Source organism: Microcoleus sp. S36b_A4 (assembly GCF_036700645.1).
Taxonomy (GTDB): Bacteria; Cyanobacteriota; Cyanobacteriia; order Cyanobacteriales; family Microcoleaceae; genus Microcoleus.
Genome location: NZ_JAUBPI010000001.1, coordinates 77,563 through 135,233, shown reverse-complemented (window position 1 = coordinate 135,233; position 57,671 = coordinate 77,563). Strand labels below are relative to the sequence as shown.

50 protein-coding genes (1 of these 50 running past the window's edge) are annotated in these 57,671 nt (G+C 45.3%); 21 read left to right on the top strand and 29 right to left on the bottom strand.

The genetic code is table 11. The features are described from left to right. Together QUA03_RS00585 and QUA03_RS00580 are read right to left on the bottom strand one after the other, a co-directional pair. On the bottom strand, positions 1-143 hold the 5' portion of the coding sequence (locus tag QUA03_RS00585; protein WP_333208843.1) for a type II toxin-antitoxin system mRNA interferase toxin, RelE/StbE family. Its footprint begins 142 nt before the window's first position; 143 of the gene's 285 nt are visible here — the first part of the coding sequence; its start codon is at positions 141-143; its stop codon lies off the left edge, out of view. After that, on the bottom strand, positions 140-352 hold the full coding sequence (locus QUA03_RS00580) for a hypothetical protein (RefSeq protein WP_333031529.1): 213 nt from the start codon (positions 350-352) through the stop codon (positions 140-142). Before QUA03_RS00580 ends, QUA03_RS00585 begins: the two co-directional genes overlap by 4 nt. Before the next feature lie 196 nt (positions 353-548). On the opposite strand from QUA03_RS00580, the gene QUA03_RS00575 reads away from it, so the two are divergent. Continuing rightward, positions 549-878 (top strand): flavoredoxin, encoded by a 330-nt coding sequence (locus QUA03_RS00575; RefSeq protein WP_190741369.1) that lies wholly within the window; start codon positions 549-551, stop codon positions 876-878. A gap of 13 nt (positions 879-891) precedes the next feature. Then, positions 892-1,152, top strand: a complete 261-nt coding sequence (locus QUA03_RS00570; protein WP_242722229.1) for a hypothetical protein — start codon at positions 892-894, stop codon at positions 1,150-1,152. Positions 1,153-1,190: 38 nt separating this feature from the next. Here the strand turns inward: QUA03_RS00570 and QUA03_RS00565 are convergent, their stop codons facing one another. Beyond that, a complete protein-coding gene (locus QUA03_RS00565) occupies positions 1,191-1,421 on the bottom strand; it encodes a type II toxin-antitoxin system Phd/YefM family antitoxin (RefSeq protein WP_333208841.1) in 231 nt (76 codons plus the stop codon). A gap of 256 nt (positions 1,422-1,677) precedes the next feature. On the opposite strand from QUA03_RS00565, the gene QUA03_RS00560 reads away from it, so the two are divergent. Together QUA03_RS00560 and QUA03_RS00555 are read left to right on the top strand one after the other, a co-directional pair. After that, entirely contained in the window at positions 1,678-1,944 is a 267-nt protein-coding gene (locus QUA03_RS00560; RefSeq protein WP_333162363.1) for a hypothetical protein, read from the top strand. Then, the gene (locus QUA03_RS00555) at positions 1,941-2,261 is read left to right on the top strand and encodes a type II toxin-antitoxin system RelE/ParE family toxin (RefSeq protein WP_333208839.1); all 321 of its coding nucleotides are present in this window, start codon (positions 1,941-1,943) and stop codon (positions 2,259-2,261) included. Before QUA03_RS00560 ends, QUA03_RS00555 begins: the two co-directional genes overlap by 4 nt. A gap of 64 nt (positions 2,262-2,325) precedes the next feature. Here QUA03_RS00555 and QUA03_RS00550 read toward each other — a convergent pair whose 3' ends face one another. Further along, complete coding sequence (locus QUA03_RS00550; RefSeq protein ID WP_333208837.1) at positions 2,326-2,523, bottom strand: hypothetical protein; 198 nt, start codon at positions 2,521-2,523, stop codon at positions 2,326-2,328. 180 nt (positions 2,524-2,703) lie between these two features. After that, entirely contained in the window at positions 2,704-3,405 is a 702-nt protein-coding gene (locus QUA03_RS00545; RefSeq protein WP_333208835.1) for an alpha/beta fold hydrolase, read from the bottom strand. A 152-nt stretch (positions 3,406-3,557) separates the two neighbouring features. On the opposite strand from QUA03_RS00545, the gene QUA03_RS00540 reads away from it, so the two are divergent. Continuing rightward, complete coding sequence (locus tag QUA03_RS00540) at positions 3,558-4,037, top strand: NUDIX domain-containing protein (protein WP_006633478.1); 480 nt, start codon at positions 3,558-3,560, stop codon at positions 4,035-4,037. Positions 4,038-4,688: 651 nt separating this feature from the next. Then, a complete protein-coding gene (locus tag QUA03_RS00535; protein WP_333208834.1) occupies positions 4,689-6,386 on the top strand; it encodes a hypothetical protein in 1,698 nt (565 codons plus the stop codon). Between the two features lie 249 nt (positions 6,387-6,635). Here the strand turns inward: QUA03_RS00535 and QUA03_RS00530 are convergent, their stop codons facing one another. Further along, a complete protein-coding gene (locus QUA03_RS00530) occupies positions 6,636-7,373 on the bottom strand; it encodes a class I SAM-dependent methyltransferase (RefSeq protein ID WP_333208832.1) in 738 nt (245 codons plus the stop codon). A 7-nt stretch (positions 7,374-7,380) separates the two neighbouring features. Then, positions 7,381-7,578 (bottom strand): hypothetical protein, encoded by a 198-nt coding sequence (locus tag QUA03_RS00525; protein ID WP_333208830.1) that lies wholly within the window; start codon positions 7,576-7,578, stop codon positions 7,381-7,383. Positions 7,579-8,148: 570 nt separating this feature from the next. On the opposite strand from QUA03_RS00525, the gene QUA03_RS00520 reads away from it, so the two are divergent. Next, positions 8,149-10,692, top strand: a complete 2,544-nt coding sequence (locus tag QUA03_RS00520; RefSeq protein ID WP_333208828.1) for a mannose-1-phosphate guanyltransferase — start codon at positions 8,149-8,151, stop codon at positions 10,690-10,692. A gap of 41 nt (positions 10,693-10,733) precedes the next feature. Here QUA03_RS00520 and QUA03_RS00515 read toward each other — a convergent pair whose 3' ends face one another. Next, on the bottom strand, positions 10,734-10,895 hold the full coding sequence (locus QUA03_RS00515; RefSeq protein WP_333208826.1) for a hypothetical protein: 162 nt from the start codon (positions 10,893-10,895) through the stop codon (positions 10,734-10,736). On the opposite strand from QUA03_RS00515, the gene QUA03_RS00510 reads away from it, so the two are divergent. Next, a complete protein-coding gene (locus tag QUA03_RS00510) occupies positions 10,882-11,439 on the top strand; it encodes a single-stranded DNA-binding protein (protein WP_333208824.1) in 558 nt (185 codons plus the stop codon). The two genes, QUA03_RS00515 and QUA03_RS00510, sit on opposite strands and share 14 nt — an antisense overlap. 151 nt (positions 11,440-11,590) lie before the next feature. On the opposite strand, the gene QUA03_RS00505 is transcribed toward QUA03_RS00510, so the two are convergent. Both QUA03_RS00505 and lipB read right to left on the bottom strand, forming a co-directional pair. Further along, positions 11,591-11,935: a hypothetical protein gene (locus QUA03_RS00505; protein ID WP_333208822.1), complete on the bottom strand. Its 345-nt coding sequence runs from the start codon at positions 11,933-11,935 to the stop codon at positions 11,591-11,593. Between the two features lie 364 nt (positions 11,936-12,299). Further along, positions 12,300-12,980: a lipoyl(octanoyl) transferase LipB gene (gene lipB, locus QUA03_RS00500; RefSeq protein ID WP_333208820.1), complete on the bottom strand. Its 681-nt coding sequence runs from the start codon at positions 12,978-12,980 to the stop codon at positions 12,300-12,302. Between the two features lie 151 nt (positions 12,981-13,131). Between lipB and hpf the strand changes: the two genes are divergently transcribed. Both hpf and QUA03_RS00490 read left to right on the top strand, forming a co-directional pair. Continuing rightward, entirely contained in the window at positions 13,132-13,785 is a 654-nt protein-coding gene (gene hpf / locus QUA03_RS00495) for a ribosome hibernation-promoting factor, HPF/YfiA family (RefSeq protein WP_333208818.1), read from the top strand. Between the two features lie 175 nt (positions 13,786-13,960). Further along, positions 13,961-14,599, top strand: coding sequence for a Uma2 family endonuclease (locus QUA03_RS00490; RefSeq protein ID WP_333208816.1), 639 nt, complete (start codon positions 13,961-13,963; stop codon positions 14,597-14,599). Between the two features lie 130 nt (positions 14,600-14,729). On the opposite strand, the gene QUA03_RS00485 is transcribed toward QUA03_RS00490, so the two are convergent. The 3 genes from QUA03_RS00485 to QUA03_RS00475 all read right to left on the bottom strand — a co-directional run bounded on the left by QUA03_RS00485 (position 14,730) and on the right by QUA03_RS00475 (position 17,587). Beyond that, complete coding sequence (locus QUA03_RS00485) at positions 14,730-15,188, bottom strand: peroxiredoxin (RefSeq protein ID WP_333208814.1); 459 nt, start codon at positions 15,186-15,188, stop codon at positions 14,730-14,732. 421 nt (positions 15,189-15,609) lie between these two features. Further along, entirely contained in the window at positions 15,610-16,506 is an 897-nt protein-coding gene (locus QUA03_RS00480; RefSeq protein WP_333208812.1) for a metal ABC transporter permease, read from the bottom strand. 271 nt (positions 16,507-16,777) lie between these two features. Beyond that, positions 16,778-17,587, bottom strand: coding sequence for a metal ABC transporter ATP-binding protein (locus QUA03_RS00475; protein ID WP_333208810.1), 810 nt, complete (start codon positions 17,585-17,587; stop codon positions 16,778-16,780). Positions 17,588-17,689: 102 nt separating this feature from the next. Between QUA03_RS00475 and QUA03_RS00470 the strand changes: the two genes are divergently transcribed. After that, on the top strand, positions 17,690-18,925 hold the full coding sequence (locus tag QUA03_RS00470) for a metal ABC transporter substrate-binding protein (protein ID WP_445304828.1): 1,236 nt from the start codon (positions 17,690-17,692) through the stop codon (positions 18,923-18,925). 187 nt (positions 18,926-19,112) lie between these two features. Here QUA03_RS00470 and QUA03_RS00465 read toward each other — a convergent pair whose 3' ends face one another. From QUA03_RS00465 to pheT, 4 genes are all read right to left on the bottom strand, one after another. Then, a complete protein-coding gene (locus tag QUA03_RS00465; protein ID WP_333208808.1) occupies positions 19,113-22,778 on the bottom strand; it encodes an ATP-binding protein in 3,666 nt (1,221 codons plus the stop codon). After that, a complete protein-coding gene (locus QUA03_RS00460) occupies positions 22,768-25,806 on the bottom strand; it encodes a hypothetical protein (protein ID WP_333208806.1) in 3,039 nt (1,012 codons plus the stop codon). The genes QUA03_RS00465 and QUA03_RS00460 overlap by 11 nt, the downstream gene beginning before the upstream one ends. 13 nt (positions 25,807-25,819) lie before the next feature. Next, on the bottom strand, positions 25,820-26,089 hold the full coding sequence (locus QUA03_RS00455; RefSeq protein ID WP_190741349.1) for a YciI family protein: 270 nt from the start codon (positions 26,087-26,089) through the stop codon (positions 25,820-25,822). Positions 26,090-26,559: 470 nt separating this feature from the next. Then, positions 26,560-29,004, bottom strand: a complete 2,445-nt coding sequence (gene pheT / locus QUA03_RS00450; protein WP_333208804.1) for a phenylalanine--tRNA ligase subunit beta — start codon at positions 29,002-29,004, stop codon at positions 26,560-26,562. A gap of 533 nt (positions 29,005-29,537) precedes the next feature. On the opposite strand from pheT, the gene QUA03_RS00445 reads away from it, so the two are divergent. The 4 genes from QUA03_RS00445 (at position 29,538) to QUA03_RS00430 (ending at position 37,189) form a co-directional block, all read left to right on the top strand. After that, positions 29,538-31,169 carry a serine/threonine-protein kinase gene (locus QUA03_RS00445; RefSeq protein ID WP_333208802.1) on the top strand — a complete coding sequence of 544 codons (1,632 nt, stop codon included), beginning with the start codon at positions 29,538-29,540 and terminating at the stop codon, positions 31,167-31,169. Positions 31,170-31,371: 202 nt separating this feature from the next. Next, complete coding sequence (locus tag QUA03_RS00440) at positions 31,372-34,548, top strand: MASE1 domain-containing protein (protein ID WP_333208800.1); 3,177 nt, start codon at positions 31,372-31,374, stop codon at positions 34,546-34,548. 20 nt (positions 34,549-34,568) lie between these two features. Continuing rightward, positions 34,569-36,377 carry a PAS domain-containing sensor histidine kinase gene (locus QUA03_RS00435; RefSeq protein WP_333208799.1) on the top strand — a complete coding sequence of 603 codons (1,809 nt, stop codon included), beginning with the start codon at positions 34,569-34,571 and terminating at the stop codon, positions 36,375-36,377. Between the two features lie 314 nt (positions 36,378-36,691). Continuing rightward, complete coding sequence (locus QUA03_RS00430; protein WP_333208797.1) at positions 36,692-37,189, top strand: hypothetical protein; 498 nt, start codon at positions 36,692-36,694, stop codon at positions 37,187-37,189. A 208-nt stretch (positions 37,190-37,397) separates the two neighbouring features. On the opposite strand, the gene QUA03_RS00425 is transcribed toward QUA03_RS00430, so the two are convergent. Next, complete coding sequence (locus QUA03_RS00425) at positions 37,398-37,889, bottom strand: WbuC family cupin fold metalloprotein (RefSeq protein ID WP_333208795.1); 492 nt, start codon at positions 37,887-37,889, stop codon at positions 37,398-37,400. Between the two features lie 76 nt (positions 37,890-37,965). On the opposite strand from QUA03_RS00425, the gene QUA03_RS00420 reads away from it, so the two are divergent. Continuing rightward, positions 37,966-39,189, top strand: coding sequence for a tetratricopeptide repeat protein (locus tag QUA03_RS00420; protein WP_333208793.1), 1,224 nt, complete (start codon positions 37,966-37,968; stop codon positions 39,187-39,189). A gap of 128 nt (positions 39,190-39,317) precedes the next feature. Here the strand turns inward: QUA03_RS00420 and QUA03_RS00415 are convergent, their stop codons facing one another. From QUA03_RS00415 to QUA03_RS00405, 3 genes are all read right to left on the bottom strand, one after another. Then, positions 39,318-40,256 (bottom strand): radical SAM protein, encoded by a 939-nt coding sequence (locus QUA03_RS00415; RefSeq protein WP_333208790.1) that lies wholly within the window; start codon positions 40,254-40,256, stop codon positions 39,318-39,320. A gap of 6 nt (positions 40,257-40,262) precedes the next feature. Further along, positions 40,263-41,585 carry a three-Cys-motif partner protein TcmP gene (tcmP, locus tag QUA03_RS00410; RefSeq protein ID WP_333208788.1) on the bottom strand — a complete coding sequence of 441 codons (1,323 nt, stop codon included), beginning with the start codon at positions 41,583-41,585 and terminating at the stop codon, positions 40,263-40,265. A 169-nt stretch (positions 41,586-41,754) separates the two neighbouring features. Next, positions 41,755-42,627 (bottom strand): S-methyl-5'-thioadenosine phosphorylase, encoded by an 873-nt coding sequence (locus tag QUA03_RS00405; protein ID WP_333208786.1) that lies wholly within the window; start codon positions 42,625-42,627, stop codon positions 41,755-41,757. A gap of 209 nt (positions 42,628-42,836) precedes the next feature. On the opposite strand from QUA03_RS00405, the gene QUA03_RS00400 reads away from it, so the two are divergent. Continuing rightward, complete coding sequence (locus QUA03_RS00400; protein WP_015177188.1) at positions 42,837-43,043, top strand: hypothetical protein; 207 nt, start codon at positions 42,837-42,839, stop codon at positions 43,041-43,043. 144 nt (positions 43,044-43,187) lie between these two features. Here the strand turns inward: QUA03_RS00400 and QUA03_RS00395 are convergent, their stop codons facing one another. The 3 genes from QUA03_RS00395 to QUA03_RS00385 form a co-directional block, all read right to left on the bottom strand. Then, positions 43,188-44,027 carry a Tab2/Atab2 family RNA-binding protein gene (locus tag QUA03_RS00395; RefSeq protein WP_333208784.1) on the bottom strand — a complete coding sequence of 280 codons (840 nt, stop codon included), beginning with the start codon at positions 44,025-44,027 and terminating at the stop codon, positions 43,188-43,190. A gap of 305 nt (positions 44,028-44,332) precedes the next feature. Further along, complete coding sequence (locus tag QUA03_RS00390; protein WP_333208782.1) at positions 44,333-45,538, bottom strand: adenylate/guanylate cyclase domain-containing protein; 1,206 nt, start codon at positions 45,536-45,538, stop codon at positions 44,333-44,335. A 21-nt stretch (positions 45,539-45,559) separates the two neighbouring features. Beyond that, the gene (locus QUA03_RS00385; protein WP_333064782.1) at positions 45,560-46,102 is read right to left on the bottom strand and encodes a peroxidase-related enzyme; all 543 of its coding nucleotides are present in this window, start codon (positions 46,100-46,102) and stop codon (positions 45,560-45,562) included. Positions 46,103-46,681: 579 nt separating this feature from the next. On the opposite strand from QUA03_RS00385, the gene QUA03_RS00380 reads away from it, so the two are divergent. Both QUA03_RS00380 and QUA03_RS00375 read left to right on the top strand, forming a co-directional pair. Continuing rightward, positions 46,682-47,959: a valine--pyruvate transaminase gene (locus QUA03_RS00380; RefSeq protein ID WP_333208780.1), complete on the top strand. Its 1,278-nt coding sequence runs from the start codon at positions 46,682-46,684 to the stop codon at positions 47,957-47,959. Positions 47,960-48,240: 281 nt separating this feature from the next. Further along, entirely contained in the window at positions 48,241-48,801 is a 561-nt protein-coding gene (locus tag QUA03_RS00375) for a Uma2 family endonuclease (RefSeq protein WP_333208778.1), read from the top strand. 48 nt (positions 48,802-48,849) lie between these two features. Here the strand turns inward: QUA03_RS00375 and QUA03_RS00370 are convergent, their stop codons facing one another. The 5 genes from QUA03_RS00370 to QUA03_RS00350 form a co-directional block, all read right to left on the bottom strand. Beyond that, positions 48,850-51,021 carry a caspase family protein gene (locus QUA03_RS00370; protein WP_333208776.1) on the bottom strand — a complete coding sequence of 724 codons (2,172 nt, stop codon included), beginning with the start codon at positions 51,019-51,021 and terminating at the stop codon, positions 48,850-48,852. A gap of 207 nt (positions 51,022-51,228) precedes the next feature. Beyond that, a complete protein-coding gene (sat, locus tag QUA03_RS00365; protein ID WP_333208774.1) occupies positions 51,229-52,410 on the bottom strand; it encodes a sulfate adenylyltransferase in 1,182 nt (393 codons plus the stop codon). A gap of 162 nt (positions 52,411-52,572) precedes the next feature. Beyond that, positions 52,573-53,643, bottom strand: coding sequence for a DUF6745 domain-containing protein (locus QUA03_RS00360; protein WP_333208773.1), 1,071 nt, complete (start codon positions 53,641-53,643; stop codon positions 52,573-52,575). Positions 53,644-53,769: 126 nt separating this feature from the next. Next, a complete protein-coding gene (locus QUA03_RS00355) occupies positions 53,770-54,369 on the bottom strand; it encodes a hypothetical protein (RefSeq protein ID WP_333208772.1) in 600 nt (199 codons plus the stop codon). Positions 54,370-54,570: 201 nt separating this feature from the next. Then, positions 54,571-56,043 (bottom strand): site-2 protease family protein, encoded by a 1,473-nt coding sequence (locus QUA03_RS00350; protein WP_333208770.1) that lies wholly within the window; start codon positions 56,041-56,043, stop codon positions 54,571-54,573. Positions 56,044-56,076: 33 nt separating this feature from the next. On the opposite strand from QUA03_RS00350, the gene QUA03_RS00345 reads away from it, so the two are divergent. Then, entirely contained in the window at positions 56,077-56,751 is a 675-nt protein-coding gene (locus tag QUA03_RS00345) for an MBL fold metallo-hydrolase (protein ID WP_333208769.1), read from the top strand. A gap of 138 nt (positions 56,752-56,889) precedes the next feature. Continuing rightward, positions 56,890-57,450: a sugar O-acetyltransferase gene (locus tag QUA03_RS00340; protein ID WP_333208767.1), complete on the top strand. Its 561-nt coding sequence runs from the start codon at positions 56,890-56,892 to the stop codon at positions 57,448-57,450. Positions 57,451-57,671: the final 221 nt, after the last annotated feature.

Here is a 57,671-nt window from a genome sequence, read left to right as displayed (position 1 = left end):
TTGTGGGTTTTAAGTGAGGGATGAAATGGATCATTTGCCAATAGTTCTAGTCGCTCAGCTATTTTTTCCTCCATTTCAGGTTCTTGGCGGATTAATGATTTGAAAGCTCGTTTGAACGAAGAGGCTAGGACAAGACTTCTCATCTTTTTAATTCTGCCATGATATCATTTACTGTGCCTCGGAATACTTGTTCATGCAAATACTCTTCATCGGCACGAACAATATTAAGAGCGATCTCATCTCTCCGTTTTTCCCTAAGTCGTCGCCCGATCAAATCGATGAGAGTGATCTGTTCGTCATCAGACATTTCTTCGACTAACTCTATAATGGCATCAAAGCTATAGGTTTTCATTGTTCTAAGCTTCGTAAGTCTACAATTATCAGTATAACAAATCACTGCACCCAAGCGATCGCCCCTCGCACCAAATACCACATACGGCGATGATTGTACAGAGTGCGATGCTTGAGTTAAACAAAAGATCGATCGCCCTATGGACAAAGATTTCTGCTAAAGTATAGCGCGTACCTAAATCAAACAGCCTACACTTGTGGAAAGAATTCCAAACGAGGCCTTAGTAGTTCGTGGCGGTCGTAATCGCCCAGAAGATATTAAACGCAGTACGGCAACTCACCCCAGCGGTATCACGGGAATTTCTGTAGAATGTGCAGTAGGATTATCTGTAGCAGAGTTAGCAGTGACAATCCCTCATGGACAAGTTGGTGTGACTACAGTGGGTGAGGTTCGCTCGTCCGATGGAGATGTCATCCGTACTTCGGGCCGGAGCCCAAATCATGCAACATTAACTGGCTTAACACCAGAAAAAGCAAGTCTGCTGCTGACACCAACGATTCCTAATCCCTCACAACAATCATCCTGAGTTGAGCAAAAATATGAAATATCCCAGAATCTTTGCAGACTTTCATAATGCGGATGAGCAGGGTCGCCTTCGCCTCAATTGCGTTGGTACGATTGAAGATTTGAGTCGCCAAAATATTAAGTTGGAAGATGGCAAATTTTTAGCATTGTATGACGAAGAGTTAGAAGTCGATGGCGTAGTGCAATATTCAGAAGAGGAAAGTCTTTGGGTTGCAGTAATTGATTGGAAGCAAATTAGGCAAGTAGAGGATATGCTTGTTCAAGCAACAGTCTAGTGCGATCGCTAGCTAAATGCGGGTATCAAGTAAAAGTTTCATTCCAAAACTTCCCACAGTTCGGCGACAGGAGCAATGAAATCTCCTAATATTTCACCGCTTCCTTTCATTGCACCAAAGGTGGGGCGTGGATCTTGGGTGGTCGCAGGATAAATAATCACTAATGCTTTTCCTTCATGGATGACGGTTAAAGGGGTTTTGGTACGTTCGACCTCTATAAATAGAGCCTGGAGGGTTTGAGGTAATTCAGTAGTAATAATTTGTGCCATTTGTTGATAGTTTACAATCTTATTCTATTTCTACTATGATAATGCGAGGATTAGACGGAAAGCGATGCTTGAATGAAAAAAAAGCGATCGCCCCTCGCACCAAATACCAAACACTGCGATTATTCTACGGAGTGAGATCGCCACTTTCTTATACTCCGAAGGTTTAGGTTTTGCCGATAGTAAACCGGGTCGAGGTCAATAAGGGGCGATCGACACTCGTTATAATCAAAGTATCAATTCTCTACCAGATGCCGCGATGACCATCAAAGAACTCCTCATCCAAGAAATCGATAGCACCCCTGACGAACTGCTCGCAGATATTCTTAGCTTGGTACGATCGCTAAAATCCACTCCAAACCCCCAACTTAATACCTACGAACAACTGCTAGAGCGCATCGACTACCTCGAAGCCATCATCGGCATCCGCAAAGGACTCGAAAGCTTTGATCGAGGAGAAGGTATTCCAGCCGAGAGAGCCATGACAGCGCTACAGCAGCAGTTCAACATCCCTCCTCGTCTATGAGTTATCAAGTCATAATCCAACCACCCGCCTTTCAAGAAATTGAAAACGCCTACCGTTGGATGTGCGATTATCTGAGTGCTGATGCCGCAAATCAGTGGTACTACGACCTCCAAGATGCGATCGCATCCCTGCAACAGTTTCCTTACCGTTGCTCAGTTGCCCCCGAAGCTGCGATCATTGGTCGGGAAATTCGACAACTTTGGGTTGGTAAAAGAAGAACCTATCGGATTCTGTTTGTGGTGGAGGGCGATACCATTGCGATATTACATATTCGTCACCGCCGTCAAGCCCCTCTCGATACTGAACCGCCAGAGTAATCGCCTCAAATAGTCAATAAAGGGCGATCGCCCTTCGCACCAAATACCAAACACTGGGATGATTCTACGGAGTGCGATCGCACATAATCATCATCCCTAATTGGCTATCGACCTCCCGCATCAATTCTCCACAAACCATCCGGCTGAGGTTCCTTATCTGCATCCAAGCACACAGTAGCATTGTCGCCCAATTCCACCCCAGCCAACCTCTAATTTGATTGTGTTGTTCGCCGTGACTTCTGAATCTTACCGATAATGCCACATAAAATATTTTTTCAATCTATTCTATTCAGTTAGCGATAAAAATTTAAGTAAACATCGCATCGCAAGGGCGAGTTCCCTAGGAGTTTACTCCATTCCGATCTAGATTTAAAAAAAAAGCCGCTCCTTGTATTTTCTTCTCCTTCTTCCTTCGCGTCCTTCGCGTCTTCGCGGTTCGTTTCTAACACAAATACCCAATCCAAGTTGGCAAAACCTCCGGCGAACCGTACCAATTCCCCGGAGAACGAGGCGAATGCCAAACCCCCTCCAACACCAGATTTTCGGCTCCATCCAAAACAGCAGCTTCCACCGGCGTAATTCCATCTCCCCAAGTTTCGCCCTTCCCCACAGTCAACTCGTAACTTTTATAAGCCAGCCAAGTCCCTAAACCACGCTTGCCAAAAACAGCCTTCCCAGCAGCGCACACGTAGCGCACCTGCGGGTGAAAAGCCCCCGGATAGTGAATTTTGACAAAATCTAGATTTTTGCGCGTCCAGCGCTCTTGAGAGACGTGCGGCGTGCCTAAAGTGATTAAAGTATTTACATAAGGGTGAGCTTCCCACAAACCCGCGTCCTCAAGCACGTCGCCGTGAATCGTGTAAGGCTTTTCGCCCAAATAGATGCGAGAAATCCAGCCGCCGGCGGAATGACCGACGAGATTGATCTGGGGAACGCCGTATTGCTGTAACATTTGTTTGACAGTGCGATCGAGCTGTCGCAAAATAGGCACCATCGACCGCCCGCCAAAAGTCGGCAACCAATCTCCCTTGCCCAGAGGCACTGTTACTGTTGGGAAACCTCGATCGACCAGAGACTTTTCTAATTCGCGATAGTCGGAAGCAGCAGCAAAATATCCTGGTAAAATCACGGTTGGTAATGGCATTGTCAATTTTAGATTTTAGATTTTAAATTTTAGATTTTGCGGCCGGAGTGCTACGATCTGTTTTTCAAGTTCAAAGACACTTGCCGAAGCATCCTTTGGATTGCTAACATCTGCCGCTCGTTAAACCTTTTGCTTAGGGAATATCTACTTCTATGGCTCGCGAGCCGATTCAAACATGGTATTTTACCCTAGTTGTCGTTCACTTAGAAGACCGTTTTCTACTGGTACAAGAGCGCAAGTACGAGCAGCAGTGGTATCTCCCAGCAGGGCGAGTGGAAAAAGGGGAAACTTTGCTCGAAGCTGCTATGCGTAATACCCTCGAAGAAGCGGGCATTTCCATCATCGTTGAGGGAATTCTCCGGGTAGAGCACACAGTGATGCCTAGGGGCAATGTGCGCCTCCGAGTCATTTTTGTGGCTCGTCCACAAGATAAGACGCCACCCAAGAGTAAGCCGGATGAGCATACTTTGTGCGCGGGCTGGTATTCTCTCAAGGAATTAGACCAGTTGTCGTTGCGGGGAGAGGAAGTTCGGGAAATGTTTCAATACATGGCAAGCGGCGCTCCAATTTATCCCATCGACTTGCTCACCATTGAGGGAGCTCCTTTTAAAAATTACCGCTATCGCTGGTGAATCCATCGATTTTGGATTTTGGATTTTGGATTTTGGATTGAGTCATTACTGCCACGGATGAATCCGGTTGTGTAACCGAATTGGAAACAGGGGTCCATCCGTTTGCTCGATCGTGTTTAATAAATTAGGGGCGATCCAGATCCCGGAAAAAGACGGTATAGCAGCGGCGCAGTCTGTTTTTTGCTCGCCTCAGTCCGGCCCGCCTGACGCCCCGCTCACCATTCTCAACAATATCTGAGAAACCGCGTATAGGATTCGGCCAAAGGCAGTAGGCAAGAAAAACAATGGTTTCAGCAATTAACAACGTCCTCACCCTATTAGCGGCTGCTATACAAGCGTTGAACCAGCCCAAAAACCCGGTTTCTCGGCTTGAGTGCTGGATGTGAGGGTCGCGAAATCTCAATAAAAGTCGATCACGCAATTTCGATACCGACCGTGCTACAATTATACCTTTGAATTCCCCAACCTCTCCTCATTAAAACGAATTCACACTCAATCACAACCACAACAATATAAATTACCAATCCCCCAATCACTCAATCCCCCAATCCCCCAATCTAAAATCTAAAATCTAACCATATCCCAATCCCCCAATCTAAAATCTAACCATATCCCAATCCCCCAATCTAAAATCTAAAATCTAAAATTTAAATGACTGACTCTTCCTCCCTAGCAAACACCCTTTCCGAACCGCTGCGCCAGCCTTTTTGGTGGGCAGCCCTAGCTTCTGTGGGCCTGCACGGAGTCCTCGGAGCAACCGCCCCGACGCTCTCAAACATACTTTATGGTGGAAATTCCTCAAAAAATATCCCCGGTTCTGTCGGCTTAGTAGAACTAACTCCCGCAGAAGCCGGCCGCCTGCCACAAACCATACCACCGAAACCGTCTAATACGCGATTTACGCCATTTTCGATCGCACCAGTTCCTCTTCGACCAGGGCCAAAGTTAGCTCCGCCCTTGCCCCCCCCACCTGATACCATCAACTTGCCCGCCATGCCGCCGGGAATGCCACCTCCTGGATTCTTTTCCCCTCTGCCTCCTTCCCCTCTCCCGCCCTTCACGGCCCCAACAGCCCCGCCACCTCCCAAGACTCCATCCCCAACAGTCAGAGCCCCCTCTCAGCCAATACCCACTTTCGTCCCACCCGTACCTCCCAGCGGTTTCCTTTTCCCTCCCTTACCAGGTAATTTTGATCGCAATATCCCGCCACCACCATCGCTGCCAGAAGCGCCGCAGTTTCCCGGCGGCGGCTCGGAAGATGAAGCAGAGGCGCTCAAAAAGATCATAGCCAGTAGAGGCGGACTTCCACTATTTCCAGACGGAGCTCCAGTCTTTACCCCAGAATTCCCAATTGCCGGCAGGAATGTGGGGCCCGATGGAGTACCAAAATTGACTCAAAAAGATCCCAATAAAAGGAATCTCATCGCAGAAACTCCCGAAGAAAGAATCAGGAGGCAACAATTTGAAGAAGGACAGCGACAGCTCGGACAACCCGGTTCAAACTCATCCACCGACACAGGCGCACAGCAAACTGCGTTTGTAACTAACTATCGTGCTTTGTTTGACAGATTCCAAAAGGCTTATCCTGACTTGCAAATGACGGGATCGACTCCTGTGAATGTCCCTTATCCCGTAACAGCTTGCTCGCAAAAACTCCAAGGAACTGCAGTTTTTGGAGCAGTTGTCAGCCCTCAAGGCTTGCTCAAGGCAGAGCCTCAGCCGATCGTCCCCACGGGTTACGGTATTCTCGATAATGCGGCTAAAATTGCGATTATTAGCCCTTCTCTAACATTTGAAGCAGCCAGCACGCACAAGCTTTACCAACTGGCTGTCGAGTTTAAGTACGACGAAAAAGTTTGCAGTGGCATTCCTGTCACCCCAACCAGGCCCAACCCACCAGGCCAGCAGCAGCCAGCGCCCGCCCCCACAGCGCCCAGCAGACCAACAGGCCAGCCGCCCTCCCCAGCGCCTACTGAAGTAAAACCGCAGTTTGAGAAGCCGCCGACCCCCTCAAACAAACCGCAGCCAGGGGCCCAACCGTCGCCGCCCGCACCCAAGCCTGCGGCTCAACCGTCGCCCTCGCCTGAACCGAAACCAGCCGCGGAACAGTCGCCTTCTCCTCAACCGCAACCCGCCGAAGAGTCTCCGCAGCCCGCCGAAGCAGCGCCATCTCCTGCCGCCGAAGAGTCTCCGCAGCCCGAAGCTGCACCATCTCCTGCTGCCGAAGAGTCCCCGCAGCCCGAAGTGTCGCCATCTCCTGCCCCGGAAGCAGCGCCATCTCCTGCTGCCGAAGTGTCGCCGTCACCATCGCCGGAAGCAACGCCATCTCCTGCGGCTACCGAAAATTAATTGGGCGTCGGTAATTGGCAATCCGCTATGGGAATAGGTAATATCCAATCTGCTTGCTTCACTATTGTGAGTTAGTAGTTAGTAGGGTGCGTCAGCTTGAATATTTGTTGCTTTTCAAACTAATTTGTACTTGCTGACTTACCCTACTTTATCAACTTCTAAGAATGAAGTTGTTTGTCGTCGGTCAGGCCAGGGTTTGGATGATTGAATTTTTGAGTAAAAAGCTAATTACCTATTCCCCTTAACCTCTCAATTGTATTGAACTTTATACATTTGAAATAAGTCGCCACTTTGCTTTTTTACTACCTTAGCGCCCGCAGCTTTAATCATTTTCTCCCAATCTTCTATTGTCTCTAAAAATACTTCCCCGGCTCGATAAGTTTCCAAAATTGCCCAATCTTCTGCTAAAGGAGCATTGGGGTTGAGGACATCAAAAACAAAATGACCACCCGGTTTTAATACCCGCTTTACTTCTCCCATGACAATACTCCAATAGTCTATAGGATAGTAACAGCTAAAGCCTGTAGCGAGGCATAAATCGAACTGAGCCTCCTCGTAATTTAACTGGTGAGCGGGAGCCCATTCTACACCTTTGAACAGCTTAGAATTGAGCTGAGGGCCGCGAGCGTTTAAGGCGTCTCGCGCTGCGCTGCTGATTTCTTGACCGTAAAAATATGCCTCCCAATCCCGCCAAGGGTAGATGAGAAAGCTGACTCCGCAGCCAATGTCTAAACAGCGCTGATTTTTTTGAGGTTTGGCAATTTTCCAAAAGGGAGAAACTGTTTTTGCTTGGAGAGTTCCTGCAACAGATTCTAGGAAAATCGGCATTGCTTCGACTTCTTCGGGTAAAGCGAAAGCTTCTCCCCGGTATTCGCGATCAAATCGAGAAGCGACTTGCGACAGTAAAACTTGCCAGCTATCTGATTTTCCTTTAGCAAACCAAGTCTGCTCCTGACCCGCTACTGGGCGATCGGACTTTTTAGACATTCTTGAATTACCTTTTAGAAGCTTTGAGAGCTTTTGTAAAGTTTTGGCGGTAAGGCTTATTAAAAATTAACGCCGGCCAGAGCAGCGCGAGCTTCAGGCGATTTGTAAAACTTCTGTCGAAGTTAGTGCGATCGAAACCATTCCAAAATTTCCAAATACCGCCACCGTAGGCGATCAGCAATGCCAAGCTAATTAACGTACTCATTTAAAAAACCCCTAAGCAATGGATAGGATTTTGGGTCAGCTAGTCAAAGCGCTACCCTTAATCTATCATTTATCAGACGCCAAGGCGCACCGATAGCTGTAGTAATTCCACCTTCAGAAAGAGACTGCAAAATGCCCGCTGGCGACAAACTTAAAAATAACACCCCCGAAATAGCTTTCACCGAGCAAGCAAGAAGGGACTTCTGCCAAAAGTCGATGGTTCTGAGGACTTATAAGATTGAATAAGTGAAGAATTCAAGAATTGGGAATGGCTGATGATATAAGGGTTTGGAGCACGGGCCTACAGTTGCATTCTTTTTTTTAACTGGTATTATCCAACATCCCCTACCAATCCGAGCTCGACCGGGGGATAGGTGCAATGTCGCAAGTTCTAATTCGGTTGAAATCGGTTGCTGTTGGGGGACGGCCAGGCCGAACGGGATTTCCCAGACGTGTCACTACTCGAAGATATTTAAGTAAGAACTGATTGCTGGTGGCCCACGAATTACAGCAGGCAAACTTTTTCTAGCGGACAATGACGGTAGAGAGCTTTCTAAGCAAGGAGGATTTTATGCGTGCAGTGCTAATGGCTGGGGGGTCGGGAACGAGGCTCAGACCCTTGACCTGCGATTTGCCCAAACCGATGGTGCCGATTCTCAATCGCCCGATCGCAGAACACATTATTAATTTGCTAAAAAGGCATCAGATTACGGAAATTATTGCGACGCTGCACTACCTTCCCGATGTCATGCGTGAATATTTTACTGACGGGGCAGAGTTTGGCGTTCAAATGACTTACGCTGTGGAGGAAGACCAACCGCTGGGTACGGCTGGTTGCGTCAAAAATATTGCTGAACTGCTCGATCGAACTTTTCTGGTCATCAGCGGCGACAGCATCACAGACTTCGACTTGACGGCAGCGATCAAATTTCACCGTAGCCAGCAATCCAAAGCCACGTTAATTTTAACTCGCGTTCCCAACCCGATGGAATTCGGGGTCGTGATTACTGAGGAAAATTACCGCATCAGTCGCTTTCTGGAAAAGCCTTCTAGCAGCGAAATTTTCTCCGATACTATCAATACCGGCATTTATATTTTAGAACCCGAAGTCTTGGATTACCTGCCGGTAAATCAGGAGTGCGACTTCTCGAAAGACTTGTTTCCCCTGCTACTGGAAAAAAACGAGCCGATGTACGGCTACATCGCCGAGGGTTACTGGTGCGATGTCGGCCAGCTAGATGTTTACCGGGAATCTCAGTACGACGCGCTGCGGGGAAAGGTCAAACTGGATTTGAGCTACTACAACGAAGTTCGATCGGGACTTTGGGTAGGTCAGAATACTTTTATTGACGATAGCGCGATCGTCGAAGTACCGACGATGATCGGCAGCAATTGTCGGATTGGAGCCCGAGTTAAAATCGATGCCGGTACAGTGATCGGAGATAACGTGACTGTCGGGGCGGACGCAAACCTCAAACGTCCCATCGTCTGGAACGGAGCAATTGTCGGCGAAGACGCTCATCTTAGGGCGTGCGTGATTTGCCGGAGCACGCGCGTAGACAGGCGCGCTCACGTCCTCGAAGGTGCTGTCGTCGGTTCAATGTCCATCGTGGGAGAAGAAGCACAAGTGGGGCCAAGCGTGCGCGTCTGGCCGAGCAAAAATATTGAATCCGGCGCTCTGTTAAATCAAAATTTAATTTGGGGAGAACAAGCTAAGCGGAATTTGTTCGGTCAGCGTGGCGTTCAAGGACTGGCAAATGTGGATGTTACTCCGGAATTTGCAGTGAAATTGGGCGCGGCTTATGGCTCGACTTTGAAACCGGGGACTGCGGTATCGGTTTCTCGTGACCAGCGGAGCATTTCGCGGATGGTTTCGAGGTCTTTGATTGCGGGTTTGATGTCGGTGGGAATAAATGTGGTCAATTTGGAATCGACGGCAATTCCGATCGCGCGCACGGTTTCGTCTACGCTGTCGATTGCTGGCGGCATTCATGTTCGCATTTCACCCGATCGCTCCGACCACATTTTAATTGAATTCTTCGATATCAAAGGCATCAATATTACTAAAGGAGCTGAGAAAAAAATCGAGGGGGCTTATTTTAAGGAAGATTTGCGGCGAGCTCTAATTCCCGAAATTGGAGAGATGACGTACTTTAACCAAGCTCTCGATGTTTACAACCGCATTTTTGAGCGGCAGATGAATGTTGAGGCGATACGCTACAGCAATTCTAAGGTGGTAATCGATTACGTTTACGCGGTTTCTGGAGCAATTCTGCCCCAAATGCTCGCCAAGTTCGGCTGCGATGCGGTGGTTCTCAATGCTAGTCTCAAGCAGACTTCTCTAAGCAACGGGGAACGGGAATATTTGCTCGACCAACTTGGCCGGGTGGTGAAAGCACTCAGCGCTAATTTTGGAGTGCAGGTATCGGCTAACGGCGAACAGCTCATTTTGGTAGATGAGTCTGGGATAGCGATTCGCGGGGAAATGCTGACGGCGTTGATGGTAAATTTGATGCTGACTTCTCATCCCAAAGGTACAGTAGTAGTGCCGGTGCATGCGTCTTCTGCGGTGGAGGCGATCGCCCGACGCTATCAAAGCAAGGTAATCCGCACGAAGGCGAACCCAACTGCTTTGATGGAAGCCGCTAACAGGAACCCGAATGTGGTTTTGGGTGGCAGCGGCCTTATGGGTTTTATTTTCCCGCAGTTGCATCCCGGATTTGACGGAATGTTCTGCATTGCTAAAGTGATAGAAATGATGACGATTCAGGAGCGATCGCTCGGACAGATCAAGGCGGAACTTCCCCGCATCACCCACCGCAGTTACAGCGTCCGCTGTCCTTGGACTATCAAGGGTTCGCTAATGCGACATTTAGTAGAAACTCATTCGCCCGATCGTTTAGAATTATTAGATGGAGTGAAGATTTTTAACTACAGCGATGACAATTGGGTATTAGTTTTACCCGATGCTAGTGAACCGACCGTTCATATCTTCGCCAACAGTGAGGATCGAGATTGGGTATCTGAAACGTTGAAGGAGTACCGCGCCCTCGTTCACGATTTTGTCAGTCAAGCCGAGGCGGCGGTTCTCCAAGATAAATTTGGTAATGTGTAATCCGTAATCGGTGACAACTAATAGCGAATAGCGCCTAAAAATCAGTAATCACCAATTACCAATTTGCAGGCAATTCCCAAAAGCAAGACGCACAAGTCATCGGTACACGGATAGCTATTTTTTCCTTCTTCCTTCTTCTTTCTTCCTTCTTTCTTCAACATCCAATTCCCAATTACGCACAGATAACAGATGAATAGCTGCATTTTGATGGCGGAAATAATTCAACAACCGCAACTACGTTATACTCCTGACAATCAACTTCAAATCGCTGAGATGTTGGTGCAGTTTCCCGGCCCAAAACCCGAAGATCCACCCGAACATTTGAAAGTGATAGGATGGGGAAATTTTGCTCAAGAAATTCACGAGAAATATCACGAGGGCGATCGCGTGATTATTGAAGGACGGCTGAGCATGAATACGATCGAAAGAGATGGTATTAAAGAAAAGCGCGCTGAACTGACAGCTCAAAGGATTTACAGTGTCGGCGCCGATGCCATGAGTTCGGCTCCCGCAGGTAGAACCGCCCCCGAACCTGCTCAAATTCGCGACAGCGCCCCGGCTAATGTGCCTAGCAATGTAGTACCTTTAGGCTCGCGGAACCGCAGTTCTAACAGCGCTCCAAGCGGCCCTAACCGCACGTCTAGTTCGGATTGGAACTCGCATCAGTCTTCAAGTTCTGAGTCCGATCGCCCGTCGGGTTCGTCTAACGAACCGGAAAATCCCGATTACGATCCGATTCCATTTTAAAAATTAGGGTGCATCACTTTACAACTCGACTGTTGGATCGAAAGTGACGCACCTTAATTTAAGAGTGATCGCACTTCAGGAAAAAAGAGGGCGATCCTCTTCGAGGGCTGCACTAACGAATTTGGCCCAACTACGAGCTAAATTGCAAATTTTACAGCTCGATCGTCACCACTTTTTTCTTGCTTTTTTCGTCGCGCAGCACGACTGTATTGTAGGGTGATGTATCCGTCCCCAGCGGAATTGGCAGCTTAAAGCTGCCGCTCTTATGCTTAAGTTCGCCTAAATCAATGCTTTTCGTTATATTGCCATCTGTTGCCAGATAAGCGGTAAGTTCGCCTTTATAATCTTCAATCAAAAAGTCTCTGAAGAAAACGACTTCCCCAGCCTCGGCATCGATAGCAAGGATGACCGTACCGCTAAACGTTGCGCCTTTTTCTTCTTCATCAACCGTCGCCATTTTAATTTCCGAGGGGTCTTGACCGGACATATCGGGCATAAATTTTTTCTCCTGAGCAAAGCGCAATAATTAACAAGAAGCTTACCTGATGCTAGGGGCGATCGCAAAACTCTTAGGACGTATTTCTGCATCGGTCTTGCTTCTCTCTAAGGTTAGAGAAGCAGGCGATCGCGCATTGTACCACCAATTTTCTCAATTCTTGAGTCAGTGAGTACAGACCGTTAAAATTATCCCTATAATACCCCCAAGTCTCGCAAACACCGCCGCGTTAATTCGCTTCGATATTTAGCATCCTTAGCCTAGAGTTTTTAAGTGATTGGGTGGAGAATTAAGCCGGATGTTTTTGATAATTTAAGAGCGCTCGCACTACGATCGTTAGGAGTAAGGTTGGCAGCGAGGCATCCTACATCTGGGTTCGCACAATTTCCACTGCAAAAACGCGAGCAAACTCAGCGACAAGGATCGATCGCACTCGATCGACCTCAATTCCGGGAATAAACTGCTCTAAACTGCCAACAGGTCGATCGGGAATCCCGCAAGGTACAATTTGGCCAAAACCGGCAAGATCCGGACAAACATTTAAGGCAAAACCGTGCATCGTAATCCAGCGGCTGACTTTAATGCCGATCGCACCTAGCTTGCACCCATCCACCCAAACCCCAGTCATACCGGGAACCCGCGAACCCTTCAACCCCAAAACTTCCAGCACCCCCAGCAGCACTTCCTCCAACTGCCGCAAATACCAGTGCAAATCTTGTTGGTGACGGCGCAAATTTAAAATCGGATAGCCAACCAATTGACCCGGACAGTGGTAAGTCACCTCGCCGCCCCGCTCAACTCGGTGCAGTTCCGGCTGAGTTTGGCTTGGGTCAAATTTCAGAAATTCCAGCTTTGATCCCAGTCCCAAAGTGTAAACCGGCGGATGTTCCAGCAAAATCAGGACATCTGGCAAATCTGGCCTGTCGCGCCGTTCTTGCACGAGTTTTTGCTGGATTTCCCAAGCTTGGGAGTAGGGAACTTGTCCCCAATCGAGGAGCAAGCAGGGTTGTGCATTTAGTGGTTGATGGATTAGAGGAGAAACCATGCAAAAAATCAATAGTATTTTTACGGAATATTGGCCCAGCTTAAATCAAGAATTGTCAACATATAATAAAAGATTTGGAAGATAAGTGTTTTCGAGAATACATAGTGCTACTGTATAAAATATACCGAAGTTACAGAAGGGAGGGAGCTCTATGAAGCTTGTTATCCAGGGTAAAAATATAGAAATCACCGATGCGATTCGCGAGTACGTCAATCAAAAGGTGGAAAAGGCAGTTAGCCATTTTCAAACTTTGACGACTGAAGTGGACATACATCTATCGGTGGCTCGTAACCCCAGGATCAATCCTAAGCAGACTGCTGAGGTGACAATTTATGCTAACGGCAGCGTGATTCGGGCTGAGGAAAGCACGGAAAGCCTATATGCAAGCATAGATTTGGTTGCCGACAAGATAGCTCGTCAACTGCGGAAATTTAAGGAAAAACGTCACGACAACAAAATCCAGAGTAGTGCCAAAACGGTTACGGTAGTTGATGAACATCCTGTAGTAGCGGATCTGATTGGCGATCGAACTCCCGAACTTCCTGCTGAGGTTGTACGGACTAAGTATTTTGCTATGCCTCCAATGACTGTGCAACAAGCTTTGGAACAATTGCAGATTATCGATCACGATTTCTATATGTTCCGTAATGCGGAAACAGACGAAATTAACGTACTCTACGAACGCAAGACTCACGGTGGCTATGGAGTTATCCAACCCCGCCACAGCAACGGTAACGGTAATAGCAAAAATGGCAAAACTGCCGAAAGCGCTACATCTGAAAAATCGAGTGTTGCAAAAAGCTAGATAATTGCTGAGTGCTAATTGTTAATGGCTGCAAGTCGTTAGCAAAAAAGGACTAAAGTCCTTACTACGAACCACGAGTTTTTAGTAAGGACTTTAGTCCTTTCTTGGTTTTTTAATATCATGATTCGTAGTCAGGACTTGGCGGATATTTTCTAGAGAAAATGGATGAACAATTATGCTATTGGAGTTAAGACAATTGAAGATTCAGCCGGGTCAGCAATTACTGGTTGAGGATGTTAACTGGCAACAATTTGAAAGTATTTTGGCGGAATTGGGAGAACGTCGTGCTTCCCGACTTTCCTATAGTAACGGACGGTTAGAAATTATGGTTCCTCTGCCCGAACATGAAAAAGCCAAAGAAATTATTGGCGACATGGTAAAAATTTTGTTAGAAACACGACAAATAGCATTTGAGTCATTAGGTTCGACAACGTTGAAAAATGAACGCATGAGTCAGGCTGTCGAACCGGATACCTGTTTTTACATTCAAAATCAAGCAGCCGTTATAGGTAAAACTCGCCTCGATATGAGTGTTGATCCACCTCCCGACTTAGCTATAGAAATTGATCTTACCTCTCGCACGCAGTTGGATAATTATCAAATTCTAGGAGTGCCGGAACTTTGGCGATATGCACGGCGAGGGCTACAAATCAACGTCTTGCAAGCCGAAAAATATATTGAGTCTGATGTTAGTCCCACTTTCCCCAATATCCCGATTGTCGAACTGGTGAATCAGTACACTCAGCAGAGTCAAGTTGCTGGTAGAACCCACGCTATTCAAGCTTTTAAAAATTGGGTACGAGAAAACCTCTAGTCTGAGAATTTCCGTTCTCACTCAAAACCTTTAGTTCGCAGTCAGGAATTTAGTTTGTTCTTGGTTTTTTAGACAATGAGGGATGAGGACTTTCGTCCTCACTACCAACAATATATTTAAGCAAATCCATCTAACTTTTGATGGTTTCTAAAGTTTTGAGTGCTTCTGCAACGTGTGCTTTGAAGTCTAACATGGAGTCAAAAATATGCTTGACAACGCCTTCTTTGTCAATGACATAAGTTACTCTACCGGGCATAATCCACAGGGTAGCTGGAACTCCATATAATTGCCGAACTTTGTTGCCAGTATCGCTCAGCAGTGTAAAGGGTAGCTGATATTTGGTGGCAAATTGTTGGTGCGATTGTTGGGTATCTTCGCTAATTCCTATGACTTCTGCGCCTGCGTCTTTGAAGACTTCGTAGCTATCTCGAAAAGCGCAAGCTTGGGTGGTGCATCCGGGTGTGTCGTCTTTGGGGTAAAAGTAGACTATGACGTTTTTTTTACCTTTAAAATCTTTGAGGCTGACTGATGTGCCAGTTTGAGATGGTAAGGTAAAATCGGGGGCGGTGTCTCCTACTTTGACGGTCATGTTTTTTTAACTTAGTAGATGTGTTGGCGTGAAATTTTAACTTTTGTTATTGTACAGTTTTTTGTGACCAATAGTTCGTAGTTGCGATCGCCCGATTCGGTATCATCCCATTTTTGCTTTCTCGCAATCCTAAAAACAACCGTTTTTACCAAATCTCGATGCAGCCGACCATTCGCAGTTATGGGTATTAATTGAAGAGGCTTGTTTGAACCGCACATCCACGGGGATTAACGAAGATTCTGATTAACAATGGGAGGCGCGGCGCAGAAGCCTTGCTACTGAGATGTTGCACCATTCTCTATAAGCCTTTTAGGAACAGGCTTTCCGGCCTGTTCCACAAGAAAATTCACTCTTTGTGGAACAGGCCGAAAAGCCTGTTCATGAGAATGGTGCAAGATGTGAGTTACTACAAAGTTATTTGTTATCGGCCTTTAGTTAAATTTTTTAATTCCCGCCATATTGGAGGAATTTGACCGGAGTGTGTGCGGGGCTGGGTGAGGATTCCTTGAGTGGGACTGAAGAGCAATGATAGCACAAATAACCCCGATGCAACTAAAACTATTGCGGGGCCGGATGGCAAGTTATAGAAGTAGCTGAGATACATTCCGCTAATGCTGGAAATAACTCCGATTATTGCGCCTAAAATCATTACTTGGTGCAGGCGAGTTACTAGGAGATAGGCGGTACTTGCGGGTGTAATTAATAGGGACAAGACTAGCACTACGCCAACGGCTTTGAGGCTGGCAACTATTGTGAGGGCGATGAGTACCATCAGTCCGAAGTTGAGCAGGTTTACTGGTAAACCTGTGGCTTGCGCTCCTAATGGATCGAATGTATAAAATAGCAGTTCTTTGTAAAAGACTACTACAACTAATAAGACTACGGCGACTATGACGGCTGTGTCGATCGCATCTTCGACAGTAACCCCCAGGATGTTGCCGAAAAGAAAGTGGTTGAGGTCGATTTTGTTGTCTTTTTGGACGATCGTAATTAGGGTGATGCCGAGGGCGAAGAATGCCGAAAATACGATGCCCATTGCCGCGTCTTCTTTAATTGTCGATCGAGCTTTGATCCAAGCTATGATTACTGTACTCAAAACTCCGGCAATGAAAGCGCCGATAAAAATGTTTGCTCCGAGGATAAATGCGATCGCCAATCCGGGCAAAACCGAGTGGCTGATGGCGTCTCCGAGCAAGGCCAGCCGCTGTACCATTAAGTAGCTGCCGACGATCGCGCAGACGATGCCGACGAGAATGGCAATTATGAGCGATCGCTGCATGAATCCGTACTGCAACGGCTCAATTAAGGTTTGGATCATAAAATTATCAAATCACAGTTAACTAATGACTAACAACCAAAGCAACCCGGTTTTATCTGAGATGTTGTACCATTCTCAATAAGCTTTTTAGGAACAGGCTTTCCGGCCTGTTCCACAAACAGTGAATTTTATTGTGGAACAGGCCGGAAAGCCTGTTCTTGAGAATGGTGCAAGATGTGAGTTCGATCCGAGATTTATCGTTGCCCAATTCAATATTATCCAAGAAACCGGGTTCAAGAGTGTAACTCCTAGATTAATGACTGCTGGCTAATTAAGCTGCTTGTCCGGCAAAGAACATTACTTGTCCGCCGTAGGCGCGGTAAAGGTTTTCTTGGGTTAGCACTTCTTGGCGGGAACCAGCGGCAATCAATTCTGTATTCAGCAAGATTAAATCATCAAAATTGGTGATTGATTCGCCTAAGTCGTGGTTGACTACTAAGACGATTTTTCCGGCATTTGCTAGCTCGTGGAAGATGTCAAAAATGATATTTTGAGTTTTTTGGTCAACGCCTACAAATGGCTCGTCAAAGCAGAAAATAGCGGCTTCTTGGGCTAATGCTCTAGCTAGAAATACTCGCTGTTGCTGTCCGCCGGAAAGTTGTCCGATCGGTCTGTCTTTGTAAGCACTCATACCTACTCTTTCTAAGGCATCGGCAGCGGTGCGGCGGCTAGCTGCCGAAAAGCGGCGAAACCATCCGGCTTTTCTGACTCTTCCCATCATCACGACATCCCAAACGGTGGCGGGATAGTTCCAGTCAATTTGCGATCGCTGGGGCACGTAGGCTACTGTTTCGAGTCGATCGGCGATCGCTTCTTCGCCCCAGGTAACAGTGCCGCGATTTGCCGGAATTAAGCCCAACATTGCTTTGATTAGCGTGCTTTTGCCGGCACCGTTGGGGCCAATAATACCCGTCAGCCTTCCCGGTTTGACGGAAAGATTGATATCTCTGAGTGCCTCTACCGTGCGGTAGTTTACTGCTAAGTGCTTAACAGCGATAATTTCAGTGTCGGTAGCGCTGTCTTTGAGGTGGCAAACCATTTCAGACCAAGGATTCTCGTTGGGGAAGGCGGCGGTATTCATTGCGGTGACTCTATCTCCTTTTTATTAAGTTTACTGTAAAAATGAAAAGAATATGAAATCATCGGTAAATAGGAATAATCGGGAACGCACCAGAGGTAGATAATGCAACAGTCCAAGCTGGAAACCCCTCAAACTATAGGTTTGGCGGCGAAAATCTCAAGTCGGTTAAAACTCATATCTTCCACAATTCTCAATAACAGGCAAGATGCCTGTTCCACAAAGAGTGAGTTTTCTGGTGGGGTGGGCATCCTGCCCGCCCAGACAAGGGTTATTGAGAATGGTGTCAGATGTGAATTAAAAGCGAGGGCAATTGTGAAGCAATCCTATAAAGGGGAGTTTAGCAGTGAGTCGGCGATTGAAACCTCCCGCCCTGGATTGAACAAGTCCAAAGTATTTTTTATCAGAACTATTGCCTGCGGCATTTTGACTTTGGGCTTATTTAGTTGTACTCAAACCCAGGGTGATCGCCTCTCTCCAGAGGCAGATGCTAAACCCAAGGTAGTTGCTACCAGCACAATTATTGAGGATTTGACCGATCGAGTAGCGGGTGGCGAAATTCAGCTAACAGGAATTTTGCAGCCGGGAACCGATCCTCACGTTTACGAACCTGTGCCAAAAGATTCTCAAGCTTTAGAACAAGCTAACTTAATTTTGTATAACGGTTACAATTTGGAACCGGGATTAATTAGGATGATGAATGCGGCCGGAATTAAGGCGCGGAAATTAGCAGTGGGGGAAGTTGTCAAGCCTTTGCTACTGAATAAAGAAGGCAATACAGTACCCGATCCGCACGTTTGGGGAAATGTGGAAAATGTAGTTCAAATGGTGGAAGCAATTCGGGATGCGCTAATTGACCTGTCGCCGGAAGATCGGGAGAAGTTTACGCAGAATGCTGTGAAACTTACTGCAGAGTTAAAACGTTTGGATAGTTGGATCGAACAAGAGATTAAAACTATTCCCGAAAATAAGCGCGAATTAGTAACAACCCACGATGCTTTTCAATATTACAGCCGGGCCTACGGATTGGGAAGTGCGGGCAGTTTGATCGGGATTAGTACGGAGGAACAGCCCAGCGCTCAAACGGTGCAAAAGTTAGTAGAATCCGTGAAAGCTGCGGGAGTTCCTGCTATTTTTGCCGAGACTACAATTAACCCGCAACTGATTAGAACAGTGGCGGAGGAAGCGGGGGTGAAATTGGCGGCGCAGCAACTTTATTCGGATTCGATTGGGGCGGCAGGAAGCGAGGGCGATTCTTATGTGAAAATGATGTCTGCTAATACTCGCGCCATCGTCGAAGCTTTGGGGGGGAAATACACGCCATTTGAAGTTAGCAAATAGCAAGTATGGTGACCCGGAAGAGTTTTATTTTCTCTGCGGGGTGATAGCTAGCTGACGCAGCCTACAAGTTTCAGTAGGCTTGCATTGCATAAGTCTTTGATTGGTACATAAACCGCAGATGCAAGGCAGATAAACACAGATAAACGCAGATTATTGAAGGGATTGAAAGCTTGGGAATGCGAGAGGTCTAGTTTATCTGCTTCGACAAAATTAAATTGAGCACGTTCAATTCGTTGGAACTTAAAAGATATTTATCTGTAAAAATCTTTTCTCGACTTTGCTCTAAACTGTAGCTTCTAAACACGATAAACGGGAATTCGTGATACTTGTACCCGATCGGCATTACACTATCTACAGGGTAGATCGATCGCACATAAGCCGACAAAATATCCCGAAACCGCCTGTCTTCCGGTTCTTCCAGCCTGCTGTCAGCAAAATACTCCTGCATTTCCTCCCCGCTGACAAAAGCAAACAGCGGTATGGCATAATAGCGATCGAACTGCTGACTCTGCTCTTCAAAATACTGAGTTTTCTCGACTTCGCTGTTGAGAAATTGCAAAAGCTCGATCGCACCGCCTCTAATGGCCGATATTACATTCTCCGGGGACGAATCGCTATCCCTAATTCGATACATTTTGTCCAGCAACTTCTTCTCTAGACATTCCTTAATTTCTCGATGAAGTGGCATCTGGTATGTTTCTACCAAATTTTGCTTAGCTAGAGGTACGAGCAACAAACTACCGCAAACATGACCAGTCTCTAGATTATCATAACTCAGCAAACCATCCAGCGGATTACACTTCTCCAAAAACTTACGATTAAAATCGTCCCGCATTTCCAGATAGAAATCGCCCTTTTGACGAGACTTCTCAGAATTTTTCAAAAGAAACTCCCCGCGACCCAAAAGCTGTTCCAGACTCGTATAAACCTCCTTAAACAACATATTTCCTCGCTGGCTCTCGCTCTTTAATGTCTTAATTAGAGCCGCCATTTTGCTGCTAAAAGTATCCCCGACTGCGGAAACCGACTTACCGCCAATCGGAATCATCAAAAACTTATCCCTACCCAAATATCCATATCCCACAATCCGCGTCATCACCGCAGTCTTCAGAATTAGCAGTAAATTCAACAAACTCAACTTGCTTTCTTGTAAAGAAAGTTCCGCATCATCAGCGTAATAAACTGCTGTATCAGACAGATAAAAAACCAATTCCTTATCTTCACCATCAAGGGTTTTACCGTTGTCATATTCTCCGCGTCCCCGATAAATTACCTGTATCACTTCCATGAGATTTTTCTCAATCTGAAAGCGGGGAATATCTACTAAAATATGCTTAGTTTTTGGGAAAGATAAGCCGCGACTTCCCGATGCAGTCATAAAAATTACTTTAGCTGTATTTTTGCACTTTTGTATTTGCTCCTTCTCCTCTTCCGAGATATTCGCGTGGACTTCCAGATAATCGGTATAGCGATTAAATTCTCGCTCATTTTGGATTTTATCAATTAACTCCGCCAATCTTCGCTTATCCTGAATGTAGACGATAATTTGTTCAACTCCCGGTATTGCTAACCGCTGATTGATATCCTCAATTATTTGAGACTGTACCCGTTTTACCAAATCATAATTTATTTTTAAAGAAATATCTTCAGTGAATTTAACAGCTTCTACAAACACCTTGTAAGTTATCTCTAAACTGCTAGCCGGATAGGAATTCGTATTGATAAGTTTAGCAGCTAATCGTTTAAATTCAAAAGGAATAACTTGTAAAGACGGGATTTGCTCAGAAGTTTTTGGGAGCTTTTTGAAATAGATTTTATCCGGTTCCGGCGAGGTATCATCGAGGTGTTGTTTAATCACATCCGGGTCAACAATCGAAGCGTCGGCTACAATAATTTTAGTATTAAAACCGTGTTTTTGGGTGTGCAAGTCATATTTGTTAAGCAGCCTACCAATTCCATGCAAAAACTCAACGCCGCCGTCGTCTCCAGTGATTTCATCTATCATAATGAAAATGTGTTTTATGCGGCTGGAGATTTCTTGCATTCTAGGAGAAATGACTGCTTTTTCCCCCTTGTTGTAAGCATCTTGAAATATTTTCTCTAAATGCTGGAGAGTATTTTTTCCGGTTTCTGTCACCTTTAAAGACTGAATGGAAACGGTAGCCACGATATTGTTCGATGTTTTACGATTGACGAGCGAATATATTCCCTCACAAACGCTATTTAGCACTCCATGCTTTTTGCCTATCCTAGGTTTGATTACTGTTTCTCCCTTCCTTTCAAGTTGCGGCTGGTGATATTCCTTCCGCTGCATTTCGGCCCTGTTGTTGATGAAGTGGACACTTTTTTGTTGAAAATTTTCGTGATGATTATTGGCGACGTAGTTGACGGTACATTGTCCAAAATTGCTGTCTATAGTATCGGAAGTTGAGTTAATGCAAAATAAGCGATTGTCGCACAGCAAACCAGTCTTTTTGTCTCGAAATTTATCGATGATATCTAAGTTGACTTGCTTGCGGGGACTGACGTACAGGAATAAGAAACCGTCCTCGATATGGCTTTTGAGAAAATTGGCGATCGCAGTTGTTTTCCCAATTCCCGGATTCCCCGTCAAAAAGATATAAGTTTCATCAGATTGCAGTGCTTTGACAATCAATTGAGCGTGAGCATTTCTCAGATGTAATCCGCGATCGATTTGCAAATCATCGGCCAGTTTATCTGATATAATATCTATGGAATTAACAAAATTATCGATCCGCTCTGTATTACGTACAGGTGTAGAACTTTTGCCAAGCGTCAACAAATCGCTGACAAACTTTTTGCCATTTTGAAAACTGCGAGCTGCGTTGAGTTGAATCGTATCTAAAACATCGCCGCGAGCATCGTTAATCTCTTTATTTTTCGCTTCCTGCTGGTAGATTTTGGCACAATTCGCCAAGATGGCAATTTTATCACTGCGGAGGGAAATTGCGCTAATTGTGCGATCGCTATAACCGACAACATTCAACAACACCTCAGCACCATCAGGAATCATACCAGTCGTTTGCAGAAAACCGTAGAAGCTGTGAGCGTAGCTACCAGCCTGAATCAACTTAGCGCTTTCCTTATCCTTATACTTAAAAGCCGTAAAATAGCGGTTTAAACCCTCCGAAAAGTCAATACCTAAAGTGCTAGTATCGATTCGCAGATTAGAAAAAACACTTTTCGATCGCAAATAGCTAATTTCTCTGAGCAAAGACTTCCGCATCACCTCTATTTCGTTGAGATTATCGACTTTTTCCGAAGTCAACGGAGGAGTAAACACAGACAAATCAACGCACATAATTCTAAAATCCTTACCATTTTGCAACAAAATCAGGGTATCAGCTTGCAAAAACTCGCCTTTTTTCTTGTAGCGGCGGATGTAGGAGTTAATCTCATCGTCTGATAAATTTGGTGGCGCTGTTTCAAACTGAGATAATACCTTCTTAAATGCTTTAAAAACTTCTGTCTCATCGTCATTCTGGGTTCTAATACTGTTAGCACAACTCAAACTGCACTGAAAATACAAGATTTGCGATAACCTTAAAGTCCATCCCGTAGATGTGAGGTACTCCCGGAAGAAATTCAACCCACCAATAAAGCCTTTTTGGACAAAAAATAGACTCCACTTCTCAACAATTTTAGCATCCAAACTACCGAGGAGATTAGCTTCCCTAGTTATTTCCGCCATCATCTTTGGCAATTCTAGTTTCTGCAAATCGAGACGGTAGGAATCTCCGAAATTGTGAGCTATATTTTCACGCTGAATATACGCCAGAATCCCAATATTAAATCCCACCTCAAACAGCCGTCCAAAATCTTCACCAATCATGATTAATACCTCCCTCATCCACATTCAAGACTTCTCTTACCTTATTCAAAAATGCCAGGGAATTAAAATCCGCACTACCGCCAGCATGACTAAATACAGACAAAGCACCCACCGATTCATCGCCAATAATTCGCTCGTAGGGGTCAAGTTTTAAACTAATATTGTGACGAGCTTCATACCGAGAAAAGTGGAATATTGTTAGATAATGTAGCAAAGTATTTTTGATTGCACCATCATAAATCAAACCTTCACGAATATCTTGATCGTCTAGGATACCTTGATAGATATTCAACAGAGTCGAGTAGGAAATGACACCGTTATAAAAGTTTTTTTCCTCCCTGACTCTAATTCCGTTAAACAAGTTGAAAAACATCACAGCTTGCTGACTGGTATCTGCAAACAAGCTTTCAAGCTCCATTGCATCCTGAATGTAAAAGGATTTTCCCCTATCGCCTAGGAAACTGCGGACATAGTATTTATCAAAGAATATCGGATAAATTTTGATATCCCGCCTCTCTCCCTTCAAAGTTCGGAGCAATTTTTTTGACATGAAAGACAATTCCTCATCTTCCTCAGTCTGAGTAATATGCAGCGTACTCATGTAAGGTGCTTGCGAAATATATGCGAAATTCCGATATCCTTGCTGATAAAGCTGACTCATTGCATCTTCAAGGATTAACGGCTCAGAATAAAGACGGCTGACACTGTAATTCTCGGAAAGTGTTTTCAGCATTTCGACTTGAATTGTACTGTCATCTAGACGATTGATTCCGACAATTTCTCCGATTAAGCAGGCTTGTCTTTGGAAGCGGTTTTGATTGCTTCTTTTCGCATCACTATCCCGGCTGGAAACGACAATAATTGCCAATTTATCCAACTCAGGGGCTAGCTGTACATTATCATCGAATCGAAACTTTTTAGGAAGAATTGAATACAGGGAACTCAAACCGTTACGAATTGTGTAACCATTGGGCGTTTTTCTAATCCGAAATCCTTGAGAAGTTGAGCGTTGTTTTTCACTCAAAATATGAGACAATGTTTTAGAAAGGTTAGCCATAAATTTTTCTGATGGCGAAGGGTGTTTGTCGTCACCTTCGTGGAGCCTCACCATCGGAATAAACAAGTTGTCCGCAGTGTTTTCGAGCAATATCCTCAGACAGATATAGGACAGCAGCAACATGGTAAACTTATACACAAAAATTGCTGCGGGTTGTAAACCTTTGTCGCCGCAGTCTAGTCGTCTATCGTCATAGGGAAACACAACTAATTTGGTCTGAAAATGTTTTTCGTAGATTTCTCTAGAGCGAGGGGCTTTAGGTGCAGAAAGTACAGGCAAAACATCGACACCTTTGATATTGTATTCCATGCTAAAATTTTGGCGTTCATCAGTTGGGAAATACCGGACATCTTCGATGCTGATATTGACGGGTAGCTGACAAATAGATTTTTCATCCACACTAGGTTCTTTGACTGTAATATAATGAAGCGTTTGCTTGTAATTTCGCTCCATAATGTCATTAAAAAATTTACCATTCGTCAAAATATTGTCAATATCTTCTACCAGACCTATTTTGAGGTTTACGTGTCGCGTTTCTGTGCGGGTTGGTAAAATTGTTTGACGCTCCAGAAAGCCTTTTAGCATTCTTCTCAGATGCGTAATTTTGTGTTTTATGTTAAACTGATTAAGCCCTTTAATAAAGTTGCGAAAAAGCTCTTTTTTTTGCTCATCGTTAGAACCTTGCAAAACGGGCAAGACTCTTTGTTCAAATAGGATTCTAGGCTGATGATTTAGTTCAGATTCCGGGTCGTAATTTTTTGCTAGTGGGTCATTGCGGGAAGCCAGCACAAAATAGTAGAGCAATGCTATTTTTAACAGTTTGCGGACGAAGGTTTCGGGATTAGAATCCTCATCAAATTCTGCTTGATGTTCTTCACTGTCGGGATTTAGCAGGTTCAGATAATACTCAAATACATCTTTTCCGCCGCGCGCTTGAACTGAGTTATCAAATTTGATTTTGAGGCCAAAGATAAACTTACGCTCGTTACGATAATTGTCCGTACTTTCTCCCAAGTAACCTGATACAATAGGAATAATGGGCAGTGCATCTAAAAATTCTGATCGGGCAAATATCTCTCTGTAATTAACTCGAACTCCAGCATAATTAACTTCGTAGTCACCATCAGAGTTCCCTGGATCGTTGATGTATTCTTCTATTAATCTGAGGCGGCGAATTAAGTCTTCTAAATAGATGATGCCTACAGTATCTGTGTTGCTCGCGCGGATGTGTTCTAGCAGATACTCTAAGTAAGTAATCTTAGCTTCTTTTTGAATTTTGCCGAGAGTTTCTTTGTCTACCAGTCGGATTAATTTGTGGAAATCCGAGTCAAGATTTTTAACCATCTCATCAAGACCGTGGTTAAGGTCTTCTTTCTCACTGCTAGTCTCGGCATTTTCATTGATATAGTTTTGCAAACCCTGCTTGAGTTCTTGTTCAAAAATATCAGTATTTCGGACGGTAACGGTCAATTTATGCAATTTTAAAGCTGCATGGCTTCCAGTACCTCGGCTTTCCAAAGTTAGCCTTTCTTTTTCTAAAGAAGGGTGGCGGATGCCAAAATCGTATTTAAAGCCTAACTCTTGGCCGCTTCCCCGAAAAGAGGGTGAGCATAAGGGACTAATCAAACTAGCGACAAAGCTTTCAATAGAAGTATTTTGTGGCAGTTTAAATTCTAATTGCTGCAGCAAAAACTGTTGAATCTGTCTAACTTGACTGCCAAAACGCTCCTCAATTTCCGGCGGTAAGTTAACAGTAGCAGAATGTGCTTGACGTTCCCCGGAACCCAGGGGTTGCCGCACTTGCTTGTTGGAAACATCCGCAGCAATGGTGTCAATATCAATTAGCAAGCGGCGGTTGTCTTCTGATACGCTAAACGGATTTTTCCCCTGCAAAACTTCTAAAATATTGTCCAGCAAATCGCCATAATCTACTGGAACTAAATCGCTGTCATCCAATCTTAAGAGATTCACCCTGTTAACTCCTTCAAAAAGCTTGAATCCACTCTTTCACATCGTACTCAGTCCAAACCCCATTTACCCAATAAGGATCGGCTTCCACCAATTGTCGCACGGCCGCCTCATCTTCAGCTTCGTAAATTGCAAAAACTTTTGTTAAATCTTTCGTTGGCCCGATCGTACTTAACACACCCGATTCCTTCTGCTTAGCCAATCCTGCTAAATGAGCGTCTCGAAACGGAGCGCGTTTTTCGAGAACATCTTCGCAGTAACTTCCCCACATAACATATTTGGTCACGGTTTTGAGCCTTAGATTAATTTGTTTAAAAGTTATTGTACAATAAGAGTAAGAGGATTTAACTAAAATTTTAAGAATAAGATTAATGAACCGCAGAGGGCGCAGAGGGCGCAGAGGAAGAGGGGAAAGAGAGAGGTTTGTTGGAGAGGAGGAGAAATTTATTACTTTAATGGTTGGGGAGATGTTGCGGCCGTTGGTGACAATTTAATTAACGTTAAAAATTGAGCCCGGCAGGGGTTGAAACCCCCGCCTCAAAGCTTAAGTCCTCGCTATGAGGACTGAAGAGTTCATTAGTTAGCAATTATGCACTTGAGACGGTTTTATTGCAAAACTTTGAGATTCTTAGCTTTGCTCAAAATGGCAAATATACCTTGTTATCCGTAAGTCTTGTTAGTCCTCTTGAGAGGACTTTAGCTTTGAGCCAGGGAATTCATTCCCTGGCGGTTTCCATTGCTGAGTAGCGGCCTATTTTAGCTTCTCAAACTAACGCCGAATTTCTCAACTAAAACATCGCGAACTTTTTGTTGGGCCGGTTCGACATCAGTTTCGCTCAAAGTTCGATCGCCCGCGCGGTAAACTAACCGAAAAGCCAAACTCCGCTGTCCCGCCGGCACGTTGTCGCCCCGATATTCGTCGAACAGTTCCACGGAATCCAGCAAACTACCCGCCGCCTTTTTCATCGCACTCTGCATTTCTACAACCGGAACTTCAACCGGTGCGAAAAACGCAATGTCTCTGTCAGAAGCGGGGAAACTTGAATAACCCGCGAACTTGCGAGTTAAGTTGCTCGATCGCCCTAATTCACCCAACAGCACCGCTAAATCTAATTGAAACACGTAAACCTGTTCCGGCAAATCCTTTTCCTGCTGCAATTGCGGGTGCAACTGTCCGAAAACTCCTAAATGTTTCCCGTTTAACGATAAGGCCGCCGTGCGACCAGGATGCAAGCGTGTATTAGAGGAATCGCTTTGATATTCCAGCGCCAAACCCAACCCTTGAAATGCGCTTTCCAAAATACCTTTTGCCTCAAACCAAGTCAAAGGTCGATCGCGCCCGGACTGCTGCCATTTCCACACAGTCGGATCGCCGCCGATAATCCCCGCAACTGCATCCGCTTCCTTCATTGCATCCCCATCTTTCCAGAAAATCCGGCCGACTTCAAAACCGTTTAGTGCGCCATTTCCCTGTTCCAAATTGTACTGGAAAGCATCAATCAAACCCGACAGCATTTCTGTCCGCAAAGCCGAATACTCCACAAACAGCGGATTCGCCAGCACCACCTGATTGTCTCCCTCAGTTTTCACCAAAGAATAGTGCATCAACTCCGTCAAACCGGCCGCCCGAAAAGCCGATCGCACATTCCGAATTGCCGCGTATTCTGGTGACAGATAACCGGGTTCCGTTTTGCTGGGCAAAGTATCGCAGAAATTGTCATAACCGTGGAGTCGGGCAACTTCTTCAATTAAATCGATTTCCCTTTCTAAATCTCGGTAGCGGTAAGGAGGAACAGTTATCGCAAACACCCGTTCTTTTTCTGTTGGAAAAACTTCGCATCCCAAAGCTATGAGAATATTTTTTACCTCTTCCGGTTCCAGATATTTAGAACCGCCAGTTTGTCCTCTTTTCAACTGCCCCAAAACCAGATTTACTCGGTCTAAACGCAATTCGAGCGATCGCAAAAAACTCAAATCATCACCCGAACTCGCCGTTTTCTGCACCGTCGCAGTGCCTCCAGCCAACTCCAAAATTAGAGCTACAGCGCGGTTGCAAGCAGTGGTCAAAGCTGCCTGATTCACCCCCCGCTCGTAGCGGATCGATGCCTCGCTACGCAAGCCTTGAGCGCGCGCAGAACGGCGAATCGTTGCCTGGTCAAAAATCGCTGCTTCCAAGACTAAATTTTGCGTTCCTTCGTGAACTTCCGTATCTTCACCACCCATTACCCCAGCTAAGGCAACAGGTTTGTCGCTAGCAGTAATTAACAGATTTTGAGCTTGCAAATTGCGGTTTTGTCCGTCCAAAGTTTTGAAGGATTCGCCTGTTTTGGCAAAACGGACGCCGATGCTGATATCTTGAGTACCGGTGAAAGATTGCAGGCGATCGGAATCGAAAGCGTGCAGCGGTTGTCCCCATTCCAATAAAATGTAATTAGTTACGTCAACCACATTATTAATTGGTCGCACTCCCGCCGCCTGCAACCGCTGCTGCAACCAAGCTGGAGAAGCAGCAATTTTCACACCTTCAATTGCCGTGCCGATGTAAATCGGGCATCCTTGCGGTTCGGATATTTCTACTGCCAAACCAGGACTTTCTTTGCCCTCAATCGCTACACCATTCGCTGCAGGAATTCTCAAACTTGCCCCAGTCAGCGCCGCCACTTCTCGCGCTACACCCACCATGCTCAAAGCGTCAGCACGGTTGGCAGTTGCTGTCAAATCTAAAATCACATCGTCTAAACCCAAAAGTGGGCGAATATCGCTGCCCAATTTGGGATTTTCTAACTCGAAAATGTGAATCCCGGCTGACTCTTTAGATAGCCCCAATTCCGCCAGAGAGCAAATCATTCCTTCGGAAGGAACGCCCCGCAATTTAGCAGGTTTAATCTTTAAATCAATAGTCGATAAATAAGTGCCAACAACAGCGACAGGCACGTAAATATCTGCCCTAGCGTTGGGTGCGCCGCAAACAATATTCAAAGCTTCTGAAGAGCCGACATCCACTTGACAAACTCTCAATTTGTCTGCATTCGGATGCTGTTCGCAGGCGATGATTTTGCCCAAAACTACACCGCTTGCCCACGGGCGGCGGTCTTCAATTTCTTCAACTTCAAAGCCTGCCATTGTCAGAGTTTCGGCTAATTCTTCCGGCGATATTGCCACATCCACCAATTCCTGCAGCCACTTTAGAGAAATACGCATAATTTAGTCAGTAGTTAGTTGTCAGTGCTCTGTAGTTATTAGTCATTAGTCGGCGCCGACGGGCTACGACTTTTGAGTCCCAGAATTTATTCGGGAAAGCTTTTCATAGCATATTAACTTAATTTTGTCAAGACTGTTATGGTACACATCAGCAAAAACGAGGGATCTGCCCAAAGGTAGATGTCTACTGGGGGATGAGTAGCATTCTCATTCAGAGAATGAGGTATGCTAGATACATCTAACAACGCAAAAAGCACTTAAGTTTAGAAAGACTTTACACAAAAAAGCACAACTTTAGCAAGTCTTTAAACTATCTTCAAGGATAATCAACCGAAAAAACTCAAACCAGCGAGATAATCAAAATAGGGAAAAGATATCGGCTTAAAAGACTTAGGTGCAATTCCAATTCGCGATCGAACGCACGGCTTGCCGAAAACTGATAGATTAGTATGTCTACCAGAAGCAGGAACAGGCTATTTGTGCAGTCGAGCGACGCTGACAAGATCAGAACAACATAGGCAAACTCAATCAATATGAGCTACTGCGTAAATCCGGGCTGTCCCCATCCTCAAAATCCTGCTGACTCTATTCTTCAGTGTCAGACTTGCGGTGCGCGGTTATTGCTGCGCGCTCGCTACCGAGTCATTGAACCGTTAGGACAAGGAGGTTTTGGAGCTACATTTCTGGCAAAAGACATCTCATTGCCCGGTCAACCGAGTTGCGTGGTCAAGCAACTGCGACCCAGTAGTTCGTCGCCGCGAGTTTTAGAAATGGCGCGGGAATTATTCAAGCGAGAGGCGAAAACCCTCGGCCAACTGGGCGACCACCCGCAAGTACCGAGGCTGCTAGACTATTTTGAAACGGAACAGCAATTCTACTTAGTTCAAGAGTATGTTAAAGGCTCGACTTTGAAACAAGAAGTCAAGCACTCAGGCCGTTTCAACGAATCGGATGTTAAAAATTTTCTATTAGAAATTCTGCCAGTAGTGCAATATATCCACAGCCAAGGAGTAATTCACCGAGACATCAAACCCGCAAATATTATTCGCCGAATTCAAGACGGTCACTTAGTTCTGATTGATTTCGGAGCGGTAAAAGACCAAGTTAGCCAAACAATATTATTAGACCCCGCCGACCAAAGCGCCAACACGAAATTTTCAGTGGGCACATTTAGTTTTGCCCCCCCGGAACAAATGGCGCTGCGGCCGATATTTGCCAGCGACATCTACGCGGTGGGCATGACTTGCTTGTACTTGCTGACAGGAAAATCGCCCAAGGATTTAGATTTTGATGGAGTAACCGGCGAAATTGTTTGGCAGCCACACGTTCAGGTGAGTCCAAATTTTGCGCGGATTCTCGAAAAAATGCTCAAGCCGATGGTTGGGCACCGCTTCCAATCGGCAGCAGATGTCCTCAGAGCTCTCTCGGGCCAATTTGAAGACCCAAGTCTTGTGGATGGCTTGGCAACTCAATTCAACGCCTCTTCTCGTACAGTTGAAGAACCGACAATATTTAATGACGAGGGTTCTTCGTGGTCACCCCCTCAGAGCAAAATTAATCAAGATTTACGATCGAACCACACCCGCACTGGTAGAACTTCCTTCAGCCAATCCGGGAACACGGGAATGCAGCCGAGAGTTTCCCGGACTCTGGCTGAGTCCGGCAGAACTTTCGGAACCGTTGGACCTTCTAGTGGCAATTTAGCAGGGTCAAAGCTATCGAAAGTTGCTCCTAGGTGGGACACCAACAGCGTGCGAGCGGCATATTTTAAAGGCAAGCGTGATTTTGCTGACTGCGAACTGTCGGGTTTGCAACTGCAAAAAGCGCAGTTAGCGGGGGGGAATTTTTATCAGGCTAGGTTGGTGAAGGCAAATTTGCAAGCAGCGGATTTGTCGGGCGCGAATTTGGGTCACGCGAGGTTAATTCAGGCGAATTTGCGAGATGCTAATTTGACTGAGGCTTATTGCAGCACTGCCAATTTTGAAGGCGCGGATTTCCGAGGTGCTGACTTGACGGGGGCTTATTTGACTAAGGCGAATTTGCGGGGAGCAAATTTGTGCGGGGCGAATCTTACGAACGCTACAGTTTCTGAGGAACAACTGGCAATGGCAAAGACCAATTGGCTTACTGTTAAGCCTGATGGTAAGCGGAGTTTTGGATTTTAAGTAGTCATGGGGCATGGGGCATGGGGCATGGGGCATGGGGAGTTGTTAGCTGCTACTAATCACCAATCACAACAGTCAACAGTCAACAGTCAACAGTCAACTTCCCACTCCCCCAGTCAGGTGAGTCGTCAGGAGGAAGCTCGATCGCCCCAAAGCCGCCTAAATTAAAAACTAGGAATGGAGGATTCGATCGCACCTAAACATGAAACTGCTCAACCGCCGCACTCGAACGCTTTTGTACACCGGCATCCTGGCGCTGGCCTACTTTGTTACCGGAAAACTCGCAGCGTCGATGCTGGGACTGGTGAAAGCCGAACCCTCCCCCGTGTGGCCGCCCGCCGGTATTGCTCTAGCAGCACTGCTACTGCAAGGGCGACGGATGTGGCCGGGAATTGTTCTCGGTTCAGTGCTGTTAAACTCTACCGGCGGTGTACCGTCGGCTGTCATTGCCACATCGGCCTTTAGCGTCACCCTGCAAGCGCTGGCTGGAGAGGCTGTGCTGACTTGGAGCGGATTTTCTACCAAACTCGATCGATTACGAGATGTTCTGGCTTTAGTGGCAGGCGCTGTCATCGGGTCTACTTTGGTCGGTTCTATCCTCGGCAACTTGGGTACGTGCATTTTTGGTTGGGCCCAGTGGAGCAATTTCTCTCGGAACTGGTGGACTACGTGGCTCGGAGACGGCATGGGAATTTTGATTGTGACGCCTGTGCTGTTGACTTTGAACCACGCCGTTAACAGTTTTAAATTTCCACTAAAACTTAGATATTTCACTATTCTCAATTACTTGTTTAGGAACAGGCAAGATGCCTGTTCCACAAGAGATGAATTTGATTGTGTAACAGGTATCTTGCCTGTTCTTGAAAATGGTGTAACAGGTGAGAAAAAATCTCGAATCATTTCAAGTTTAAAAGCATTTTTTAAGTGGAACAATAACCAATCAGAAGTTACAAATTATTCCACCAAATTGTCTGCAAGTGAAAACCGATATAATCTTCTATTTTTAATTATTAATTATTCAGAAATAGCGCTCTGGCTGACTCTATTGCTGAGCGTGAGCTGGCTGTTTTTTTGCTCAAAAACACAAGCGGCGATCGCTCAGTATCCGCTGGAGTATCTGCCTTTTCCTCTGATAGTTTGGGCTGCCCTGCGGTTTCAATCGGCGGGAGCGATTTTTGCTTATTCGATCGTCTCTTACATCGCGATTTGGGGAGCAGTGCAGGGAGGCGGCCCGTTTTTGGCCAAAAGCGATAATCTCAAACAGGCGGTTTTATTTTTACAAGCTTTTACCGGTACGATCGCCCTTGTGGCTCTGATGCTGGCTGCAGCCGTAGCAGAACGCCAGCAAGCACTGGTGGAGGTGCGTCGCACGGCCGCCATGCTGCGAGATCGCGAAGCTAGTTTAGCCAACGCTCAGCGCATCGCTCAGTTGGGAAATTGGGATTTAAATTGCGCCACCCTCACAGCAACTGACAACTCCGAAGAATCCGCAGAACATCATATATCCAATATCAAATTGCGGTGGTCAAACGAACTTTACCGCCTCTTGGGTTTTGCTCCTGGAACTGTCAAACCGACACCAGAAGTTTTTTTGCAGGCTGTACATCCAGAAGACCGAGAATTGGTGGCGAGATCGCAGCGCCAAGCTATGTTTGAGCGCACACCCTATTGCATTAACTACCGAATTGTGCTAGCAGACGGCTCCGAACGCACTGTCTGCGAACAGTCGGCAATTCAGTCAGGGGCGATCGCCGCCACAGTCCAAGACGTTACCGAACGCCACCGCGCGGAAACCGCTTTGCGGGCGTCCTCCGATCGCGATCGCTTGCTTTCAGAAATCGCCCTGCGAATTCGCAACTCCCTCGACCTCGAAGAAATTCTCAACACTACTGTTGCCGAAGTCCGGCAATTTTTCAAGGCAGACCGCGCTTTCATCGGTATTGTGGACACGGACGGGGTAAATCTTCCTACCCCGGTGTACGGTAAGGTTGTGGCCGAGTCTGTGGGTGTCCAATGCCGTTCTCTTTTGGGCTGGGTACTCGCTGACGGGAATCACCTCGAAAGCCAGAAAACTTTTTATGCTAACAACCGTGTCCGAACTATCTCCGATACTGCTAGCGTTCAACTGAGCGTTCCAATTGCCCAATTGTACAGCGACTATCAAATTCGCGCGACGTTAAATGTGCCGATCTTCCTGGGGGATGAATTGTTCGGGATCTTGGCCGTCAACCAGTGTTCGGGGCCCCGCCAGTGGCAGGAATTTGAAATAGATTTGTTGGAAAAACTCGCTACTCAAGTGGCGATCGCCCTTCAGCAAGCCCAACTTTTGCAGCAGGTAAAAGCTCTCAATGCCAACTTGGAATCTCAAGTCGAGGAACGCACCCACCAACTACAGCAAAAAATGCACGAGTTGCAAGAAAGCAATCGGCTGAAAGACCTATTTTTACACGCAGTTTCTCACAATCTCCGCACTCCTGTTATGGGAATGTTAATACTGTTGAAAAATTTGCTCAACAAATCGGCATCTGATTCTCTACAAGATGTTCCGGTTTCTCGATCGATCTTGCAGCGCATCGTTCAAGCCAGCGAACACCAGTTGACGATGGTTAATGCCCTGCTCGACGCTCACGCTAGCGAGGTCAAAGGGATTGTTCTCAATACTGTACCGCTGTATTTGCCGTCTTTAGCTTCAGCCATTGTTGCCGATTTAGAACCGATGCTGGCCAAAAATCAAGCAACTTTGACTCAGGAAATCCCGGCGGATTTGCCACAAGTCAAGGCCGACAGCAAACACTTGCAGCGGGTGCTAGAAAATCTGTTGACTAATGCTATTAAACACAATCCTCCGGGAGTCAACATCAATTTTAAAGCCGAGGTAATTGAAGTTGAAACAGCGCTAAGCTATGAAGAAAATTCACAGGCTTTAAGATCGCCCAATAATCCGCTTGCCCGCTGTATCGCTAACCGAATACCTGCTGCGGGCGATCGTCCTAGGATGGGCGAGACCACCCAGAAAAATCAGGAAACCCTGGCCAAATTCAACCTCGACGGCAGTTGCAAAATGCCCCGCTATCAGGGCCAAATTGGCAATATCGGCAGCAAATTGCCCGGAGTCACCGTAAAAATGGTTCGCTGTACTGTAACAGATAATGGAGTGGGAATCAGCGCCAAACAGCGGGAATCTCTGTTTGAACTTTACGTTCAAGACCCTAATAGCCGACAATTAACAGGACTGGGTTTGGGACTGTACCTGTCCAAGCAAATTATCAAAGCTCACGGCGGCTTCATTGGCGTCGAAAGCACTCCCGGCGGTGGTTCGACTTTCTGGTTTTCGCTACCTGTTGTCAACTCGGACGATCTTTCTCAATCTAAAATCTAAAATCTAAAATCTAAAATGGTATGAACTCTTTGGGCAAGGCAAAATCTGTTCAGGCGTTAACGGTTTACGAGGTGTGGCGCGATCGCTTCCTCCGAGATCGGCTGCGCCCTGCTGTCGGAATTGCCATCTTTTTTGCCTTCACAATAACGATCTATTTTCTGGGCGAAAGATTCTTCGCTCGCCAGGAGTTTAAAAGTGTTTATTTGTACACGAGCGCTGCTGTAGAATTGGGTTTGTTGACCTGTTTTGTGTTGCAGAAAACATCCTTCGGACAGCGCTATCCCGGTTTGCTATTTTTGGGTTTTTCGTGGTCGCTGACGGTGGTTGTACAGGTTGGGTTAGCTGTCGCACAAGCCGGGGAATTACCAGTTTTTACCTGGATTTTAGCGTTTCTGATCCAAGCTACGCTGATGCCCGTCCGCTGGCGTCTCCACCTGATTTCTCAACTCGGCGTTTTGTGTTGCCACGTCGGGATAAATTTGGTTTTAAATCTCAGTTTTGCTAAGTATACTCCTTTTAAGTTGACCGGGTTGTACTTATATTTGTTTTGGATTTGTTTGATTTGCGATTTGTCGGTTTATTGGTACGAATGTCTGCAACGGAAAGAGTTTAGTACCAGGCGTGAGTTGGAATCTGCTTACCAGCAGTTGGAGGTGGCGGAGGCGAAGTACCGCAGCATTTTTGAGAATGCGGGCGAGGGGATTTTTCAAAGCACTCCCGATGGTCGTTATATTACTGCAAATCCAGCTTTGGCGCGGATTTACGGCTGCGATTCCCCGGAAGAAGTGACGGCAAAGTTTACTGATATTGAGCGGCAGTTGTATGTCGATCCGTCTCGCAGAAATGAGTTTTTGCGATCGATCGAGGAAAGCGGCACAGTATCAGATTTTGAATCTAAAATTTACCGCTCAGACGGGAGTATTGTCTGGATTTCGGAGAAGGCGCGGGCGGTACGGGATAGCAGCGGCGCCGTGCTTTATTATGAGGGTTTAATTGAGGATATCACGCAGCGCAAACAGGCACAAGAATCGCTGCGGCTGTTTATCCACGCTCTTTCTCACGACTTGCGAAACCCGGTAGCGGGAATGTTAATGGTGCTGAAAAATTGGCAGACGAAAACCGGGGATTCGATCGCAATTCCCCGTTCTATTTTGGAGCGGATGATTCAAGGTAGCGAGCAGCAATTGCGCTTGATAAATTCGCTGTTGGAAGTTCACGCCGGGGAATTGCGTGGTTTGGTTTTGCACTGCGAATCAGTTAATTTGAGGGCGATAGTTGAAGCTGCTGCGACAGATTTAGAGCCTTTAATGAAGGAGGGTAAAGCTACTTTTAAAAATTTGGTATCGGGTGATTTGCCAGCCGTGAATGCCGACAAAACTCAGTTGTGGCGTGTGTTTTCTAATTTAATAGCTAATGCTTTGAAACACAATTTTCCGGGACTAAATTTAACAGTTTCGGCTCAAGTAATCAATGCGGAAAAATTAACTAGAAATCAAAGCACAGCAAAACAAAAAATAGACAAATTACCGATTACCAATCCACAATCCCCCATTACCCATCCCCAATCACCAATCCCCAATCCCGGAAGTAGGATGATTTACTGTACCGTGGAAGATGACGGGGCGGGAATATTGCCGGAACAGTGCGAACATCTTTTTGACCTTTACGTTAGGGGTGATCAGTCCCGACACTCCGTTGGTTTGGGTTTGGGTCTATATCTTTGTCGGCAAATTATTGGTGCTCACGGTGGCCAAATAGGGGTAATTAGCACTCCCGGTGCTGGGGCAAGTTTTTGGTTTACTTTGCCGCTGGCTGAGAATTTCGGGTGATTTTTTGGTATTTTTAATTACATTTTATCTAGCACTTGTGCCAGATATTTAGAACGTTATTAATTGCTGAAACCCTTGCGAAATATGCTTCTTCGTTTTCCCGTGGCTATACTTGTGTTGTGCCGTCGCAGGTGCTTTTTGAGTGGTTCAAGCCAAATATGTCGATCGGACTATTTCGATCGGACTATTGATATTAACTTAAAACCGTGGTATAGTTACCGAAATGTTTTTCAATGAAAAATAAATTTCAGATCTTCACATTTTCTTTAGAAACATCATTTAATCTAGAAAATCTCTAAAACTAGATAAAAAATATGCAATTTATCTTGATCGAGCAAAGCTCAGAAAATACAGCCAAAGACGATGCAGCTAAGTACGACTCAGCTAAATATAACGAGCGGTCGTTCTCAACTTTAATTCGGGCTCTCCGTCTTTCCCAAGGTTACTTTTCTTTCGTTTTAGTAAACTGCAACTCGCTGGCTTTGCGGCAGCAAATAGTCGATCGACTGCAAGTAAATTGTCCCGTGAAACCGCGACAACTGTTTTTGCCCAAATCAGCGACAACTCTCTACACGACAATCGCAGCGGAAATAGACGGGGAACAGCCTCCAGCTTTAATGCTCCTCGGTTTGGAATCAGTGGAGCCGATCGATCGATTGCTCGTTTCTACCAACCTATTATGCAGCGAATTCAGCAAAAAATTTTCCTTTCCCCTCGTCTTTTGGGTGACGGATGAACTTCTGAGAAAAATTATTCGCACCGCCCCAGATTTATACAATCGGATGACGACAATTAGATTTATCAGTAATTAGTAATCAGTCGATCGATTTTAGATTTTAGATTTTAGATTTTAGATTTTAGATTTTAGATTTTAGATCTAAGATTTTTAACAGTCAACACTCAATCGATTTTAGATTTTAGATTTTAGATCTAAGATTTTTAACAGTCAACACTCAATCGATTTTAGATTTTAGATTTTAGATTTTTAACAGTCAACCGTCAACAGTCAACAGTCAACCGTCAACTGTTAAATTCCGCTTCCCAAATCAGGACTAATTCTCGCGCCGCCGCAGTTCCCTCAGCAGGAAAACCTGCCAAAAAGTCTTTATCAGCCCCCACGTCGTAAGGCCCTTCCTTAAACTCCAAAATCACAGTATCCTGTGTCAAGGCTACTAACGTGTGAATAGTCCCCTGTGGCAGTTCGACAGCGCGAGTCGGGCCGGCCGCGCTGACTCGCAAGGATTGCAGGATGTGACCGTTTTCGTTCAAAATAACAATACCAACTTCTCCTTGAATCACCACAAAAAACTCAAAACCGTTAACTGCAGGCGGGCGCAGGTGTTGGTGAGGGCGGACGTAAGTGCCTGGTTGCAGCACGTTGACAAACCGCTGCACTTTTTCAGATAAATCATGGAAATTGTAGTTTTGTCGCTGGCGGGGACTGCGCCGGGAGGAAGCGGCAACTTCGTCTAGCAATTCTTGCGTCAGCAATTTGATCGGAGGGGACTGCACAACAGATATCCTGTATTTAAGAGTTTGTGAACAAATGGGCTAGTCTGGGATCATCGTTATCAGCATCTCTTGACACATGGAAATCGCAACTCAGGTGCGTATCACTAAGGCAATGCGTTTGTCAAGTATCTTTAGAAAAAGTATTAGCCCGATCGCCCTTTTGACTATTCTAGTCTGCGCCAGTAGCGTTTTTGCATCTGAACCGACGGCGGCAATGTTACTTCAGCAGGAATTCCCACAGCAGCAACTTAAAGAAGAAATTCGCGATCGAGTTCAAGAAGAAGTTGACATTGCTTTCGGGCGCACGGCGGTACTGCTTAACGGACTGGTAATTGCCCTAACTTTGTTTCCGACAGCAGCCGGAGTCGGGGTTTGGTTTCTATTGAGAAAATTGTCCAAGCAGACAACAATTGCTCGCCAAGAAATTGAAAGTCTCCATTACGATACAATCTCTCAATTAAAACTATTAATTTCCGACGCTGAAACTATCTTAGGCGAACTTCAACACCAAAATCACTCGGCAGAGGCAGAAACAGACCTTTTATTCCCCGATGCCCAAATTCAAGAATTTGCTCCGGTTAACTATGGCAATTACCAACAGCTATTGACGGCCGGCGACTATGCTAAACAGGGAGATGCTTGTTTCTTTGAAAACCGTTATCAAGATGCGATCGCAGCTTACGATCAGGCCCTGCAAATTCAGCCTGATTTAGCCGATACTTGGAATAACCGAGGAGTAGTGCTCACAAGAATGCAGCGGTATCCAGAGGCGATCGCATCTTACGAACAAGCTACTACAATTCGCCCCAATTACCCCGATGCTTGGAACAATCGAGGCGTGGTATTGTTGGAGTTGCAGAAGTACCAGGAAGCGATCGGCTGTTACGAACAAGCAATTCAAGCCAAACCCGATTATGCCGATGCTTGGAACAACCGAGGCGTTGCTTTTTCCAAAATGCAGGAGTACGAACAAGCAGTAATTTCTTACAATCAAGCCCTACAAATTAAAAATGATTATACTGACGCTTGGAACAATCGAGGCGTTGCACTCTCCAAGTTGCAAAAATACGAAGCTGCGATCGCTTCCTACGACAATGCTGCTAAAATCCGACCTGATTTTTACAGAATTTGGTACAACAAAGCCCGATGTTATGCGCTACAAGGTAAAATTGAATTAGCAATTGAAAATTTAAAGCGCGCCCTCAATCTCAATCCGAATGTGTGTAAAGAGTTGGCAAAAAGTGAAGCTGATTTAGAAAAAATTCGCGAACATGAGGCATTCAAGCAGTTGATAAGTTGATACATTGGGCCTAGGGCTGTAATTAAGAAACCGGGTTTCTATACAAAAATATTTGTTTGGATGCCAAAGTTGTCTAAGAAACCGGGTTTCTGGTTTTAGTAGTTGAGATTTAGCCCCTTCTCTTAGGACTAATTCCATTTTTCTATAGTTGGTTTATATAGCCAATGATTAATTTTTTCTTCATTGACAAAACTTTTTAATGACGGATCGGGCCAAATATGTATTTTGTCTAAACACTCTAGTTCTGTTGCTGCTGTTTCAATAAATTCCCATTGTCTAATAAAGGTTTCACCCCAAGATTTTTTAGTCATAACTGACTGGGCAAAATCTAAACCGGCTGCTACCATTCTTTGACCATTTGATCCTCTGGCATTAATGGGTTCCCAAAATATTAATTCTGGATTAATTTGCATAAATTTATCTAAATTAAATCTAAAGTCATCTAAATTCATCATAGGTGGAGTCGGAGCCATTGCTACATATAAACGACAATTAGCCTGATATGCCTTTTCTAAGGCTTTATATCTATCGGAAGATAAAGGTGCTTGTGGTTCAATTTTTTTGAGTAATTCATCATTTATACAAGGAATACTCATGCCTAATGTAATATTAGGATTAACGAGAATGTCTAAATCATTTTGCCACAATAAACCACGAGTTAAAATTCTAATTTTTTTATTATGTTTAATTAAAATTTTTATTGTTTCACGAGTAATTTCTGCTATTTGTTTATTTTGATAAGGATCGGTTCCCGAACAAAGCAAAACAACTCCTTTACCTGAAGGTGTGTTTTCCCATTTTCTTTTTCTAGTCAAAACTTTTTCTAATTTTTCAGGAATTTCCTCTCTTATAAAAAGATATTTCCCCCAATCTAATTGAGGATTATCTACTCCTTTTTGATGTAATCTTTTTTGTTGTGTTCTAATACTTGGAGTCGAAGGAACATAACAAAATGTACACCCATGTAGACAGCCAGATGCTATGTTAACAACATAGTCACATAGACTTTTTTTATTTAAAGCACTTTTTTGGAGTGGATTGACTATTGTTTCTGTTCCAGTAATCATAATTAGTTACCTTTGGATAAAAGGTCTTAGAGCAAATAATGTTTGTTGATGTGATCTTCTGATTATATCAGAATTTTCTAATTTTGTCTTCTCTGTAATTTTGATTCTTTTACCCTTCCTAACAATTTCTATTTCTTTTGCATCTTGTAAAAGTTGAAGATATTTGCAATAATGTTTTCTGGTAGCAGGATTAAGTTCCATTGTTTGTGCACAAAGAGTTTTAAACAAAATACCATCAGGATTGTTATTTATTAAATAATCAATATCTTTGCTAAGTTTATTAATACAAGCTGTTTCACTATCTTGGTTAATATCTAACTTTATATCAAGCTGATGTTCTTCATAATAAGCTGCTGTTTTAAACCCATAACCATAAATATCATAATGATATTGATAATCTAAATTATTGAAATTCCAACTTCCATCTTTCATTACTTCTAATGCTCTAAGATGGCTACAAATATGAATTAAATAATATAGAACTCTCTCCTCATTTCTCGGCATCATAGCAAATGTAATGATTTTTTTTGCATTACCTTTATCTCGAAACAATCTGATCAATTCATTTCTAAATCCTGCTTGCTCTCCAAATGTATCTAAAGTTTGAAAATGATTAATATCAAAATAACCATCTGTTTCCAGTATTTGTTCAAAAGTTGTTCTCCCTGTCCACTTTGGGTCATAAATAAATCTTTTAATAAAATTAATCATGAATGTATAAATAATTTCTGACTTATTAAGACGATTTATTGTTCTAAAACTTTCCATAGATACATCAGACCATCCATAAGGATCGAGAAAAAATAAAGAATGACCTTTTCTTTGTTCAGCTTGAAAAACGCAATAATTAACCTTGTTTTCAAATTCATCACTAATAAATTCACACTGTTCTATTCGTTCACCTATTCCTTTGGGAAATTCAGTTGTAAAAGTATGTGGTTCTTCATCCGATAACTGTCCAAATTCTGCTTGGGACATACCAACATTTTTAAGACATTTTAAATGCTCTTTATTTCTTTCTATAAAAATAAATTTTACATTTAAAGGATAAGTCCTTTGTGATTTTAAATAACCTTTTCTAACGGCATTAATTAATCGAATAGGTGAACCATGCCAAATATTATGTGATTCTCGATCGTTGTAAATACCTCCTCCAGAAAAACCCTCAACAATAGTAAAATTTGTGACACCACGTTTCCCTGTTCCATAAAGCGTATAAATCAAATCAGTAACATATTGCTCTATTAATAAATGCTTAGTTTTAGTATGAGGTTCAATATTAGGAATGTTTGTACCATCAGCAGACCATTTAGTATCAGAGTTACTCATTGTTTAGGCTCCTTGAATAATCGCTCTATTTATTGTAATATACTTTACTAATTTTTACTACCAGAATCTGGCGATCGGTTAGTTGTCTAGCGCATAGGCTAATCTTACTCAATTAGATTGAATGCCCCATGCTTTTAGGCGATGGGGCCCATGCCCGATGCCCTATTCGCTACAAATATTTCTGCAACAACAAACCCATTTTCTCCTTAGTGGCGGCCGGCACTTGATCCAGCCGAGTCAGAATTGCATATTTCAAAGCTGAATGTGCATCAGATAGTGGGGGATTTTCTGTTAGTCTACGGACTGTTTCTTGAATGACTTTTTGAGCATTCTCTGCATTACGGTGCAAATTTGCTATTACCATTTCTACAGTTACGCTGTCGTGTTCGGTATGCCAGCAGTCGTAGTCTGTGACTAATGCTAAAGTTGCGTAGGCCATTTCAGCTTCTCTGGCTAATTTTGCTTCCGGCAAATTTGTCATCCCAATGACTGTGGCATCCCAACTGCGGTAAAGGTTTGATTCTGCTTTTGTGGAAAATGCGGGACCTTCCATGCAGACGTAGGTGCCGCCCCGGTGGAGGTTAACGTCGGGGAGGTTCAAGGATTCGATCGCACTTGCTAACACTTTAGCCAATTCGCCGCAAACCGGATCGCCGAATGTGATGTGAGCAACAATTCCTTCTCCAAAAAAAGTAGAAACTCGATTTTTTGTGCGATCGATAAACTGATCCGGCACTACCATATCTAAAGGTTTCGCCTCTGTTTTCAGGGAACCAACCGCCGACGCTGAGATTAAATACTCAACTCCCAAACTCTTCATTGCATAAATATTTGCGCGATACGGCACTTCTGATGGCAAAAAAGTGTGGTTGCGGCCGTGTCTAGCCAGAAACGCTACCGGCGTACCGTCCAATGTTCCCACAATTGCGGCATCGGATGGTGATCCAAAAGGTGTATCAATTTTCACCTCTTCAATATCCTTGAGGGCCTCCATTTTATACAAACCGCTGCCGCCGATAATTCCGATTTTTGCTTGTGCCATTTTTACCCTCTGCTTGAGTTTTACCACAGTGATTCTATCGGGCCATCGTTAAGTTGGTGTAAAGATAATTAAAGATTTGGTGATAACAGTCACCCCACATACACTATTTTGTCACTAAAATTATGTGATCGTAATCACAAAGTAGCTTCACAAAATCTTTAAAAATAAAGGTACATAGTTCTGTTACTTATTTTTAGCGTGTTAAGACCATGACAGTCAGCTCTGCTAACCTCCCCAAAATCTCGATCGAGGCGATCGTCGAGCGCATCTTTGCTTTTCGCCAGATTACCCCCCTTGACAGACGGCTGCTGAAATCAGCAATGCTAGCCCAGAAAGGTCTGAACGAAAAAGATCAGTGTCACATCAACCGAGTTTGTCAGGGCATTCAAAACGGCTTGATTTTAGTTGTAGAATAAATTTGCAGCACTATCTCTTGCGAGCTCAACAAGCTGTTTGAAAATTTGTGTCTGAGTTTGTATTTGCTGGAACTGCGTTCGAGCACTGTTTTACTTTTTTTCAGCCAGCGATTTATCAACATCACAAATAATATTATTTACATCTTATCGATCAAAATTTAACAGCCAAAAGCCTGTATAAGTCATGCCACTATCATCGGGCTGGACTAACAAAAAATGTAATCCTTTACTTAATTGCTTACGCTGTTGGTAAACTTGGGCCGCGGCTTTCACCTCGCTATCTTCAAAAGTAGCCACAACCCACCTATCTACTAACCCAGCTTCCAATATCAATCCATCGGGCTCTCCAGCAATATAATTCAAAGCAAAAGGTTTGGCATCCTGAAGCCATCTAGCCAACCGCATAGACTGGCGTCCACCGTCAATAACAACTCCCGGTACGGGTACTGTTGAGGCCAAGCCTAAATTCAGCGGTAACAGCAATTCTGGCATTTCCAAAATTGGCAAGGGACGCCCTTGGAAAGCATCTTCAATGTCGCCGGCGGGTAGGGAAGCAAAACGCCAGCCATCGCCCCAGAGGTTTTCGGGTAAGGGTACGGGCGGCGGCGAGTCGAGGGCGATCGCACTGTAAGTTTCACCTGTATAATTAGGCATACTCAAATATTCTTTTGCGCGTTGTTGCAGCAACAATTTCAGAGTCGGAGTGCGGCGAGTCGCTTCCACCTTGACACCCAAAACTTTGCCCGCAGCCTCAATTAAGCCCAGAGACTGAGGCCTAAATACTTGAATTAAGTCCGGCAAATTCTGAGTTTGAGCTTGCTGCTGCAACTGCGAGGCTAGCCAATTAGAATTTGCGTCCCCCTGGCTGCAAACAGCGCTAAATTGAAAACTGCCTTCCGATTCGCAAATTAAGAGTTCCCACAGTGGTTTACCAGTTTCGTCTTGGAGAGGGCGGCGGTAAAAATCGGCTTGCCAAATACGCATAAATAATTAAAATTCAAAATCTACAACTCGATCATTTTAATATAGCTTGGGGACACTGCGATACAATACCGCTTCACTGAGAAAAAACTTCGAGCGATATATTCTCAGTTCATAGTGGAGTTTTATTTCAATATCTAACACCCTTAAAAAAACAGCAACTGTAGGCTGGGTGGTGCAAACCGTGTTAGTAATCAGTAATCCCCAATTCTAAAATCTAAAATCTAAAATCTAAAATCTAAAATCTAAAATCTAAAATGGTATGGCTCGCTTAGCCATCCTCCCTTAGCAATTAGCCATTCCCAAATTTATTTAAGATGGCGAACCAAATACATATCCAATTCGCCCTTATTTTTAGCATAAATTTTTCCTCTGTATTCGCATTCAAAAAAATCTCTAACTAATTCAAACGTGTCGTGAGAAATATTGATATTTCCAGGGACACCGGAAGATTCCATCCGAGATGCAGTATTAACTGTATCTCCCCAGACATCATAGGAAAACTTTTTCTTGCCAATTACCCCAGCCAGTATTGGGCCTGAATGAATGCCAATGCGGATATCCCAATAAGCAATGTTTTGTTGAGATTTCTGTATTTTTCGCAAATCCATGAACTGTCGAATTTCTATCGCAGCAAGTACAGCGTCAAAGGCGTGTGTTGCGCGAGGCGTAGGAATTCCTGCAGCGCACATATAGCTGTCGCCAATAGTCTTCAGTTTTTCCATAGAGTATTTATCCATCACGCGATCGAAATAAGAAAAACAATAGTCTAGTTCGTCAACTAACTCTCGCGGCGTCATGTTTTCAGATAACTGAGTAAAGCCTTTAAAGTCCGTAAATAAAACCGATACGCTATCATAATAAAGTGGTTCCACTTTGCCGTTATTTTTGAGTTCATCGGCAATTTCAACCGGGAGCACATTCAACAGTAGCTGGTCAGATTTGTGCTTTTCGGCATCAAGTTCGGCATACAGGCTATTTATCTCTTTAAAGCGTTCAGCATTGCGGATAGCTGAAGATAGTTGCAAAGCCAAAAGATAGCCAATCCGCAAGTCTTCTTGAGTGTAAGCCCCCGGCTTGGTTGTGGCAAAATTAATTGTCCCTAAAACCTTACCTTCACTTTCCAAGGGAAGGATAATTTGGGAAGCGTAGGGGGATAAAATCGCAGTAGCACCCGCTTCTTGAATTAATTGAGGTTGACGTGTTGTGAAAGCCTTCTTAATCGGGCCGCCCTCTGTCAGGGCTGAAATATCTACAGGGATATGCGGGCCAAATAAGGTCATGCAAGCATTAGTGCTGTGTAGACAAACGCTACAGTGTTCAAAGTCTAGCAGCCATTTGGCTTGCTTACCTACTACCCGCAAAATCTGACTGAGATCGAGGGTGCGGTTAATGGCAGTAGCAATTTCATTGACGGCGGAAATGCGGATGGAAAGCGCTTGAGCTTCTGCTAACAAACGGCGGGCTGTTAACAGAAGTTCTTCTCGATCTTGATCTTCTAGCCGATCGCCCATAATAGGGGTATACAATATAGATTACAAAGCATCTATTTCGAGGGCTATTGAATCCGTATATCGGTTGACAAAGCTAAACAAGTCTGCTGTCGCAATAATCTCAAATATTTCAGAATCATCTAGCCCTAAATCCCGCAGGTTTTGGTAATCAGTTTCTGTCATTTCCAGGGGCTTTGTAGCAGCCAGCAAGCCAAAGGTAATTACGGCTTTATCACGTTTGGGCAAAGGGCAGTTGGCAAAGTCAGAAACTAGGGTTCGCAGTAGTTCTTCGCTCATCCCCAAGGCTGACAATCCGTGCAGGTGAACTTGGAGAGCGTACTCGCTATTATTTGATTGGGAAATAGCGACACCGACCATTTCTTTAAGCGTGCGGGGTAAGTCTCCTTGTAGGATTGTTCCCCGGAATTTTTTCCAATTTGCTTCTAATATGTCAGGGTTGATTGCCATTGACTTGAACAGGTTGGGGACGATGCCGAACCCCAAGTCTGTCAAGATTTCTTCGTAGACTGCTTTGGCTTTAGGATCTGTAAGTTGCTCGTATTCTATAAGTGGAAAGTGTGTCATTTTTTTGTTGAAGTTTACGGCAATTAATTGGGTGATAATTTACGTTTTTGTTATGTAATGCCACTCAAAGGGCGATCTTACGACAGATATTGGCTTGAGTCGGATTGATAATAAAATGCACCGCTGTCAGCAAACCGCGAATCATGAAAATGAGCTAGCAACAAATCGGATTTTTGAGGCTGGATTAAACCTGTAATTATAGCAGTAACAGGCTCCCATAAAATTCTGTTGCGATCGGGTTTTACGACTAATTTTAGATGTTTCCAATGGTTGTTGTCAAGGATCGGCAATTCATCGGGCGCGACGGCGTGAAATTTACCACAACTCTTGAATTAGAGATGGCTGTTCGGTTCGCTAATTTTTAGGTAAAAAACACTGTTCGATCGAACTCCACAAATGGCCACAATCTTATACTCCGGCGCGCGCACAGGGGAAGAAACAAAACACTGTGCGATCGAGTTTATTGAATTCATCAGATGCTCGATCGACAACCCATGCCCCAGATCAGCTAGGCTAACGCCTGCGACTGGAGTTATTATGGGTAAACTGTAAACTTTTATCATTGTCGCTGCATTTGCTATGAACCCTGCCCTGACTCAATTTGGCGCTCAGATGTCCCACCTCACGGGAGTTCGGGCAATTATGAAAGATATTATTGAAACTCTTAGAGCCGGCAGCGGGCAGGAGTTTATCAATTTGAGCGCCGGAAATCCGGTGATTTTACCGGAAGTCGAGCAGTTGTGGCGCGACTGCACTGCGGAACTTTTGGCGAGCCCGGAATACGGCGAGGTGGTTTGTCGCTACGGTTCCAGTCAAGGTTATCAGCCCTTAATCAATGCGGTTTTGGCGGATTTTAATCAGCGTTACGGACTGAATTTGACCGATCGCAATATTCTAATTACTCCCGGAAGTCAATCAATTTACTTCTACGCAGCCAACGCTTTCGGCGGCTACACTACCAGCAAACAGCTTAAAAATATTGTTTTACCGCTGAGCCCAGACTACACCGGTTACGGCGGCGTTAGCTTGATTCCCGAAGCGGTAGTCGCTTGCAAACCCACCCTCGATATTGATGCCGCCGCCCACAGGTTCAAATACCGCCCGGATTTCAGCCAATTGTCGATCGACCAAACCACCGGCTGCGTCATTTTTTCCCGTCCCTGCAACCCCACCGGCAACGTTCTCAGCGACGAGGAAGTGAAGAAAATTGCCGATTTAGCGGCCGCTTTTGACGCGCCGGTGTTCGTGGATTCCGCCTACGGCCCTCCCTTCCCGTCCTTGAATTTTACCGAAATGACGCCGATTTTTGGCGGCAATATCGTGCACTGTATGAGTTTGTCGAAAGCCGGATTGCCGGGTGAAAGAATCGGAATTGCGATCGGCGATGAAAAACTCATTCAAGTATTAGAATGTTTTCAGACCAATATGTGCATTCATTCGCCGAGATACGGACAGGCGATCGCAACTCGTGCGATTACATCCGGCGCTCTTGCCGACATCTCCATCAACGTAATTCGGCCGTACTATCAAGGCAAATTTGCGATCGTAGAAAGCACTCTAGAACAAGCAATGCCGAAGGATTTGCCGTGGTTTTTGCACCGGGGCGAAGGAGCAATTTTCGCATGGTTATGGCTGAAAGATTTGCCAATCACTGATTGGGAACTGTACCAAGAGTTGAAAAAAGTCGGCGTAATTGTGGTGCCAGGAAGTTCCTTCTTCCCCGGTTTGCGGGAAGATTGGCAGCACAAACATGAGTGTTTACGCATTAGTTTAACTGCAACAAATGATGAGATTGAAACTGCTATGAAACGGTTGGCTCAAATGGTAGAAAAGCTTTATCAGTCAGTTGACAGTTGACAGTTGACAGTTGACAGTTGATACCAATTTAATGTGAAGTTGCACATATCTCGATCCCCCTAAATCCCCCTGGTTGTTGGGGGACTTTGATCGGAATCTTGTCCCACCCCCTACTCCCCTTATTAAGGGGGGCGCTAGGGTGATCGGATTCTATGCAGCCTCATAAAAAATTGGTATGACGGTTGACGGTTGACGGTTGACATTACCAACTACTCATGACCATAACTTTTCATTTGGCAGATTGACTACAATTGAAATAACAATTAGCAGCGCGGTGGGTTATGGCAGTGCAATTACTCAAAAGGTTGTTGACCGTAGAAGAATATCATTTAATGGGCAAAGCTGGTATTCTTTCCGAGGGCGATCGGGTAGAACTGATAGAAGGAGAACTGATCCAAATGGCAGCAATTGGAACTCGTCATGCTTCCTGTGTGAGACGATTCATCGGACTGTTCAGCGAAATTCCCAGTAACCGGGCTTTTCTGGATGTGCAAAACCCCATCCAGTTGAGCGATCGCACCGAACCTCAACCTGATATAGTATTGCTGAAACCCAGGGCTGATTACTATTCAACTGCACATCCATTACCGTCAGAAGTTTTGCTGTTGATAGAAGTATCCGATAGCACGGTTGATTACGATCGAGATGTGAAAGTTCTTATTTACGCTCAATCGCTCATTCAAGAAGTCTGGCTAGTAGATATAGAGGCACAATGTTTAGAAGTTTACCGCCAGCCAACTCCTAATGGTTACAGTTTAATCCAAAAGTTGTGGCGGGGTCAACAAGTTGCGTCGCTCGCCTTTCCTGATTTGGAAGTGAATATCGATTTCGTACTGGGATAGATTCAGATTATAGGTTATAGAAAACATTCCCCAGTCCCCATTTTTCACTTAAACTACCCGATAAACAAAACTCAGAGTTGCCCAAACATTCACATCCAAAGCCAAATCATCCGTCGATATCCCCACTTTCTGTACCCCCGGAATGCTAGCCGCGTGCAAATCTTCGAGTACAGCCCGCGCCACATTTAAAGGATTCAACAACACTCGAATTGGCAGCGCATCCCTCGTTTGCTGCATTTCGGCTTCTATTGCAGCCAGAGTTCGATCGAAGCTATTCTCACTAAATATAATCACAATTTCCGCAAGTCCGATCGGCGCAGATACCGGCCACCCGCTCGTCCCAGCCGCCGGCACGGTCAAATTCTCTCCCGGAGCGATCGCCCGCGACATTCCACCCACAGCCTCTTTGCCCTCAGCGCCGAGCACAGACAGCCGTCCCGCGCTGTCCGAGCCAAACACCGCAAAGTAAACCGGGCGATCGCTGTCGTTATACAATCTGTACCGAACTCGACTGCCTTCTGTTAAACTTAGTATATGAGCGCTGGCGGATTTCTCACTTTCCCCGCTCAGCGGTTCCAGCCGATAATCACCGCCTGCCCGCACCGGCTCTCGCTGCGCCACGGCCCGCGCTTGGGGTGCAGTAGTTGCCAGCACTGCTCGCACCTTCAGGCGTGAAGATCCCTCATTGGCTGTCAGCCGCAGCAACTTCCCAGCCAGCAGCGCTTTCAACTGCGGAGTCAAGCGCTGCACCGCCACCTTGACTGCTTCTCCCCCATCGCCCTCAGTATCGGGAATCAGCATTTGAGCCAAAGAAAACAAACCGTAACGGCTTTGAGACAAAGCAGGCTCGTGAGGCGAGACTGTTTCGGCTAAAGTTGTTTCCGGGACTCTGCCGAACCGACAGTCAGCCAATTGCTCGCTGCCTACCGCCGAAACTTGCGGCACAGTCGCAAAGGCGCTGGTAGCGTCCACGCGCTCGATGCGTTCCAAACCTGAGTCCAAAGCTACTGTCAAACCGATGTTTCGCGGCAATACCCGAATTTCTTCCCTCACGAGTTCGCCGACAGTTAATTCGCCGTTTGTTCGATCGAACCCGTCTAAAACTTGGGCTTTAGCAGAGAGGCCCGTGCGTCCCCGCAGCAAAAGCCTCGCGCCCTCGGAGGAATCCACAGCAAACACAGAACCCCCGGAGCACTCCAAAACCGAGGGCGACAAACCGCCCAGCCACAACTGCACAGTTTTGCCCCCCTCTTCCACCGCCGTCACAGCGCCGTCAGATGCAGGGGAATTGAAGATTAAATTTGAAAAATTTACCGCCGCCGCGGTTGTTAAATCGTGATTGAGAATTTGCGGTTGCTGCGATAACCCCGCGATTTGCTCGACAGTACCTGCAGCGCGACTGAAATTGACGCTGAAGCTGCTAGCGGGAGTTGCCCACCACAAAGTTTGGGTGAGGGCGTAGGTAAACAAACCTGCGGTAAATCCGTTCCACTCTTGTTCGGCGGCGAGTTGGGAATCCGCACCGGCGGCAAGTACGGTGGCCGCAGGACGAAGATTTTTGCGGGTTCGGAGGCCTTCGGCGAACGTTAATTCTGCGAGGCGAGGCTCGCCGATGGTGGGGCGGGGGCGGGAGCGAATGCGAAAGTTGCCGTTGGTGGGGAAACCCCGATAGTGGTAGCTGGTGTCGAGGATGGCGATCGCATTTTCTGTCGCGAGCGATCGCATCAACAGCAACAGCGTTTCCTCTAAAATATCGTTCACCGCCCGGTTTGCTAACAGCGGCAAAACATCATCCGCCGGCACCAAACTGTTTTGGATTTTTCCGGGAGACTCGCCCAAACTGACTCGGCTACCGCAGCCACTAAAGTGAAAAACTACCACGTCACCGGGTTTTGCTTGTTGAGTCAAGTGAGTGATAAAAGCCGTCTCGATATTCTCCCTCGTAGCTTGAGCGTCAGTCAAAGTCAAAATGTCCGACGGCACAAACCCAAACCGATGTATCAGTAGTTCCCGCTGCAGTTCCACATCCGTGACGCAGCCGTGCAGGGGCGAGTCTGGATATTTGTCAACGCCCACCAACAAAGCCAATTTCCTGGCTGTCGGTTGCGCTAAGGCTTGGAGGTAGCGATCGCCCAACGGCAGCCACAGGGCCTCGCTGATGCCGATGGCGGCCAGCACCCGGCCAGCTTGCTGCAAAAATTCCCGCCGCTTGAGTCCCATTTTTAAATAGCTTTGAATTTTAAGTTTTGAATTTTCAGTTAAATTCCCCTCAATAATTTTAGGGAATTTAATTAAGTTGTGAGTGTTTAGTATTAAGATAATTTTTAAGTTTTAAGTTTTGAGCTTTAAGTTTAAAATTTCCCATTTAAAACTCAAAACTCAAAATTCAAAACTATTCAGAATGTCGCCCACACCCAAGATCAAGATTTAAATCTCGTAATTGAAAATATTCATGGCTTTGGCTAATTCTGCGGCGACTTCCGGCCGGGAAAACTGCGGCGGCGGCAATTTTCCAGCGCGCAGCATTTCCCGAACTTTGGTTCCCGACAAATGCACCCGTTGTTCGGGAGTGCTTGGGCTTGTTTTAGTTGTAGCCATTTGTTCCGTCAGTGTGCAATAGAAAGCGTGCTCGAATTTCATCGGCACAATTCCCAATTCTCCCGGCTCAAATTCGTCAAAAATATATTGGGCATCGTAAGTGCCGTAATAATCGCCAACTCCAGCGTGATCGCGCCCCACGATAAAGTGAGTGCAGCCGTAGTTTTTGCGGATTAAAGCATGAAAAATTGCTTCTCGCGGCCCGGCGTAGCGCATCGCCGCCGGATTAATTGCCAAAATTACGCGATCTTTTGGATAGTATTTTTCTAGCAGAATTTCGTAGCAGCGCATCCGCACGTCAGCGGCGATGTCGTCATCCTTAGTCGTCCCGACTAGCGGGTGCAGAAACAAGCCGTCTACTGTTTCTAAGGCGCATTTTTGAATGTATTCGTGTGCCCGGTGGATGGGGTTTCGGGTTTGGAAACCGACTATGGTTTTCCATCCTTTTTCAGTGAACAGCATTCTCGATTTCGCCGGGTCAATTTGGTATTGGGGAAACCGGGGATCTAGTCCGCGTTCCAGCAGCCAAATGTCGCCTGCGAGGTTAACGGGGCCTGATTTGTCTACTACCTGGACGCCCGGGTGTTTGAGGTCGTCGGTGCGGTAGACGTTGAGGGCTTCTTCTTCTTTACTGTAGTGATATTTTTCTGCAAGTTCCAAGAGCCCGACAAATTTGCCCGACGGCGTGTCGAGGCGCACTAAAGTTCCTGTTTTCAGGGGGGCGGCGACTTCTTCTGTTACCGAGAGGGTGATGGGAACCGACCACGGAAGGCCGTTGGAGAGGCGCATTTGTTTAACGACCGATCTATAATCAGCTTCGTTCATGAACCCTTTGAGGGGACTCAGGGCGCCGATGGCGATCATTTGCAGGTCGGAGATCGATCGATCCGAAAGCTGGACTCGCGGCAAGACTTCTGCTTTATCGAAAAATTCTTGTCTTTGGTCTAGTGTGGCAATGCGGTTGACCAGGATGCCGCCGTGAGGGGCAATGCGGTCTGAATGCTGGCTCATGTCGATTTGAAGTTGTGGGTTTTAGCTGCCAGAGTACATAGTATCAAGCGGTGGCTGCAATTCTACATTTTTTAATTGTTCTGGACTTGTGCAGAACGCTACTTTTGTGGCGCTGTAATTCTTTAACTGTAAACTCGCGCACTCAAAACTCTAAAGTTTCCCTCAAGTCTGGACTTGAAATTCTTCGGGATCTATTCCCCAATTTACCCAGCTAATCGCTTCTTTAGCCGAGCCCACTTTTGGCGGCACTCGCAAAACATGAAGGTGCCCCGTACTCGGACAAGTCATCTTTAACAAATAAATTGGCTCTATGTCAATATTATTCTCAATTTTCAACAAAGTATATTCTTGCCAACTATCCAATTCAGTTGCTTGCAATTCTTGACAAATTCTCGGATAGCCGATCGCCTGAATCACAACTCGCCGCACTTCGGCATTATGTTCTGTGAACAGCCATGAAGCTTGCCAAGATTGGGGCGGAACTTGACCGATTCTTTCCGGCAGTCGGACGCCACGATAAGAGTATACACTGAACTTGTCAGCAAATTCAACCGCTGGTTGACATAAAGCGTGGAGCAAATATTCGCTATCAAAATGAAGTTGTATCGGGTGATCGCACACAAAGCACATTCTCTCAAACGGGTAAATCCAGCCGCAGTTTTCCACTAAAGATTTAAAGGCTGAGTATAAAGGGCGATCGTACTCCAAATTTAACACGCCAATACAAAAATCCACCCAACTTCCGTGACAGGCTGACAGTTCGGAAACTATGCTGTTATTATGATAAGCCTGATCGATCAGGAATCTCTGAAATCTCCCGCCCAACTTACGTGCTAATTTGACGTAAACTTCGTCTTTAACATGAAGGTGCAGTTGATTCATTAGTTGAGCGTACAGCGGATTATAGAGTTGGCTGTAAATCTTATTTTCTAATTCCCTGCCGAGTTGACTTCTTAATATATCGTACAATTCATTATGAATTTTGTTTCGGATTTCGCTGGCAGTTCCCAGGCCCGAATCGCGTATCCTTAGCGGTTCAATTGCTTCCAAAGCTATGTAAGGGCTGTCACAGAAAATAATTTTCGGTTCAGGACAGCCGATGATGTTGTAGGCGGTGTTGATGGCCGCTGTCGCTTGCGGGCGATCGACTGGTTCTATCGAAAGTCCAATTTGTCGCCACCTCTCGCGATAGAGCGGAATTAGCGCTATTTGTTCGGGAGTAATTGCGATCATTTCTAGAGCTAGATTATTGGATTTTCGGTTAAAAATTTTCGCTCTCGCATCTAGTTAAAACTCTAATTAAGGTTCTAGTGAACACTGAAATACCCCATAGCAAACTATTTTATTATCTTCATTAAATTATTGGTATAAATTAATTATTGTTTGCAAAACACCTAAAATCATAGGAACATTATCAAGACAATAAACATCAAGATCAATAATCAAATTATTTTCTTCTAATTTAAGAAACCGCCAGACAACGCCAGTAGTTACGCAGCCATATATTGCAGGTATGGAATTGTGTTCGCGTTCGTTAAATAGCTGAGCAGCTACCATTTGTGCTGCACACTGTGGCAAACAAGACTCTATTTCTCCGCCTTTAGTTTCTCTCAAGGCAAAAACCGGAACTTTTATTTCAAAATCAAACGGCACGGAAGACAATAGAAAGTCGCATTCCCCATTCAATCCCAGCTCAGCATCTACATCAAATGACCAACCAGAAAAAATAGAAAATTGTCTGTTGTTCCTTTCTCTAAATTCTAACAGAATAGGAGAAACAATCCGTTCCGAACGTTCTTTTACAGTTGTAACAGCAGTGTTAGAACTAATTTCGATTGCTCTCCAAAGCCATTCGGATGGTTCTACAGGAAACACCTTGGCACTCAAGATAGGACTGAGTGATAGCTCCAATCCAAATCGCTCTTCTAATTGTTGGAAAGTAAAGGATTTGTAAGACATATTTCTCTAATCAGTCGGTGAAAATAAAGATTACTTCGAGATAGAAAGCGAGTGGATAAATTCTAAACTCGCTTGTATAGCAACCCTTGCAGGATTTTGTCAACCTCTCTTTTCTTTCTTCCTCTCTATTCCCTCGAACTTCGACATCGATCTGTTAGTTAAATCCGTTACAGAATCCGTTGCCGAACTTCCTTCTTCCTGCTAAACATTTAACCACTCAAGGAGTACCCTGGGCGCGGGCAACAAAATCATTAACAAAAGCCCGATCGCCATTAGCCCCAAAAAATCCCGCCGATTATCCAATTCACTGACATCATTCAACGCCGGTTCGTCGTTTAGCGGTGTGAAAAACAAAATAATCGCCCACAGCAGCAAACCCTGTTCCAAAAAAGAAAGCAGCAGCATACAAAGTCTAGCAACTTGCCCGATCGCCATACTCGCTCGCTGGCCGAACATCGCGTGTACAATGTGCCCGCCGTCGAGTTGTCCCACCGGCATCAAATTAAACGCCGTCACGATCAAACCCAAATAACCCGCCACCGCTACCGGATGCAAATCGATCGCAGTTTCCGCATTCAAAGCGCCACCCAAGGTTAACTTGCTCAACAAAGTCATCAGCAGCGAAAAACTGGGTTTGAAAGAGTCAAAGTTTAACATTCCCGACTTGTCAGACAGCGGTACAATAGTCGAATGATTCAAACCCCAAATTAATAAGGGCACTGTCGCCACTAAACCCGCCAGGGGGCCGGCAATGCTAACATCAAATAAAGCTCGGCGGTTGGGAATTGGACTCCGTATTTGAATGAAAGCCCCAAAAGTTCCTAAGAAAAAAGGAATCGGGATAAAATAAGGCAAAGTCGTGCGAATTTTGTAGAATTGGGCAGCTAAATAGTGGCCGGATTCGTGAATTGCTAAAATTGTAATTAGAGCCAGCGAGTAAGCCAAACCCTGCAGCAACATTGATGGGTTAGACTGCAAAGCTTGTTCAGTAACTCCGGCAAGTCGCGTCCCGACAAGGGTAGTCGTAAACACCGTGATCAGCAGCAAAGCTAATGCAAAAAATGGCCTGGTTACAGATTCGGTTTTGACAGGAGTTTCCCCTGATTGGTGGCTGGGATTGGGAACTATAGCAAAAAAAGGTTGACCGCTCAAGCTGTTTTGAAATACTACTAAAAAGCGATCGCCAAAAAGCCTCTCCACATTCTCCCGAATTGCCTGATAAGCCGCCTCCGGGTTGGTACGCAACTGTCCGCGACAAATTACAGCCTGTGGCCGAAATTCCAAATCTCGCAAAAAGTAAATTGACCAAGGAAAACAATCGCGCAAACTCGCTTCTTCCGCTGCATCGATCGGGCGCACGGGCGGTTTTGGCTTTGCAGGTTCAGTCGCAGAGTTTGCTATCTGCTCAGCAGTTTCGGCGGTAATTTTCTTGCGCCCCAACTGTACCAAAAACCAATACAAAAAAGGGCAAACCAGAAAAGGTATAATTACCAACTCCGGCGGTACAGTTTTGCTCGTGCCGTAAACTAAAATCCAACCACCCCAAATCAGCGCGGGCGCCATCATTACCAGCCACAGCAGCCATATCGGAGTCCTAGTGATGCGGCTGGTGCCGTTTTGCAACAAGTAGTACGAGATCAGCCCCAATACGAACAACCATAGTAAAAAGAACATAATATTTATCCCATTCCCTTCTGAAATACTTCCTTGAAACAACAGAGTTCAGTCTCCAAACAACCCAGGCCCGTGCTCGACAATATTCTGGCTTTCCCCCCTAACCGGGATACCCTGGGTGCAACAGCCTATTTCATTGTAGAAAACCAAACTAACATCCTGGTGGATTGTCCCGCTTGGGATGAGATTAACCAAACATTTTTGCGGGAACACGGCGGCGTGCGACTGCTGTTCCTCACCCACCGTGGCGCTATCGCCAAGGCGCGGGAGATTCAGGAAGCCACGGGGTGCGAGATCCTGATTCAAGAACAGGAAGCTTATTTACTGCCGGGTTTGAAGGTGACGGTTTTTGAGCGAGAATTTGTTGTGAGCGATCGAATCAAAGCATTTTGGACTCCCGGCCATTCTCCTGGTTCCTCTTGCCTTTATCATAGTGGCAGCGGTGGAGTGGTGTTTTCGGGTAGGCACTTGCTCCCCAACCGAGAAGCCGCCCCAGTACCGCTGTGGACGCCAAAAACTTTTCACTGGCCCCGGCAAATTAACAGCGTGAAGTCAATTATCGATCGATTTTCGCCGGAAACTTTACAGTATATTTGTCCCGGTGCAAATACTGGTTTTTTGCGGGGAAAAGGATCGATCGATCGAGCATTTGAGAAATTAGCCAATCTGGATTTAGCTGCTTGTTTGCAGTCCAAACCTGAACCCTAAATGTCTGCTACAACATCAAAAAATGATCTGACGCGCTAATTATAGCGGTAAGGTGCGCCTAGCGCACCCTACATTATTCTTCAGTCTGTTAAAGAGCGAGGAAAGTTTGTATAGTTGCGGTTACAACCGCCTACTCTGATGGAAAAAACCGAAAAACAAAAAATGCTCGCCGGCGAATTGTATTTAGCTGCTGATGAGCAATTAATTTTAGAGCGCCAACGAGCTCGCCGCCTCGCCAGAACTTACAATTATACCCGCGAAGACGAACCAGACAAACGGTTAGAAATTCTCGCAGAATGGTTCGGTGCAGTTGGGCCAAAAGTTGAAATCGAGCCACCTTTCTACTGCGACTACGGCAGCAATATTTATGCGGGAAACGGATTGTACATGAATTTTGGTTGCGTGATTCTCGACTGCAATCGAGTTAACATTGGCGAAAATTTACTGTGCGGGCCCAACGTACAAATTTACACCGCTCTTCACCCCACAGACCCGGAAATAAGGCTTTCTGGCCAAGAACTCGCGGCTGAAATTAATATTGGCAATAATGTTTGGATTGGCGGCGGCAGTATTATTTGTCCAGGAGTCACTATTGGCGACAATAGCACGATCGGCGCAGGCAGTGTTGTTGTCAAAGATATTCCCGCAAACGTCGTGGCGGCGGGGAATCCTTGCCGAATCATCCGGCATCTACCTTGATGTGGTACGATCGACACACTCGTGCGATCGGCTCCTTGGAGCTTAACCAAAAAATTTTAGGTTTAGAACAGACGGTTTGAGATTTTTCACGTAAAATCCCGGGAAAAACCCCTGGAAGAAAACTCAAATTTCAAATCTAAAATCTAAAATCTAAAATCGCTTAATATCAAATCCGTTAGCATCGGAATAGTAAATTCGAGTTGACGGTTGACGGTTGACAG

Excerpts from the sequence above, each read along its gene's own strand:
- QUA03_RS00520 (WP_333208828.1), top strand. The coding sequence starts at position 8,149 with ATGCGTGCAGTGCTAATGGCTGGGGGGTCGGGAACGAGGCTCAGACCC.
- QUA03_RS00555 (WP_333208839.1), top strand. The coding sequence starts at position 1,941 with ATGAGTTATCAAGTCATAATCCAACCACCCGCCTTTCAAGAAATTGAA.
- QUA03_RS00535 (WP_333208834.1), top strand. The coding sequence starts at position 4,689 with ATGACTGACTCTTCCTCCCTAGCAAACACCCTTTCCGAACCGCTGCGC.
- QUA03_RS00515 (WP_333208826.1), bottom strand. The coding sequence starts at position 10,895 with ATGCAGCTATTCATCTGTTATCTGTGCGTAATTGGGAATTGGATGTTG.
- QUA03_RS00510 (WP_333208824.1), top strand. The coding sequence starts at position 10,882 with ATGAATAGCTGCATTTTGATGGCGGAAATAATTCAACAACCGCAACTA.
- tcmP (WP_333208788.1), bottom strand. The coding sequence starts at position 41,585 with ATGAGTAACTCTGATACTAAATGGTCTGCTGATGGTACAAACATTCCT.
- QUA03_RS00340 (WP_333208767.1), top strand. The coding sequence starts at position 56,890 with ATGGAAAAAACCGAAAAACAAAAAATGCTCGCCGGCGAATTGTATTTA.
- QUA03_RS00440 (WP_333208800.1), top strand. The coding sequence starts at position 31,372 with ATGAAACTGCTCAACCGCCGCACTCGAACGCTTTTGTACACCGGCATC.
- hpf (WP_333208818.1), top strand. The coding sequence starts at position 13,132 with ATGAAGCTTGTTATCCAGGGTAAAAATATAGAAATCACCGATGCGATT.
- QUA03_RS00545 (WP_333208835.1), bottom strand. The coding sequence starts at position 3,405 with ATGCCATTACCAACCGTGATTTTACCAGGATATTTTGCTGCTGCTTCC.
- QUA03_RS00350 (WP_333208770.1), bottom strand. The coding sequence starts at position 56,043 with ATGTTCTTTTTACTATGGTTGTTCGTATTGGGGCTGATCTCGTACTAC.
- QUA03_RS00475 (WP_333208810.1), bottom strand. The coding sequence starts at position 17,587 with ATGAATACCGCCGCCTTCCCCAACGAGAATCCTTGGTCTGAAATGGTT.
- QUA03_RS00360 (WP_333208773.1), bottom strand. The coding sequence starts at position 53,643 with ATGATCGCAATTACTCCCGAACAAATAGCGCTAATTCCGCTCTATCGC.
- QUA03_RS00415 (WP_333208790.1), bottom strand. The coding sequence starts at position 40,256 with ATGATTACTGGAACAGAAACAATAGTCAATCCACTCCAAAAAAGTGCT.
- QUA03_RS00485 (WP_333208814.1), bottom strand. The coding sequence starts at position 15,188 with ATGACCGTCAAAGTAGGAGACACCGCCCCCGATTTTACCTTACCATCT.
- QUA03_RS00375 (WP_333208778.1), top strand. The coding sequence starts at position 48,241 with ATGGCAGTGCAATTACTCAAAAGGTTGTTGACCGTAGAAGAATATCAT.
- QUA03_RS00370 (WP_333208776.1), bottom strand. The coding sequence starts at position 51,021 with ATGGGACTCAAGCGGCGGGAATTTTTGCAGCAAGCTGGCCGGGTGCTG.
- QUA03_RS00355 (WP_333208772.1), bottom strand. The coding sequence starts at position 54,369 with ATGTCTTACAAATCCTTTACTTTCCAACAATTAGAAGAGCGATTTGGA.
- QUA03_RS00525 (WP_333208830.1), bottom strand. The coding sequence starts at position 7,578 with ATGAGTACGTTAATTAGCTTGGCATTGCTGATCGCCTACGGTGGCGGT.
- QUA03_RS00445 (WP_333208802.1), top strand. The coding sequence starts at position 29,538 with ATGAGCTACTGCGTAAATCCGGGCTGTCCCCATCCTCAAAATCCTGCT.
- QUA03_RS00565 (WP_333208841.1), bottom strand. The coding sequence starts at position 1,421 with ATGGCACAAATTATTACTACTGAATTACCTCAAACCCTCCAGGCTCTA.
- QUA03_RS00435 (WP_333208799.1), top strand. The coding sequence starts at position 34,569 with ATGAACTCTTTGGGCAAGGCAAAATCTGTTCAGGCGTTAACGGTTTAC.
- QUA03_RS00390 (WP_333208782.1), bottom strand. The coding sequence starts at position 45,538 with ATGGGCGATCGGCTAGAAGATCAAGATCGAGAAGAACTTCTGTTAACA.
- QUA03_RS00580 (WP_333031529.1), bottom strand. The coding sequence starts at position 352 with ATGAAAACCTATAGCTTTGATGCCATTATAGAGTTAGTCGAAGAAATG.
- QUA03_RS00540 (WP_006633478.1), top strand. The coding sequence starts at position 3,558 with ATGGCTCGCGAGCCGATTCAAACATGGTATTTTACCCTAGTTGTCGTT.
- QUA03_RS00380 (WP_333208780.1), top strand. The coding sequence starts at position 46,682 with ATGAACCCTGCCCTGACTCAATTTGGCGCTCAGATGTCCCACCTCACG.
- lipB (WP_333208820.1), bottom strand. The coding sequence starts at position 12,980 with ATGGTTTCTCCTCTAATCCATCAACCACTAAATGCACAACCCTGCTTG.
- QUA03_RS00470 (WP_445304828.1), top strand. The coding sequence starts at position 17,690 with ATGCAACAGTCCAAGCTGGAAACCCCTCAAACTATAGGTTTGGCGGCG.
- QUA03_RS00430 (WP_333208797.1), top strand. The coding sequence starts at position 36,692 with ATGCAATTTATCTTGATCGAGCAAAGCTCAGAAAATACAGCCAAAGAC.
- QUA03_RS00530 (WP_333208832.1), bottom strand. The coding sequence starts at position 7,373 with ATGTCTAAAAAGTCCGATCGCCCAGTAGCGGGTCAGGAGCAGACTTGG.
- pheT (WP_333208804.1), bottom strand. The coding sequence starts at position 29,004 with ATGCGTATTTCTCTAAAGTGGCTGCAGGAATTGGTGGATGTGGCAATA.
- QUA03_RS00490 (WP_333208816.1), top strand. The coding sequence starts at position 13,961 with ATGCTATTGGAGTTAAGACAATTGAAGATTCAGCCGGGTCAGCAATTA.
- sat (WP_333208774.1), bottom strand. The coding sequence starts at position 52,410 with ATGAGCCAGCATTCAGACCGCATTGCCCCTCACGGCGGCATCCTGGTC.
- QUA03_RS00480 (WP_333208812.1), bottom strand. The coding sequence starts at position 16,506 with ATGATCCAAACCTTAATTGAGCCGTTGCAGTACGGATTCATGCAGCGA.
- QUA03_RS00395 (WP_333208784.1), bottom strand. The coding sequence starts at position 44,027 with ATGCGTATTTGGCAAGCCGATTTTTACCGCCGCCCTCTCCAAGACGAA.
- QUA03_RS00570 (WP_242722229.1), top strand. The coding sequence starts at position 892 with ATGAAATATCCCAGAATCTTTGCAGACTTTCATAATGCGGATGAGCAG.
- QUA03_RS00400 (WP_015177188.1), top strand. The coding sequence starts at position 42,837 with ATGACAGTCAGCTCTGCTAACCTCCCCAAAATCTCGATCGAGGCGATC.
- QUA03_RS00465 (WP_333208808.1), bottom strand. The coding sequence starts at position 22,778 with ATGATTGGTGAAGATTTTGGACGGCTGTTTGAGGTGGGATTTAATATT.
- QUA03_RS00505 (WP_333208822.1), bottom strand. The coding sequence starts at position 11,935 with ATGCCCGATATGTCCGGTCAAGACCCCTCGGAAATTAAAATGGCGACG.
- QUA03_RS00560 (WP_333162363.1), top strand. The coding sequence starts at position 1,678 with ATGACCATCAAAGAACTCCTCATCCAAGAAATCGATAGCACCCCTGAC.
- QUA03_RS00385 (WP_333064782.1), bottom strand. The coding sequence starts at position 46,102 with ATGACACACTTTCCACTTATAGAATACGAGCAACTTACAGATCCTAAA.
- QUA03_RS00405 (WP_333208786.1), bottom strand. The coding sequence starts at position 42,627 with ATGGCACAAGCAAAAATCGGAATTATCGGCGGCAGCGGTTTGTATAAA.
- QUA03_RS00420 (WP_333208793.1), top strand. The coding sequence starts at position 37,966 with ATGGAAATCGCAACTCAGGTGCGTATCACTAAGGCAATGCGTTTGTCA.